The 55,651-nt window shown below is 66.5% G+C and carries 50 protein-coding genes and 1 tRNA gene (2 of these 51 only partly in view); 17 read left to right on the top strand and 34 right to left on the bottom strand.

The window, feature by feature from the left end; genetic code table 11:
- The 8 genes from gudD to FSV73_RS02555 form a co-directional block, all read right to left on the bottom strand.
- A protein-coding gene (gene gudD, locus FSV73_RS02590; RefSeq protein ID WP_145003402.1) for a glucarate dehydratase crosses the window boundary here: on the bottom strand, positions 1-482 show its 5' end (the start). It extends 877 nt beyond the left edge of the window; the window shows 482 of its 1,359 coding nt (coding positions 1-482); the start codon lies at positions 480-482; its stop codon lies beyond the left edge, outside the window.
- 18 nt (positions 483-500) lie between these two features.
- Positions 501-1,856: an MFS transporter gene (locus FSV73_RS02585; protein ID WP_145003400.1), complete on the bottom strand. Its 1,356-nt coding sequence runs from the start codon at positions 1,854-1,856 to the stop codon at positions 501-503.
- A gap of 148 nt (positions 1,857-2,004) precedes the next feature.
- Positions 2,005-3,039 carry a LacI family DNA-binding transcriptional regulator gene (locus tag FSV73_RS02580; protein WP_145003398.1) on the bottom strand — a complete coding sequence of 345 codons (1,035 nt, stop codon included), beginning with the start codon at positions 3,037-3,039 and terminating at the stop codon, positions 2,005-2,007.
- A gap of 80 nt (positions 3,040-3,119) precedes the next feature.
- A complete protein-coding gene (locus tag FSV73_RS02575) occupies positions 3,120-4,034 on the bottom strand; it encodes a hydroxymethylglutaryl-CoA lyase (protein WP_145003396.1) in 915 nt (304 codons plus the stop codon).
- Positions 4,031-5,965 (bottom strand): acetyl/propionyl/methylcrotonyl-CoA carboxylase subunit alpha, encoded by a 1,935-nt coding sequence (locus FSV73_RS02570; protein ID WP_145003394.1) that lies wholly within the window; start codon positions 5,963-5,965, stop codon positions 4,031-4,033. Before FSV73_RS02570 ends, FSV73_RS02575 begins: the two co-directional genes overlap by 4 nt.
- A complete protein-coding gene (locus FSV73_RS02565; RefSeq protein WP_145003393.1) occupies positions 5,962-6,762 on the bottom strand; it encodes an enoyl-CoA hydratase-related protein in 801 nt (266 codons plus the stop codon). The genes FSV73_RS02570 and FSV73_RS02565 overlap by 4 nt, the downstream gene beginning before the upstream one ends.
- A gap of 3 nt (positions 6,763-6,765) precedes the next feature.
- Positions 6,766-8,373, bottom strand: coding sequence for a carboxyl transferase domain-containing protein (locus tag FSV73_RS02560; RefSeq protein WP_145003391.1), 1,608 nt, complete (start codon positions 8,371-8,373; stop codon positions 6,766-6,768).
- A gap of 10 nt (positions 8,374-8,383) precedes the next feature.
- Positions 8,384-9,547 (bottom strand): isovaleryl-CoA dehydrogenase, encoded by a 1,164-nt coding sequence (locus FSV73_RS02555; protein ID WP_145003388.1) that lies wholly within the window; start codon positions 9,545-9,547, stop codon positions 8,384-8,386.
- Between the two features lie 367 nt (positions 9,548-9,914).
- Here FSV73_RS02555 and FSV73_RS02550 point away from each other — a divergent pair, with 367 nt between their 5' ends.
- Positions 9,915-10,823 (top strand): LysR family transcriptional regulator, encoded by a 909-nt coding sequence (locus tag FSV73_RS02550; protein ID WP_145003386.1) that lies wholly within the window; start codon positions 9,915-9,917, stop codon positions 10,821-10,823.
- A 20-nt stretch (positions 10,824-10,843) separates the two neighbouring features.
- On the opposite strand, the gene FSV73_RS02545 is transcribed toward FSV73_RS02550, so the two are convergent.
- The 5 genes from FSV73_RS02545 to ribBA form a co-directional block, all read right to left on the bottom strand.
- A complete protein-coding gene (locus FSV73_RS02545) occupies positions 10,844-11,986 on the bottom strand; it encodes an ABC transporter ATP-binding protein (RefSeq protein WP_145003384.1) in 1,143 nt (380 codons plus the stop codon).
- 16 nt (positions 11,987-12,002) lie between these two features.
- Positions 12,003-12,812 carry an ABC transporter permease gene (locus FSV73_RS02540; RefSeq protein WP_145003383.1) on the bottom strand — a complete coding sequence of 270 codons (810 nt, stop codon included), beginning with the start codon at positions 12,810-12,812 and terminating at the stop codon, positions 12,003-12,005.
- Between the two features lie 4 nt (positions 12,813-12,816).
- Positions 12,817-13,743 carry an ABC transporter permease gene (locus FSV73_RS02535; RefSeq protein WP_145003381.1) on the bottom strand — a complete coding sequence of 309 codons (927 nt, stop codon included), beginning with the start codon at positions 13,741-13,743 and terminating at the stop codon, positions 12,817-12,819.
- A gap of 1 nt (position 13,744) precedes the next feature.
- Positions 13,745-14,767, bottom strand: coding sequence for an ABC transporter substrate-binding protein (locus FSV73_RS02530; protein WP_145003378.1), 1,023 nt, complete (start codon positions 14,765-14,767; stop codon positions 13,745-13,747).
- Between the two features lie 191 nt (positions 14,768-14,958).
- Complete coding sequence (ribBA, locus tag FSV73_RS02525; RefSeq protein ID WP_145003376.1) at positions 14,959-16,068, bottom strand: bifunctional 3,4-dihydroxy-2-butanone-4-phosphate synthase/GTP cyclohydrolase II; 1,110 nt, start codon at positions 16,066-16,068, stop codon at positions 14,959-14,961.
- Between the two features lie 79 nt (positions 16,069-16,147).
- Between ribBA and FSV73_RS02520 the strand changes: the two genes are divergently transcribed.
- Positions 16,148-16,435, top strand: coding sequence for a DUF1330 domain-containing protein (locus FSV73_RS02520; protein WP_145003374.1), 288 nt, complete (start codon positions 16,148-16,150; stop codon positions 16,433-16,435).
- 206 nt (positions 16,436-16,641) lie between these two features.
- Here the strand turns inward: FSV73_RS02520 and FSV73_RS02515 are convergent, their stop codons facing one another.
- The 6 genes from FSV73_RS02515 to FSV73_RS02490 form a co-directional block, all read right to left on the bottom strand.
- The gene (locus tag FSV73_RS02515; RefSeq protein WP_145003372.1) at positions 16,642-17,400 is read right to left on the bottom strand and encodes a GntR family transcriptional regulator; all 759 of its coding nucleotides are present in this window, start codon (positions 17,398-17,400) and stop codon (positions 16,642-16,644) included.
- A 129-nt stretch (positions 17,401-17,529) separates the two neighbouring features.
- Positions 17,530-18,015, bottom strand: a complete 486-nt coding sequence (locus FSV73_RS02510) for a flavin reductase family protein (RefSeq protein WP_145003369.1) — start codon at positions 18,013-18,015, stop codon at positions 17,530-17,532.
- A gap of 15 nt (positions 18,016-18,030) precedes the next feature.
- Positions 18,031-19,512, bottom strand: coding sequence for an aldehyde dehydrogenase (locus FSV73_RS02505; RefSeq protein ID WP_145003365.1), 1,482 nt, complete (start codon positions 19,510-19,512; stop codon positions 18,031-18,033).
- On the bottom strand, positions 19,509-20,348 hold the full coding sequence (locus FSV73_RS02500; RefSeq protein WP_145003362.1) for an alpha/beta fold hydrolase: 840 nt from the start codon (positions 20,346-20,348) through the stop codon (positions 19,509-19,511). Before FSV73_RS02500 ends, FSV73_RS02505 begins: the two co-directional genes overlap by 4 nt.
- Positions 20,349-20,361: 13 nt before the next feature.
- On the bottom strand, positions 20,362-20,952 hold the full coding sequence (locus FSV73_RS02495; RefSeq protein WP_145003361.1) for an amino acid synthesis family protein: 591 nt from the start codon (positions 20,950-20,952) through the stop codon (positions 20,362-20,364).
- Between the two features lie 84 nt (positions 20,953-21,036).
- Positions 21,037-22,074, bottom strand: coding sequence for an LLM class flavin-dependent oxidoreductase (locus tag FSV73_RS02490; protein WP_145003358.1), 1,038 nt, complete (start codon positions 22,072-22,074; stop codon positions 21,037-21,039).
- 272 nt (positions 22,075-22,346) lie between these two features.
- On the opposite strand from FSV73_RS02490, the gene FSV73_RS02485 reads away from it, so the two are divergent.
- Positions 22,347-23,753, top strand: a complete 1,407-nt coding sequence (locus FSV73_RS02485; RefSeq protein ID WP_145003355.1) for a purine-cytosine permease family protein — start codon at positions 22,347-22,349, stop codon at positions 23,751-23,753.
- Positions 23,754-23,764: 11 nt separating this feature from the next.
- Here the strand turns inward: FSV73_RS02485 and FSV73_RS02480 are convergent, their stop codons facing one another.
- From FSV73_RS02480 to FSV73_RS02440, 9 genes are all read right to left on the bottom strand, one after another.
- Complete coding sequence (locus FSV73_RS02480; RefSeq protein ID WP_145003351.1) at positions 23,765-24,331, bottom strand: NUDIX hydrolase; 567 nt, start codon at positions 24,329-24,331, stop codon at positions 23,765-23,767.
- A gap of 67 nt (positions 24,332-24,398) precedes the next feature.
- Positions 24,399-25,217, bottom strand: coding sequence for an IclR family transcriptional regulator (locus FSV73_RS02475; protein ID WP_145003348.1), 819 nt, complete (start codon positions 25,215-25,217; stop codon positions 24,399-24,401).
- Positions 25,214-25,903 carry a sarcosine oxidase gene (locus FSV73_RS02470; protein WP_260856010.1) on the bottom strand — a complete coding sequence of 230 codons (690 nt, stop codon included), beginning with the start codon at positions 25,901-25,903 and terminating at the stop codon, positions 25,214-25,216. Before FSV73_RS02470 ends, FSV73_RS02475 begins: the two co-directional genes overlap by 4 nt.
- Positions 25,900-28,803, bottom strand: a complete 2,904-nt coding sequence (locus tag FSV73_RS02465; protein WP_145003345.1) for a 2Fe-2S iron-sulfur cluster-binding protein — start codon at positions 28,801-28,803, stop codon at positions 25,900-25,902. Before FSV73_RS02465 ends, FSV73_RS02470 begins: the two co-directional genes overlap by 4 nt.
- The gene (locus FSV73_RS02460) at positions 28,800-29,096 is read right to left on the bottom strand and encodes a sarcosine oxidase subunit delta (RefSeq protein ID WP_145003343.1); all 297 of its coding nucleotides are present in this window, start codon (positions 29,094-29,096) and stop codon (positions 28,800-28,802) included. The genes FSV73_RS02465 and FSV73_RS02460 overlap by 4 nt, the downstream gene beginning before the upstream one ends.
- A gap of 9 nt (positions 29,097-29,105) precedes the next feature.
- The gene (locus FSV73_RS02455) at positions 29,106-30,347 is read right to left on the bottom strand and encodes an FAD-dependent oxidoreductase (RefSeq protein WP_145003340.1); all 1,242 of its coding nucleotides are present in this window, start codon (positions 30,345-30,347) and stop codon (positions 29,106-29,108) included.
- A 13-nt stretch (positions 30,348-30,360) separates the two neighbouring features.
- Positions 30,361-31,233 carry a bifunctional methylenetetrahydrofolate dehydrogenase/methenyltetrahydrofolate cyclohydrolase FolD gene (gene folD / locus FSV73_RS02450; RefSeq protein ID WP_145003337.1) on the bottom strand — a complete coding sequence of 291 codons (873 nt, stop codon included), beginning with the start codon at positions 31,231-31,233 and terminating at the stop codon, positions 30,361-30,363.
- A complete protein-coding gene (gene purU / locus FSV73_RS02445) occupies positions 31,230-32,093 on the bottom strand; it encodes a formyltetrahydrofolate deformylase (protein ID WP_145003334.1) in 864 nt (287 codons plus the stop codon). The genes folD and purU overlap by 4 nt, the downstream gene beginning before the upstream one ends.
- Before the next feature lie 194 nt (positions 32,094-32,287).
- Positions 32,288-32,887 (bottom strand): helix-turn-helix domain-containing protein, encoded by a 600-nt coding sequence (locus FSV73_RS02440; protein ID WP_145004191.1) that lies wholly within the window; start codon positions 32,885-32,887, stop codon positions 32,288-32,290.
- A gap of 275 nt (positions 32,888-33,162) precedes the next feature.
- On the opposite strand from FSV73_RS02440, the gene glnT reads away from it, so the two are divergent.
- The 5 genes from glnT to FSV73_RS02415 all read left to right on the top strand — a co-directional run bounded on the left by glnT (position 33,163) and on the right by FSV73_RS02415 (position 39,043).
- A complete protein-coding gene (gene glnT, locus FSV73_RS02435) occupies positions 33,163-34,497 on the top strand; it encodes a type III glutamate--ammonia ligase (protein WP_145003331.1) in 1,335 nt (444 codons plus the stop codon).
- A 72-nt stretch (positions 34,498-34,569) separates the two neighbouring features.
- Entirely contained in the window at positions 34,570-35,475 is a 906-nt protein-coding gene (locus FSV73_RS02430; RefSeq protein WP_145003326.1) for a class II glutamine amidotransferase, read from the top strand.
- A gap of 12 nt (positions 35,476-35,487) precedes the next feature.
- Complete coding sequence (locus tag FSV73_RS02425; protein ID WP_145003323.1) at positions 35,488-36,171, top strand: protein glxC; 684 nt, start codon at positions 35,488-35,490, stop codon at positions 36,169-36,171.
- A gap of 18 nt (positions 36,172-36,189) precedes the next feature.
- On the top strand, positions 36,190-37,515 hold the full coding sequence (locus FSV73_RS02420) for an FMN-binding glutamate synthase family protein (RefSeq protein ID WP_145003320.1): 1,326 nt from the start codon (positions 36,190-36,192) through the stop codon (positions 37,513-37,515).
- Positions 37,516-37,729: 214 nt separating this feature from the next.
- Positions 37,730-39,043: an ammonium transporter gene (locus tag FSV73_RS02415; RefSeq protein ID WP_145003317.1), complete on the top strand. Its 1,314-nt coding sequence runs from the start codon at positions 37,730-37,732 to the stop codon at positions 39,041-39,043.
- A gap of 53 nt (positions 39,044-39,096) precedes the next feature.
- On the opposite strand, the gene FSV73_RS02410 is transcribed toward FSV73_RS02415, so the two are convergent.
- Entirely contained in the window at positions 39,097-39,321 is a 225-nt protein-coding gene (locus tag FSV73_RS02410; protein ID WP_145003314.1) for a DUF2188 domain-containing protein, read from the bottom strand.
- 406 nt (positions 39,322-39,727) lie between these two features.
- Between FSV73_RS02410 and FSV73_RS02405 the strand changes: the two genes are divergently transcribed.
- From FSV73_RS02405 to FSV73_RS02365, 9 genes are all read left to right on the top strand, one after another.
- A tRNA-Asp gene (locus FSV73_RS02405) sits at positions 39,728-39,804 on the top strand.
- 155 nt (positions 39,805-39,959) lie between these two features.
- Positions 39,960-40,535, top strand: a complete 576-nt coding sequence (locus tag FSV73_RS02400) for a hypothetical protein (protein ID WP_145003311.1) — start codon at positions 39,960-39,962, stop codon at positions 40,533-40,535.
- Positions 40,536-40,945: 410 nt separating this feature from the next.
- A complete protein-coding gene (locus FSV73_RS02395; RefSeq protein WP_145003308.1) occupies positions 40,946-41,926 on the top strand; it encodes a sugar phosphate isomerase/epimerase family protein in 981 nt (326 codons plus the stop codon).
- A 62-nt stretch (positions 41,927-41,988) separates the two neighbouring features.
- A complete protein-coding gene (locus FSV73_RS02390) occupies positions 41,989-43,029 on the top strand; it encodes a sugar ABC transporter substrate-binding protein (protein WP_145003305.1) in 1,041 nt (346 codons plus the stop codon).
- 16 nt (positions 43,030-43,045) lie between these two features.
- Positions 43,046-44,545, top strand: a complete 1,500-nt coding sequence (locus FSV73_RS02385; RefSeq protein ID WP_145003302.1) for a sugar ABC transporter ATP-binding protein — start codon at positions 43,046-43,048, stop codon at positions 44,543-44,545.
- A gap of 35 nt (positions 44,546-44,580) precedes the next feature.
- Positions 44,581-45,552, top strand: coding sequence for an ABC transporter permease (locus FSV73_RS02380; protein ID WP_222119433.1), 972 nt, complete (start codon positions 44,581-44,583; stop codon positions 45,550-45,552).
- Entirely contained in the window at positions 45,552-46,409 is an 858-nt protein-coding gene (locus FSV73_RS02375; protein ID WP_145003299.1) for a MurR/RpiR family transcriptional regulator, read from the top strand. The genes FSV73_RS02380 and FSV73_RS02375 overlap by 1 nt, the downstream gene beginning before the upstream one ends.
- Before the next feature lie 2 nt (positions 46,410-46,411).
- On the top strand, positions 46,412-47,269 hold the full coding sequence (locus FSV73_RS02370; RefSeq protein WP_145003296.1) for a PfkB family carbohydrate kinase: 858 nt from the start codon (positions 46,412-46,414) through the stop codon (positions 47,267-47,269).
- Between the two features lie 320 nt (positions 47,270-47,589).
- Complete coding sequence (locus tag FSV73_RS02365) at positions 47,590-47,964, top strand: histone-like nucleoid-structuring protein, MvaT/MvaU family (RefSeq protein WP_145003293.1); 375 nt, start codon at positions 47,590-47,592, stop codon at positions 47,962-47,964.
- A gap of 271 nt (positions 47,965-48,235) precedes the next feature.
- Here FSV73_RS02365 and FSV73_RS02360 read toward each other — a convergent pair whose 3' ends face one another.
- The 5 genes in view from FSV73_RS02360 to kdpA are tightly spaced (at most 60 nt apart) and all read right to left on the bottom strand, a layout consistent with a single transcriptional unit that may run on beyond the window.
- The gene (locus FSV73_RS02360) at positions 48,236-48,925 is read right to left on the bottom strand and encodes a response regulator (protein ID WP_145003290.1); all 690 of its coding nucleotides are present in this window, start codon (positions 48,923-48,925) and stop codon (positions 48,236-48,238) included.
- 60 nt (positions 48,926-48,985) lie between these two features.
- Positions 48,986-51,610, bottom strand: a complete 2,625-nt coding sequence (locus FSV73_RS02355; protein WP_145003287.1) for a sensor histidine kinase — start codon at positions 51,608-51,610, stop codon at positions 48,986-48,988.
- A complete protein-coding gene (gene kdpC / locus FSV73_RS02350) occupies positions 51,607-52,158 on the bottom strand; it encodes a potassium-transporting ATPase subunit KdpC (protein ID WP_145003284.1) in 552 nt (183 codons plus the stop codon). The genes FSV73_RS02355 and kdpC overlap by 4 nt, the downstream gene beginning before the upstream one ends.
- Positions 52,159-52,168: 10 nt before the next feature.
- Positions 52,169-54,199 (bottom strand): potassium-transporting ATPase subunit KdpB, encoded by a 2,031-nt coding sequence (gene kdpB, locus FSV73_RS02345; RefSeq protein ID WP_145003281.1) that lies wholly within the window; start codon positions 54,197-54,199, stop codon positions 52,169-52,171.
- Position 54,200: 1 nt separating this feature from the next.
- On the bottom strand, positions 54,201-55,651 hold the 3' portion of the coding sequence (gene kdpA / locus FSV73_RS02340; protein ID WP_145003278.1) for a potassium-transporting ATPase subunit KdpA. It continues 247 nt past the right edge of the window; only the last 1,451 of its 1,698 coding nucleotides appear in the window; its start codon lies off the right edge, out of view; the stop codon is at positions 54,201-54,203.

The raw sequence follows: 55,651 nt of genomic DNA, 5'->3' as shown, positions 1-55,651 counted from the left end.
ACATAGAACAGGTAGCCGAGCATCTCCACGGCATCGCGCTGCTGGCCTTCGCCGAGCAGGGCCGCCACCGGCACCTCCAGGTGCTGGCCGAGCAGGTCGAGCAGGGCGGCTTCGACGGCAGTGACGGCATGGATGGTGATGCGCAGGTCGAAGGTCTGCAGGCCACGGCCGCTGGCATCACGACCGGCGAAGGCCTGGCGGACCTGGCCGAGGATGCGCTGGTACTGCCCCAGCGGCTGGCCGACGAGGAACTGGCGGGCGTCTTCCAGCGTCTGGCGGATGCTCTCGCCGCCGGGCACCTCGCCAACGCCGGTGCGCCCGGCGCTGTCCTTGAGGATCAGCACGTTGCGGGTGAAGTAGGGGCCATGGGCGCCACTCAGGTTGAGCAGCATGCTGTCCTGGCCGGCGACGGGCACGACTTCCAGCGAGGTGACCACCGGGGTCCCGGTGTGCACGGCGGGGGTGGCATTGAATTGATTCATGGTCGGGCTCCTTGGCGATCAGCGAGAGGTTTCAGCGGCGAGCGGGGCTGCGGCGGGCGGCGTGGGTACGCCGCGCAACTCGACCCGCTTGATCTCGCCGACGACAAACAGGTAACTGATGGCGGCCACCAGGGCATTGGCACCGACGAACACCAGGGCCATCTTGAAGGAACCGGTGGCGGCGATGATGTAGCCGATGATGATCGGGGTGGTGATGGAGGACAGGTTGCCGATGGTGTTGAACAGGCCACCGGAAAGACCGGCGATCTGCTTGGGCGAGGTGTCGGAGACCACCGCCCAGCCCAGGGCGCCGATGCCCTTGCCGAAGAAGGCCATGGCCATGAAGCCCACCACCATCCAGTCGGCGTCGACGTAGTTGCAGAGGATCATGGTCATCGACAGCAGCATGCCGGCGACGATGGGGGTCTTGCGCGCCACGCTCAGGCTGCTGCCGCGGCGCAGCAGCCAGTCGGAGATCACCCCGCCCAGCACGCCGCCGATGAAGCCACAGATGGCCGGCAGGGAGGCGATGATGCCGGCCTTGAGGATGGTCATGCCGCGTTCCTGTACCAGGTAGACGGGGAACCAGGTGAGGAAGAAGTAGGTGAGGGCGTTGATGCAGAACTGGCCCAGGTAGATGCCGGCCATCATGCGATTGGTCAGCAGCTGGCCGATGTAGCTCCACTTCGGGCCTTCGCTCTTCTTGCCGGGAGTGTCCAGGTCGACCAGGCCGCCGTTGCTGGCGATGTAGTCGATCTCGGCGGCATTGGCGCGGGGATGTTCACGGGGGCTGTAGATCACCGCCATCCAGACCGCCGAGAAGGCGATGCCCAGGGCGCCCATCACCACGAAGACGTGCTGCCAGCCGAAGTGATAGACGATCCAGCCCATCAGCGGCGCGAACAGCACGGTGGCGAAATACTGAGCCGAGTTGAAGATGGCCGAGGCGGTGCCGCGCTCCTTGGTGGGGAACCAGGCGGCGACGATGCGGGCGTTGCCGGGGAAGGAGGGCGCTTCGGCCAGGCCGACCATGAATCTCAGGGCGAACAGCAGGAACACCGCGGTGCCGATGCCGAATTCACCGATGTAGCCTTGCAGCATGGTGAACACCGACCAAGTGAAGATGCTCGCCGCATAGACCTTCTTCGAACCGAAGCGATCGAGCAGCCAGCCGCCGGGGATCTGGCCGAGCACATAGGCCCAGCCGAAGGCGGAGAAGATGAAGCCGAGGGAGACGGCACTGATGCCGAGGTCTTTTTGCAGGGCGGAGCCGGCGATGGAGATGGTGGCGCGGTCGGCATAGTTGATCGTGGTCACCACGAACAGCATGAACAGGATCAGATAGCGGACGCGCGTCTGCTTGGTTTCGTGCATGGAGAGCTCCCACTGGTTTGTTTTTGTGTGCGGGCTGACATCGTGTAGCGGGCTTATGTTGTAAGTCGTCTGACAACGATAGCGCTATCATTAAACAGATAACGCTATCATTCAACCGTTAAATCTGTGGTCGGGCGCAAAAAAGTGGCTAGGAGCTCTGGCGCTCGATCAGGGCGAAACCGGTGTCGAGACTGACCGGGGTGCCGTCGCCAGCGAGGCGATCGAGCAGCGCCTGGGCGACGCGCTGGCCCATGGCATCGGCATTGACGCTGACCGTGGACAGCGCCGGGGTGGCGAAGCGGCCGTTGGTGGTGTCGCCGAAGCCGACCACCGCCAGTTGCGCGGGGATGCGCAGGCCGCGGCTGCTGGCCTCGGCGACCACGCCCAGGGCCAGGGTGTCGGAGCTGCACAGCACCAGTTCCGGTGGCTCCGGGCGTGCCAGCAGGCGCGCCAGGCCGATCCGGCCGACTTCCCAGGTGGCCGGCAGCGGCAGCACTTCCATGGGCAATTCGGCGATGCCCAGTTCGACCAGGCGGGCCTGCAGGGCCAGGTTGCGGCGCATGGCGCGGGGATCGTCCACCGAGATCACCCCGAATCGCCGATAGCCGCGGGCGACGAAGTGGTCCGCCAGGGCCGCGCCGACCTGCTCGTGGGAAAAGCCCACCTGCATGTCCAGGGCCTCGGCGCTCAGGTCCCAGGCTTCCACCACCGGGATGTTCAGCGCCGCTAGCCGCGCGCGACTGGCCGGGGTGTGCAGGGTGCCGGTGAGGACGATGCCATCGGGGCGGCGGCCGAGGATGGCTTCCAGCAATTCCTCTTCCTTTTCCGGCGAATAGCCGGTGGGACCGATCAGCGCCTGGTAGCCCGCCTCGGTGAGACGCTCCATGATCGCCTGTACCACGGTGGCATAGATGGAATTGGCGATGGTGGGCAGCAGGATGGCCACCAGCCGGCTCTTGCTGGAGGCCAGGCTGCCGGCCAGCAGATTGGGTACGTAGCCCAGCTCCTTGACCACGGCCAGGACATGATCGCGGGTGGCGTCGCTCACCAGGCCCGGGCGGTGCAGCGCTCGGGACACGGTAATGGGCGACACTCCGGCGGCGAGGGCGACCTCGCGCACGGTGAGGGGCAGCTCGGTGGTGCCATCGAGCTGGGCGAGTTCGCGTCGGGACTTCCTGGCCAAAGCGGGTCCTTGGATGAGAGAGGCCGCCATTATGCGAGCAAGCCCCGGCGGTTGCCATGGGCGCTGGCCAGAGCCCCCCGCTAGTCGACCGCTCGCGTCGTCCGGGCGCGGCCGACCCGCGACTGATTAGGGCGCCCCAGCAGGGCGGAGACGTCCTGGCCGACCTCGACCAGTCTGGCGAGATCGAGCCCGGTCGCTATGCCCAGGCCATCCAGCAGATAGACCAGGTCTTCGCTGGCGACATTGCCGCTGGCGCCCTGGGCATAGGGACAGCCGCCGAGGCCGGCGACGGAGCTGTCGAACACCGCGACGCCTTCGAGCAGGCTGGCATAGACGTTGGCCAGGGCCTGGCCATAGGTGTCATGGAAGTGCCCGGCCAGTTGGCTGAGCGGCACCTCTCGGCCCAGTCGCTGCCAGAGCGCCCGGGTCCGACCCGGGGTGCCGACGCCGATGGTATCGCCCAGGGAGACCTCGGCGCAGCCCAGGTCCAGCAGCTCGCGGGTCACGCTGGCCACCTGGTCGGTTGCGATCTCGCCATCGTAGGGGCAGCCCAGCACGCAGGACACGTAGCCGCGTACCCGGATGCCCACCGCCCGCGCGCCCTCGACCACGGGCACAAAGCGCGCCAGGCTCTCGGCGATGGAGCAATTGATGTTGCGTTGGGAAAATCCCTCCGAGGCGGCGGCGAAGACGGCGATCTCGTCCACCCCCGCGGCCAGGGCGGCTTCGAAGCCCTTCAGGTTGGGCACCAGTACCGAACGCACTACGGCCTCAGGCCGGCCGAGTCCTGCCAGCACCTCGGCGGTTCCCGCCATCTGCGGCACCCAGAGTGGCGAGACGAAGCTGCCCACCTCCAGATGCCGCACGCCGCTGGCGACCAGCGCCGTGCACAGCTGGATGCGCTCGGCGATCCCTAGCGCCTGAGGCTCGTTCTGCAGGCCATCGCGGGGTCCGACCTCGACCAGCCGCACCCGGGTCGGCAAGGCCTCGCTCATGACGGCGCCGCCTCCAGTTCCACCAGCGGCGCGCCCTCGGCCACCAGCTCGCCGGGGCTGCAGAACAGCGCCGCCACCACGCCGGCGCGGGGCGCGCGGATGCTGTGTTCCATCTTCATCGCCTCCAGCACCACCAGCGGGGCCCCGGCTGCCACGGCATCGCCGACGGCTACCGAGACCGCCACCACGCTGGCGTTCATCGGCGCGGTGAGACCACCCGCATCGGCCTGGCGGGCAACCTCGGCCAGCGGATCGGCCCAGGTGACGGCTTCGAAGCGACTCTGCCATTCGAGGAACAGCGTCGGCCCTCGGCGGTGGAGGCGGGCGCTCTGGCGAACGCCGTCCGCCTGCCAGTGGAGCCGATCACCGCGTACCTCGACCGCCAGCGGGTCGACCAGGGTCAGGTTGCGCACCTCGCCACGACAGGCCAGCCGCAGCGCGATGCGCGGCGGTCCGCCCAGGCGCCAGCCCTGGCGGGATGCCCAGGGTGACGTGGCATCGGCTGCGGCGGGCAGCGTCGCCAGCCAGGCCTGGCCCGCCAGGGTCCAGAAGGCCTCCGGCAGTTCTGCGGGTGCGGGCAGCAAGGCCGCCTGATGCCGCTCGATGAAACCGGTGTCCAGCGCCGCCGCGGCAAAGGCCGGATGGGCCAGCAGGCGCTGCAGGAAGGCGAGGTTGGTGGCGAAACCGCCCACCGCGGTGTCCTGGAGCATGGCCAGCAAGCGCTTGCGCGCCTGGTCACGGCTGTCGCCCCAGGCGATCAGCTTGGCCAGCATGGGATCGTAGAAGGGCGACACCTCGTCGCCTTCCGCCACGCCGCTGTCCACCCGCCGCCCCGGCCCAGCCGCGGGCTCGCGATAGAGTTGCAGCGTACCCGAAGCCGGCAGGAAGCCCTGGTCGGTGTCCTCGGCATAGAGGCGCACCTCGATGGCATGGCCGTGCAGCGGCACCTGGGCCTGGGTGAGGGGCAGGGGTTCGCCGGCGGCCACGCGCAGTTGCCAGGCCACCAGGTCCAGGCCGGTGATGGCCTCGGTGACCGGGTGCTCCACCTGCAGCCGGGTGTTCATCTCCATGAAGAAGAAGTCGCCGCGGGCGTCGAGCAAAAATTCCACAGTGCCGGCGCCGACATAGCCGATGGCCTGGGCCGCCTGCACCGCCGCCTCGCCCATGGCCCGGCGCAATTCGGGCGTGAGCCCCGGCGCGGGCGCCTCCTCGATCACCTTCTGGTGGCGGCGCTGGATGGAACAGTCGCGTTCGTTGAGATAGAGGCAGTGGCCGTGCCCGTCGGCGAACACCTGGATCTCCACGTGCCGCGGTTGCAGCACGTATTTCTCCACCAGCATCCGCGCATCGCCAAAGGCCGAGCGCGCTTCACGCTGGGCCGAGGCGAGGCCCTCGGCCAGGTCGGCTTCGCGCTCGACGATCTTCATGCCCTTGCCGCCGCCGCCAGCGGTGGCCTTGAGCAGGACCGGATAGCCGATGCGCGCCGCGGCGTCGCGAAAGGTGGCCAGGGACTGGTCCTCGCCATGGTAACCCGGCACCAGGGGCACCCCGGCGTCGGTCATCAGCGCCTTGGCCGCCGACTTGCTGCCCATGGCGCGGATCGCCGCGGCGGGCGGACCGACGAAGACCAGCCCCGCCGCGGCCACCGCCTCGACGAAGGCGGCATTCTCGGACAGGAAGCCGTAGCCCGGATGGATCGCCTGGGCGCCGGCGGCCAGGGCGGCGGCGATGATGCGTTCGCCCAGCAGATAGCTGTCGGCCGGCTTGGTCCCGCCCAGGTCCATCGCCCAGTCGGCCTGGCGCACGTGGTGGGCGCCGGCATCGATGGCGCTGTGCACGGCCACGGTACCCAGGCCGAGGGCCTTGGCGGTACGCATCACCCGGCAGGCGATCTCGCCGCGGTTGGCGACGAGCAGACGGTCGAAGGTCATGGCGAGGTCTCCTGCCAGGCGGGGCGACGTTTCTGCAGAAAGGCCTGCAGGCCTTCCTGGGCTTCGGGGGTGACGCGCACCTCGGCGATCAGGCCCTCGGTGAAGGAGCGCACCTCGGCGCGGGGTGCGCGGGCGCCCGCGCCGTCCAGCAACCGCTTGCAGGCACGCAATGCCTGGGGCCCGTTGTCCAGCAGCCGGGCGATCCAGGCCTCGACCAGGGGCTCCAGGTCGGCAGCAGGCGCAGTCTCGGCCACCAGGCCCAGTTCGGCGGCGCGTTCGCCGGAAAAGCGCTCGGCACCCAGCATGTAGCGCCGCGCCGCCCGTTCGCCCAGGGCGCGGATCACGAAGGGCGCGATGACCGCCGGCACCAGGCCGATGCGCACCTCCGACAGGCAGAAGATGGCGTCGCTGGCGGCTAGGGCCAGGTCGCAGCAGCTGACCAGGCCCACTGCGCCGCCAAAGGCCGCGCCCTGGACCACCGCCAAAGTCGGCATTGGCAGGGCCTGCAGGCGATACATCACGTCGGCCAGGCGCTCGGTGTCGGCGCGGTTGGCGGCGGCGTCCAGGCGGGCCGAGGCCTGCATCCAGGCGAGGTCGGCGCCGGCGCAGAAGTGCCGCCCGCGACCGCGCAGCAGCAGAAAGCGCAGTTCCTGGTCGCTGGCGAGCTCGGCGAGCACGCTGCCCAGCTCCGCGATCAGCTGCGCATCCAGGGCATTGTGGCGATCCGGGCGGTCGAGCCAGAGAGTGGCGAAGCCGCGCGGATCGCGGATCAGTTCCAGGGTGTGGAAGTCAGTCATGGCCTACATCCGGAAGACGCCGAAGGTCGTCGGCTCGAGAGGGGCGTTGAGACTGGCCGACAGGGCCAGGGCGAGGACCTCGCGGGTCTGGGCCGGGTCGATCACCCCGTCGTCCCACAGCCGCGCGCTGGAATAGTGGGCATGGGCCTGGCGCTCGTACTGCTCGACGATGGGGGTCTTGATGCGCGCCGCCTCTGCGTCGTCCAAGGCCTCGCCGGCGCGTTCGGCCTGCTCGCGCTTGACCTGCACCAGCACCCCGGCCGCCTGCTCGGCGCCCATCACGCCGATGCGCGCGTTGGGCCACATCCACAGGAAGCGCGGATCGTAGGCGCGACCGCACATGCCGTAGTTGCCGGCGCCAAAGCTGCCGCCGATGATCACGGTGAACTTGGGTACCCGGGCGCAGGCCACCGCGGTGACCAGCTTGGCGCCGTGCTTGGCGATGCCGCCTTCCTCGTATTTCTTGCCGACCATGAAGCCGGTGATGTTCTGCAGGAACAGCAGCGGGATGCCTCGCTGGCAGGCCAGTTCGATGAAGTGCGCGCCTTTTTGCGCCGATTCGGCGAAGAGGATGCCGTTGTTGCCGAGGATGGCCACCGGATGGCCATGCAGGTGGGCGAAGCCGCAGACCAGGGTGGTGCCGAATTGCGCCTTGAATTCATCGAAGACGCTGCCGTCCACCAGCCGCGCGATCACCTCGCGCACCTCCAGCGGCTGCTTGGGATCGGCCGGCACCAGGCCGTGCAACTCCTCGGCCGGATACAGCGGCGCGCTGGGCGTCTTCAGCTGCAAGTCGCCCAGCTTGCGCCAGTTGAGGTTGGCGATGCAGCGCCGGGCCAGGGCCAGGGCATGGGCATCGTTCTCGGCGTAGTGATCGGCCACGCCGGAGGTCCGACAATGGACGTCAGCGCCGCCCAGCTCCTCGGCGCTGACCACCTCGCCGGTGGCGGCCTTCACCAGCGGCGGACCGGCGAGAAAGATAGTGGCCTGCTGGCGCACCATGATGGTCTCGTCGCTCATGGCCGGCACATAGGCGCCGCCGGCGGTGCAGGAGCCCATCACCACGGCGATCTGCGGGATGACGTTGGCGCTCATGGTCGCCTGGTTGAAGAAGATCCGGCCGAAGTGCTCGCGGTCGGGGAAGACGTCTTCCTGGCGCGGCAGGTTGGCGCCGCCGGAATCCACCAGATAGAGGCAGGGCAGCCGGTTCTGCAGGGCGATGGCCTGGCCGCGCAGGTGCTTCTTCACCGTGAGCGGATAGTAGGAGCCGCCCTTCACCGTGGCGTCGTTGGCGATGATCATGCACTCGACCCCCTCGATGCGGCCGATGCCGGCCACCACCCCGGCGGCGGGTACCTCTTCCTCGTAGACGTCGAGGGCGGCCAGGGCGCCGATCTCCAGGAAGGGCGAGCCCGGGTCCAGCAACAGATCGATGCGCGCGCGGGGCAGCAGCTTGCCGCGCGCGGTATGGCGCGCCTGGGCCTTGGCCCCGCCGCCTTCGCGGATGCGCGCCAGCAGCCCGTCGAGCTGCTTCAGCTGTTCGGCCATGGCGGCGGCGTTGCGCTGGTAGTCCGGGGTGCGGCGATTCAGCGTGGAGGTCAGCACGGTCATGAAGGCGTCCTCACCGGGTTTCGTTGAACAGCTCGCGGCCGATCAGCATGCGGCGGATCTCGCTGGTGCCGGCGCCGATCTCATAGAGCTTGGCGTCGCGCAGCAGGCGGCCGGTGGGGTATTCGTTGATGTAGCCGTTGCCACCCAGGATCTGGATGGCGTCCAAGGCCATCTGGGTAGCCTTCTCGGCGGTGTAGAGGATCACCCCGGCGGCGTCCTTGCGGGTGGTCTCGCCGCGGTCGCAGGCCTGGGCCACCGCATAGAGATAGGCGCGGCTGGCGTTGAGCCCGGTGTAGAGATCGGCCACCTTGCCCTGGATCAGCTGGAATTCGCCGATACTCTGGCCAAATTGCTTGCGGTCATGGACATAGGGCAGCACCACGTCCAGGCAGGCCTGCATGATGCCCACCGGGCCACCGGCGAGAACCACCCGCTCGTAGTCCAGGCCGCTCATCAGCACCTTGACCCCACCATTGACCTGGCCCAGCACGTTGTCCTCCGGCACCTCCACCTCGTCGAAGAACAACTCGCAGGTGTTGGAGCCGCGCATCCCCAGCTTGTCGAACTTGCTACCACGGCTGAAACCCTTCCAGTCACGCTCGACGATGAAGGCGGTGATGCCATGGGCCGCCTTTTCCGGTTCGGTCTTGGCGTAGATCACATAGGTGTGGGCATCGGGTCCGTTGGTGATCCAGGTCTTGCTGCCATTGAGCACATAGCGATCGCCGCGGCGTTCGGCGCGCAACTTCATGGAGACCACGTCCGAGCCGGCATTGGGTTCGCTCATGGCCAGGGCGCCGACGTGCTCGCCGCTGACCAGCCGGGGCAGGTAGCGAGCCTTCTGCGCGGCGCTGCCATTGCGGTGGATCTGGTTGACGCAGAGATTGGAGTGGGCGCCATAGGACAGGGCCACCGAGGCCGAGCCGCGGCTGAGCTCTTCCATGGCCACCGCATGGGCCAGGTAGCCGAGCCCTGCGCCGCCGTATTCCTCGCCCACAGTGATGCCGAGCAGCCCCAGGTCACCAAAGGTGCGCCAGAGGTCCAGGGGGAAGCTGTTGCTGGCATCGATCTCGCCCGCGCGCGGCGCCACCTCGCGGGCGACCAGGGTGTGCACCTGATCGCGCAGCAGGTCGAGGGTCTCGCCCAGGGCGAAGTTGAGACTCGGGTAGCTCATGGGGTCACCTGTTGTTGGGATTGTCGGGTGCGAGCGGTCAGCCGATTAGGCGCGCACGGGTCGGCGGCCGAGCGCGGCGCGGAGCAGAAAGGGACAGGCTGGGGCGGCGTCGGCGGCCAGGCGCGGGCATGGCCCGCAAGCGATAGCCACAAGGACGTCGGGCAGGACCGCCGACGGCTGGGCAAGGGTGCGCACGGGGCGCGGGTGTGGAACGCGGGCGCCAGGGCGCTCATGGTCCGTCCTCCTGTTCATTGTTCTTGTCGTGGCGACCGCAAGAGGAAGGCGGCGCGCCTGTGCCTCTGAGTCTAGGAGGAGAAATGCGCTATCGTGAAACGATAAAAATAGAATCCAGGTATTGGAAAAGCAGATGGCAATGCTCAAGGACATCTCGATGCGGCAGCTGCGCTACTTCGTCGCCGCCGCCGAGAACAGCCAGTTTTCCTTGGCCGCCAGCGCGGTCAACGTCAGTCAGTCGGCGGTCACCACGGCGGTCAGCCAGCTGGAGGCGCTGCTCGCCGTGCGGCTGTTCGAGCGCCTGCCCCATGGCGTCAAGCTCACCGCCGAAGGACACCAGTTCTATCACCATGCCCGGCACGTCCTCGACACCCTGCAGGACGCCGTCAGCCAGCCGCTGTTCCAGAGTCATGCGCTGACCGGCCAGGCCCGCGTCGGCGCCTCTTATGCGGTGCTCGGCTACTACCTGCCGACCCTGCTGGCACGCTTCAAGCGCAGCTATCCGCAGATCGACATCGACCTGCGCGACATGGACCGACCCAGTATCGAAGCCGGCATCACCGACGGCACCCTGGAGTTGGGTCTCACCGTCATCTCCAACGTCGACGCCACCCAGCCCTTCGAGCGCCACCTGCTGATGCGCTCGCCGCGCCAGCTCTGGCTGCCCAGCGCCCATCCGCTGCTGGCGCCGGAGCGCGTCACCCTGGCCGACATCGCCCCCTATCCCTACATCCTCGCCACGGTGGACGAAGGCGAGACCTCGACCCTGCGCTACTGGCGCGCGGCGGGCCTGGAACCCAACGTGGTGTTCAAGACCTCGTCCATGGAATCCCTGCGCGGCCTGGTCGCCCACGGCTTCGGCGTGCCCATCCTTTCCGACATGCTCTATCGCGGCTGGTCGCTGGAAGGCCGCAAGCTGGAAGCCCGCCCCGTGGCCGATGCCATCCCGCCCATGGAGCTGGGCCTGATCTGGAGTCCCGAAGAGCGCCTGAGCCCCGGGGCCCAGGCGTTTCGGCAATTCCTGGTGTCGGCGGCGGGGTAGCGGGGTGCTAGCCCGTTGCCCTAGTGGGCGGCCGCCTTGCTCAGGTCGGCGTCGTTCCATTCGGTGTAGACGCAGGCGTCGCTGGCGGCCCAGCGCAGCCGTACCACCTGGCCGGGCTGCAGGCCCTGGGTATGGGCCAGCGACTTGACCATCAGCGGGACACCCCCTGCGGTCTGCAGCATGCAGCTCTGGCTCTCGCCCAGGAACAGCGCCTCGCCGACCCGTGCCGGGATCTCGTTCCAGCCCGCTGGCAGGGGCAGGGTCGTCGCCTGTTCGGTGGTTAGCAGTTGCAGCTTTTCCGGTCGCAGCATCAGCAGCAACGCCTGCCCCGGTCTGACGCCGGCGGTCGGGCGCATCGCCAGCTCCTGGCCTTCGAAGGTGCAATGGGCCTGGGCCCGGGCGGTGACCTTGAGAAAGTTGGAGTTGCCGAGAAAGGCCGCGACGAAGGCATTCGGCGGATTCTGGTAAAGGTCGTAGCCACTGCCCAGGCCGACGATGCGCCCATGGCTGAAGATGGCGATGCGCTGCGACAGCCGCAGCGCCTCTTCCTGGTCGTGGGTCACGTAGACGATGGTGATGCCCAGGCGACGGTGCAGCTGGCGCAGTTCGTCCTGCAGGTCTTCGCGCAGCTTCTTGTCCAGGGCGCCGAGGGGTTCGTCCATCAGCAGGATGCGTGGTTCATAGACCAGCGCCCGGGCGATGGCCACCCGCTGTTGCTGGCCGCCGGAGAGCTGCGCCGGCCGGCGATGGGCGAAGGCGTCGAGCTGCACCAGGCGCAGCATGGCGTCAACCTTCTGGTTGCGCTCCGCCGCGCCGACCTTGCGGATGTCCAGGGGGAAGCCGATGTTGTCGCGCACCGACAGGTGTGGAAACAGCGAATAGCGCTGGAACACCATGCCGATGTCGCGCTGGTGCGGCGGTACCCGCAGCAGCGAGCGCCCGGCAACGCTGATGGCACCCGAGCTGGGGGTCTCGAACCCGGCCAGCATCGCCAGGGTGGTGGACTTGCCGGAACCGCTGGAGCCTAGGAAGGTGAGGAATTCGCCCTCCTGGATGTCCAGCGACAGGTCGTCCACGGCGGTGAAATCGCCGTAGTGCTTGTTGAGATTCTGCAGGCGGACCAGGGGGGCCGCGGCGGCGGTGTTCTGAAGGACGGCGCTCATGGCAGGGCTCCGGGTATCAGCGGAATTGGGGTTGGCGGCGGCGCAGCAGGGCAGCGGCGAGCATCACCAGCAGGGAAAGACCGATCAGCACGGTGGAGGCCACGGCGATCACCGGGGTCAGGTCCTGGCGCAGGGTGGACCACATCTTCACCGGCAGGGTCTGCAGGTTGGGACTGGCCATCATCACGCTCAGCACCACCTCGTCCCAGGACACCAGGAAGGCGAACAGCGCCCCGGCGAACACGCCCGGCCAGATGCCCGGCAGGGTCACCCGGTAGATCGCCTGCAGGCGCGAGGCGCCGCAGATCACCGCGGCATCCTCGATGGACTGATCGAATAGCTTGAGCGAGTTGATGACGGCGATCAGCGCGAAGGGCAGGGCGACGATCACATGGCTGACCACGAAGGCGAGCAGGGTGCCGGTGTAGCCCAGGCGTAGGAACAGCGCATAGATGGCCACGGCGATCACCACCAGCGGCACGATCATCGGCAGGGTGAAGATCGCATAGAGCGTCTTGCGGCCGGGAAATTTGCCGCGTACCAGGGCGAAGGCGCAGGGCAGGGCCAGGGCCACCGAGACCAGGGTGGTCAGCAGCGCCACCTTGAGGCTGGCCAGGGCCGCCTGCATCCATTCCGGGTTGGCGAAGAATTGCTGGTACCACTTCAGCGTCCAGCCCGGCGGCGGGAAGACCAGCCACTGGGAGGAGCCGAACGACAGCAGCACGATGAAGACGATGGGCAGCAGCAGCACCGCGGCGATGGCGCCGGTGATCAGCAGCAGGCCGCCGCGCAGCCGCCAGCCGAGGGCGTTGGGAGTGAGCAGCATGGGGTCACCTCGCGTTCTGGGGATCGACCGGGGATTCCGGTTGCAGCCGGAGATAGAGGGCGAACAGCACCAGGGCGATGACGATGAGCAAGGCCGCGGCGGCGCTGGCCAGACCCCAGTTGAGGAAGGACTGCACCTGCTGGATGATGAATTCCGGCAGCATCATGTTCTGCGCCCCACCCAGCAGCGCCGGGGTCACGTAGTAGCCGAGCGACATGACGAACACCATCAGCGCACCCGAGCCCAGGCCGGACCGGCACATCGGTAGGAATACCTTGCGGAAGTTGGTCCAGGGACTCGCGCCGCAGATGGCGCCGGCCTGCAGCACCATGGGATCCATGGCCTGCAGGGTCGCCTGCAGCGGCAGCACGATGAAGGGAATCATGATGTAGGTCATGCCGATCACCACCCCGGTCAGGTTGTTCACCAGTGCCAGGGGTTCGTCGATCAGCCCCACCGCCATGAGCAGCTTGTTGATCACCCCCGCGCCCTGCAGCAGCACCAGCCAGGCGTAGGTGCGGGCCAGCAGGCTGGTCCACATCGACAGCAGCACGATGTTGAACAGCCACCGGCCCCAGCCCCGTGGCATCAGGGTGATGGTCCAGGCCAGCGGAAAGCCGATCAGCACGCTGAACAGCGTCACCAGGGCGGCCACGCCAAAGGTGTTGAGCAGGACCTGGGCATAGGCGCCGTTGGCGAACAGGGTCTGGTAGTTGCCCAGGCCCGGTGCAGGTTCGAGAAAGCCCCGCAGCAGCAGGCCGATCAGCGGGATCAGGAAGAACAGGCCGAGGAACAGCAGGGCAGGGACGAGGTGGCTAGCCCCCTTCCAGCGTACGGCCCTCTCACCCCGATTGCGCGCCGGGTCGCTCACCCGGCGCTTGGGGTCCGTGGCGGAGCCGAGCACCGCCCGGCTGGAGCTGGAGGCCGCCATGTCATTTCACCAGCCATTCGTTCCAGCGGCTGGCGATCTCGCCACCGTGCTGGGCCCAGTAGGCGAAATCCAGGGTCACCTGCTCGCTGCCGTAGGCGGTGGGCAGATTCTTGGCCAGCTCCGGGGTTAGCTTGGCGACGCTGTCGACGTTGACCGGCGCGTAGGCGGTGAGGTTGGCGAAATCGGCCTGGCCGCGGGCGCTGCTGGCCTCGGCGAGGAATTTCATCGCCGCGTCCTTGTTCTTGGCGCCCTTGGGCACCACCAGCATGTCGGCCATGACCAGATTCTGCTTCCAGCTCACGCCCACCGGCGCACCGTCCTGCTGCAGGGCATGGACGCGCCCGTTCCAGAACTGCCCTAGGCTCGCCTCGCCCGAGGCGAGCAGCTGCTGCGACTGGGCGCCGCCGCCCCACCAGACGATGTTCTTCTTGATGGTGTCGAGTTTCTTGAAGGCGCGGTCCAGGTCCAGCGGATAGAGCTTGTCCTTGGGTACCCCGTCGGCCAGCAGCGCCAGCTCCAGCACGCCGGGACTCGGCCACTTGTAGAGCGCCCGCTTGCCGGGATAGGTGGTGGTGTCGAACAGCGCCGACCAGTCCTGCGGCTGCTTGCTGCCCAGCTTGCCCTGGTTGTAGCCGAGCACGAAGGAGAAGAAGAAGGAGCCCACCGCGTGATCGTTGATGAAGCGCGGATCGATCTTGCTGCGATCGATGGTCTTGAAGTCCAGCGGTTCGAGCAGGCCCTGCTGGGCCGCGCGCAGGGCGAAGTCCGCCTCCACGTCGACCACGTCCCACTGCACATTGCCGCTTTGCACCATAGCCTGCAGCTTGCCGTAGTCGGTGGGGCCATCCTGCACCACCTGGATGCCCGTCTGCTGGGTGAAGGGTTCGGCCCAGGCCTGCTTCTGGGCGTCCTGGGTGGTGCCGCCCCAGCTGGTGAAGTTGAGACTCTCGGCCTGGGCCTGAACGCCCAGGGTGGCGAGCAGACCGGCGATGACCACGGATACGACCTTGCGCTTCAGCAACATCTTGATGCCCTCTCTGTTATTGGATCGACGAGGCGCTGATGCCTCGTCCGTTCTAAGAGCAGTGCGGCCAGGGGCCAGGAAAATGGGGCCTTGGACTTGTTCTGTCGGGCCCGTCTGATTCGGGCCTTGGCGTAAGTCGATATTATGGTATTCCAAACCTTTTGCAAGCCTTCCCGCGTGACGTCCTGCCATCAGCCGGGATAGGGCAGGGTTTCGACGATCTCCAGCTCGTACCCAGTCAGGCCGGCGTAGCGCAGCGGCAGACCCAGGTGGCGGATAGCACCGACGCCCAGGTCCTGCAGTATCTGTGCCCCGGTCCCCACCTCGGCGTAGATGCGCGACTGGGAGCGCTCGAACAGGCGCTTGGGCTGGGTCAGCGAGGGCACCCGGGCCAGCAGCGCCTGGGAGGATTCATGGTTGGCCAGTACCACCACGATGCCGTGGCCTTCCTCGGCGACGCGTTCCAGTGCCGCCCACAGGGTCCAGCTCGGCGGACCGCTGTATTCGGCGCCGACCAGGTCGCGCAGCGGGTCCAGGGCGTGGACGCGGACCAGGGTAGGGGTCTCGCGATCGAGCTCGCCCATCACCAGGGCCAGGTGGACGCCACCTTCGATGCGGTCTTCGTAGGTCAGCAGGCGGAAGGTGCCGTGCACGGTGGGCAGCTCGCTCTCGCCGATGCGGACCACGGTGTGCTCGTGGCGCAGGCGATAGTGGATGAGGTCGGCGATGGTGCCAAGCTTGATGCCGTGGCGCTCGCCGAAGCGCTCCAGGTCCGGGCGCCGCGCCATGCTGCCGTCATCGTTCATCACCTCGACGATCACCGCCGAAGGATCACGACCAGCCAGCCGTGATAGGTCGCAACCGGCCTCGGTATGGCCGGCGCGGGTCAGTACGCCGCCGTCGCGGGCTCGCAGCGGAAAGATGTGGCCGGGCTGGACCAGGTCGCGCGGGGCGGCGTCGGGGGCCACCGCGGCTTCGATGGTGCGTGCCCGGTCCGCCGCCGAGATACCGGTGGTGACGCCGCTGGCGGCTTCGATGGAGACGGTGAAGGCGGTGCCGTGGACGGTGCCGTTGTCGCTGACCATCTGCATCAGGTTGAGCTGGCGGCAGCGTTCTTCGGTGAGGGTCAGGCAAATCAGACCGCGGGCTTCACGGGCCATGAAGCTTATCGCTTCCGGAGAACAGGCGTCGGCGGCGAGCAAAATGTCGCCTTCGTTCTCGCGGTCTTCATCATCGACCAGGATGACCATCTTGCCGGCCCGGAAATCCTCGATGATCGCTTCGATGGGGTGGATGGCCACGGTAACCTCTCGGATAGGCTGGATAGCTTCGTAATCTGGTATACCATGAGACAAATCGCAGCGAAAGAGGTGAGATTCCATGAAAGGTTATTGGATCGCCCAGGTCGACGTGACCGATCCCGAGGCATATCGCGGCTATACCGAACGCGCCCCCGCGGCCTTCGCCCGCTATGGCGGTCGCTTCCTCGCCCGCGGTGGACGGGCCGAACAACTGGAAGGCGAAGGCTGGGCGACGCGCCGGGTGGTGATCGAATTCGATTCCTACGAACAGGCGCTGGCCTGCTATCGCTCGGCGGAGTATCAGGCAGCCTGCGGCCACCGCCAGACGGCGGCACGGGCCGAGATCTTCATCGTCGAGGGACTATGAGAAAGGCACCCGGACCTGGCGTCTGCCGGGTCTGGTCGAGCGCGGGTCAGGGTGGTGTTGCAGAGGTTCGCGCCAGAATCGGCGAGTGATTTTTCGCGTCCGGGCTAGGCGCCACGACGCGTCATGGCAGGGCTAGGCGAGGAACGGCAGCGCCGCTCGAGCCGACGAAGCGCCGCCAAGATCGGGCAGCTAAGCTCTGAAAAAACTCACTGGCGCTCGATGCGCGGCTCATCCTGCACACGGGGTGCGAAGAGTTCGCGGGCGACTTCGCCCTCGTGCTCCTGCTGGCGCTGGAGATAGTCGAGGGCCACCTTGGCGGCCGAGCGTACATGGTCGACCGACGCCTGGTGCGCCGCCAGGGCATCCCCGCTGCGGATCGCCGCGACGATGCGTTCCATCTCGGCATTGCTCGCCTGGCGGCGATTGGCCTGGGACACCGAGGTGGCTCTCAGGTAGCTGACGCGCGCCTGCAGCTGGCGCAACTGGGTGGCGGCGACACGGTTGCCGCAGCCCTCCATGAGCACATCGTAGAAATTCTGCACGGACTCGATGACCTCCGGCAGCTCGGCGCCTTCCAGGGCTTCGCGGTTTTCCGCCAGGGCCTGTTCCAGGGCGGCGATCTCCTTGGGGCCGGCGCGCAGGGTGAACAGCTGGACGATCATGCCTTCCAGCACACAGCGCAATTCATAGAGGTCGCAGGCGTCCTGCAGGGTGATGATGGCCACCCGCGGTCCGCGGGCATCGGCGAATTCCACCAGGCCTTCGGATTCGAGGTGACGCAGGGCCTCGCGCACCGAGGTGCGGCTGACGCCCAGGCGGTCGCAGAGATCTCGCTCCACCAGGCGATCGCCCGGCAGCAACTGAAAGTTCAGGATCGCCTGACGCAGGCGATTGCACACCATTTCACGCAAGGTGACCGGGCTACGGGTGATCTTGAAGCTGTCGTCTAGTTGCGCGCGTCTCATGGGGCTCTCTGGCGGACCGGTTCTACAGGCGACGACGAGGCACGCGACTGGATGGAACCTGCGTGCTCGCCAGGGCGGAAGAGGGCAAGTCTAGCATGCCCCCTTGCAGGCGTTCATGGGCCCGTCCGCTCAGGCATAGCTCGGCGCCGCGCCCATCCGGCCGCGGTGATAGAGCATGGGGATCACCTCCTGCTCCGGCACGATGAGATTCTTCACCGCGCCGACGATGATGGCGTGGTCGCCGCCATCGTATTCGCGCCACAGCTCGCACTCGATCACCGCCGTGGCATCGGCCAGCAGCGGATTGCCGAGGGCGCTGCGCGTCCACTCGATGCCCTGGGTCTTGTCCTTGCCCTTGCCGGCGAAGGCGTAGGCGATGCGCTGCTGTTCCGCGCTCAGCAGGTGGATGGCGAAGCCCTTGCCGTCGCGCAGCAGGGGGTAGGTATCCGAGCTGTAGTTGGGGCAGAACAGCACCAGCGCCGGATCCAGCGACAGGGCGCTGAAGGCACTGGCGGTCAGCCCGGCGAGATTGCCCTCGGCGTCCAGGGTGGTGACCACGGTGACGCCGGACGGAAAGGCGCCCATTACCTGCTTGTAGATTGTCGGATCGATCATGACTGCCAACCTCGTTCAACGCATCACAAAGGGATCGGGCATCGGTGCCTGGGACAGGTTGATCCATACCGTCTTGGTTTCGGTATAGGCCAGTACCGAGTCGATGCCGCTCTCGCGGCCGTAGCCGCTGTTCTTGAAACCGCCGATCGGCGCCATGGCGGAGACGGCGCGATAGGTGTTGACCCAGACGATGCCGGAGCGGATGTCCCGCGCCAGGCGATGGGCGCGGCCCAGGTCGCGGGTCCAGATGCCGGCGGCGAGTCCCAGCTCGCTGTCGTTGGCCAGGCGCAGGGCCTCGGCCTCGTCCTTGAAGCGGATCACCGCGGCCACCGGGCCGAAGACTTCCTCCTGCATGATGTGTAGCGAGTGCCGGTCGCATTCCAGCAGGGTGGGTTCGTAGTACCAGCCGGCGCTGCCGGTATCGGGGCGCTTGCCGCCCAGGCGCAGGGTGGCGCCTTCGGCCAGGGCCTCTGCCACCAGTCGTTCGACGATGGCCAGTTGCTGCGCAGTGGCCATGGGACCCATCTCGCTGGCGTCGTCCTGGGGATTGCCGATGCGGATGCGCTGGGCCCGTTCCACCAGCCGGGCGACGAATTCGTCGTAGATCTCGTCCTGTACCAGCAGCCGCGAACCGGCGACGCAACTCTGCCCGGAGGCGGCATAGATGCCGGCCACGGCACCGTTGACCGCGCTGTCCAGGTCAGCGTCGGCGAAGATGATGTTGGGTGACTTGCCACCCAGCTCCAGACTCAGCTTGGCGAAGTTCTCGGCGCTGGCGCGGACCACGTGGCGGGCGGTGGCGGCACCGCCGGTGAAGGCGATCTTGCGCACCAGCGGATGGCGGGTGAGGGCCGCACCGGCGCCCGGGCCATAGCCGGTCACCACGTTGAACACGCCCGGTGGAATGCCGGCTTCCAGGGCCAGCCGCGCCAGCTCCAGGATGGTGGCGGAGGCGTGCTCGGACGGCTTGATCACCACGGTATTGCCGGCGGCCAGGGCCGGGGCGACCTTGATGGCGGTCAGGTACAGCGGGCTGTTCCAGGGCACGATGCCGACGATCACGCCCAGGGGCTCATGCACCGTGTAGGCGAAGAGGTCGGCCTTGTCGAGGGGCAGGGTGCCGCCTTCGAGCTTGTCGGCCAGGCCCGCGGTGTAGTGGAAGAATTCCGGCAGGTAGCCCAGCTGGCCGCGGGTCTCGCGGATCAGCTTGCCGTTGTCGCGGCTTTCCAGCTGGGCCAGGGCTTCCTTGTTGGCGGCGATGAGATCGCCCAGTCGGCGCAAGAGCTTGCCGCGGGCACTGGCGGTCAGGCCGCGCCAGGCCGGTGCCTCGAAGGCCCGTTGGGCGGCCTGGACCGCGCGGTCGACGTCGTCGGCGTCGGCATCGGGCAGCTCCGCCCAGGGCGTCGCGGTGGCCGGGTCGAGGCTGGTGAAGGTACGGCCCGAGCGGGCCGCGGTCCATTCGCCGTCGATGCACATCTGAAAGGCTTGCAGGGTCATGCCACGTATCCCTTGATGGAGGTGGAAGGGGCCTTGCCCAGGGCGTCGTCGAGAAAGTCCAGCAGCAGGGCGTTGACCAGCTTGGGTGACTCGACCGGCATCATATGGCGTTGGTCGGCCAGCACGGCAGTGCGTGCCCGGGGAATGCGCGCGGCCAGCTGGCGCGCCATCTCCGGGGTCGAGCCGCTGTCCAGCTCGCCGGTGGCCACCAGGGTAGGCACCTGGATGCTGTCCAGGCGCTCGGCGCCATAGCGGTCCTGGGTCGCGAACAGCGCATAGGTGGTCAGGTAGCCCTGGGGATCGTTGTTGGCGAAGGCCTGCCGCAGCGCCTGGATCTGCGCCGGATTGGCGCCCTGGTACTCGCGGCTGAACCAGCGGGCCAGGGCGCTATCCAGGTTGGCGTCGGGGCCTTCGCGTTCGGCCTGGCGGGTGCGCTCCAGGACCCCGCTGCGCTGCTCCACCGAGCGATTGAACACGCTGTTGAGGATCACCAGCGCGTCCAGTCGCTGCGGATGGCCGAGGGCGAAGGCCCGGGCCACCAGGCCGCCCATGGAGAAGCCGACCACCACTGCCGTCTGCAGCGTCAGGTGATCGAGCAACTCGGCGAGCTGCTCGGCGTAGTCGTCGAGTGTCGCTGCTGCCCCCGGACGCCGGCTGGCGCCATGGCCGAGCATGTCGTAGGCGATCACCTGGTAGCGTGGGGCGAGGCCCGCGAGTTGACCGCCCCACATCTCCTTGCTGAGCCCCACGCCATGGATCAGAACGAGCGGGCGGCCATCGCCGACGATGCGGTAGGCGGTGCCGGCGGGGGTCTTGGCGTCTGTAGACCGGATCATTCGCGGATTCTCCTCAGCGCGCCTTTTCAGCCGCGAGTTCCTCGAGGTCGATGTAGCGATTGCCGATGCGCGGATGCAGGCGGCCACCGTCGGCGGCGCCCAGCACCACCACGATCTCGTCGGCGCGCGGCGCGTCCTCGATGCGCATTTCCAGGGTGATGTAGTGCGATCTCAGGCCCTCGTCGTCCTTGTGCATCATGGGGATCTGGATGGAGGTGCCCGGCGCGCCGCGCTTGTTGGTGAAGCTCAGGTAGCTCTTGGCCTTGACCGCCTCGCGGTAGTGGTTGCCGAATCTGAGGGTGTGGATCACCGCCGAGGCGTGTTCGATCTCGCCGTCGGCGCCGACCACCGCCGCCTTGCCGTAGGCCTCGATGCGCTCGGCACCGCCGATGGCGCGGGTCAGGCGCTCGACGATGAAGGCGCCCAGATCGGAGCAGTGGGCCTTGATCTCGGGCTTGAGGTCTTCGACGAAGCCCCTGTCGGCCCAGGGATTGCGGATCACCACGGCGACGCCGGCCATGGTCACCGGCGTGTCGGTGGCCTTGCCGCCTTCGCTGTGGGTCTCTTCGAGGTAGGTGACGACCTTGCGGATTTCGAAGCTCATATTGACTCCTGATGTGTCTGTTAAATGATGGTATGCCATGATCTTGGGTGTGGTCCGGCCAGTCGTCTCCGAGCGGCCTGGCGTTCAGGCGAAGGCCGGTGCCACCTGGTCGATGAACAGCTGCAGCGACTTCTTCTTTTCGGCGAAGGGCAGGCTGTTGTCGCACCAGAAGCTGAATTCGTCGACGCCCAGTTCCTCGTAGTGACGCAGGCGGGCGATGACTTCGTCGGGAGTGCCGATCATGGTGTTCTTGCGGATATTTTCCAGCTCGAACTCCGGGCGGCCGGCGAACTTCTCTTCCGGACTCGGCGCGAGGAAGCCGTTGACCGGGGTTTCCTTGTTGCCGAACCAGGCATCGAAGGTGCGGTAGAAGCGGCCGATGGCCTGGGCGCCGATCTTCCAGCCCTCGGGCTCGGCGGCGGCGTGCACATGGGTATGGCGCAACACCATCAGCTTGGGCCGGGGCACCCCGGGATTGTTGGCCAGGGCGTTGTCGAACTTGTGCTTGAGGTCGACCACTTCCTCGTCGCCCTTCATCAGTGGCGTGACCATGACGTTGCAGCCATTGGCCACGGCGAAGTTGTGCGAATCCGGATCCCGCGCGGCGATCCAGATCGGCGGGGTGCCGACCGGCTTGGGCACGCTGGTGGCGGTGGGGAATTGCCAGACCTCGCCGTCGTGGGCGTAGTCGCCTTCCCAGAGCTTGCGCAGCGCCGGCACCAGTTCGCGCAGGTGCTTGCCACCGGCGGTGGCGGGCAGGCCGCCGGCCATGCGGTCGAACTCCACCTGGTAGGCGCCGCGCGCCAGGCCCACTTCCATGCGGCCTGCGCTGATGACATCGAGCAGGGCGCACTCGCCGGCGGCGCGCAGCGGGTGCCAGAAGGGCGCGATCAGGGTGCCGGCGCCCAGGCGGATGGTCGAGGTACGGGCGGCCAGGTTGGCTAGGATCGGCATGGGGCTGGGGGAAATGGTGTATTCCATCGCATGATGTTCACCGACCCAGACGGTGCAGAAACCACCGGCCTCGGCCATCAGGGTCAGTTCGGTCAGCTCTTCGAACAGCTGCCGATGGCTGACGCTTTCGTCCCAGCGTTCCATGTGCACGAACAGGGAAAATTTCATAGCAGCCTACCTCTTGTCTTCCACCGCGGCGCAGGGGCTCGGGTGTGTCTTGTTGGCGGTACGCGACGGCTCGGCCAGTCGATGTTTTTATTGGTATACCATAATACGCGAACTGGCAAGCAGAGATGTAACCAGATTTGGCTGCGGAAACGGGTTGGCCTGACTACAGGCTCAAAGGTGGTTGTGTAATCTGGTATACCATAATACTTTCCGCTTACCAGGACGACCTGTCCAGCAGGCGTCTTCCACAACTACAACAATGGAATTCCTGGATGTCCGCAGCCCCTCGCTCCGCCGTCGCCATCGAAACCCATACCGTGGATCACGTCGCCCCGGCCGAACGCCACGGCCACAGCCGCGATCTCTTCACCCTCTGGTTCAGCACCAATATCGCGCCGCTGCCCATCGTCACCGGGGCCATGGTGGTCCAGACCTTTCACCTGAATCTGGCCTGGGGCCTGGTGGCCATCGTGCTCGGGCATCTGCTCGGCGGGGTGGTGCTGGCGCTGGCCTCGGCCCAGGGCCCGCGCCTGGGCATTCCGCAGATGGTGCAGAGTCGCGGCCAGTTCGGCCGCTATGGCGCGCTGTTGATCGTCTGCGTCACCGCGCTGATCTACGTGGGCTTCTTCACCTCCAACGTGGTGCTGGCCGGCAAGTCGATCCAGGGCCTGGTGCCGGCCGTGCCCATGCCACTGGCCATCGTGCTCGGCGCCCTGAGCGCCACGGCCATCGGGGTGATCGGCTATCGCTGCATCCACACCCTCAACCGCTGGGGCACCTGGGTGATGGGCGCCGGACTGCTGGCCGGCTTCGCGATGATGCTGAGCCAGCCGCTGCCAGCGGACTTCCTCACCCGCGGTGGTCTCAACGCCAGCGGCTTCATCGCCACCCTGTCGCTGGGGGTGATCTGGCAACTGAGCTTCTCGCCCTACACCAGCGACTATTCGCGCTATCTGCCGGAATCCGTCGGCATCGCGCGTCCCTTCTGGGCGACCTATCTCGGCGCCACCCTGGGCACCATCCTGGCGTTTTCCTTCGGTGTCGTGGCGGTGCTGGCGGTACCGGCCGGCGGCGACGCCATGGCCGCCGTGGCCCAGGCCACCGGCTGGCTGGGCCCGGTACTGATGGTGCTGTTCCTGCTCAACATCGTCAGCCACAACGCCCTCAACCTCTATGGCGCGGTGCTCGCCATCATCACCTGCGTGCAGACCTTCGCTGCCGGCTGGACGCCGGGCGTCAAGGTCAAGGTGGGGTTGTCGAGCCTGGTGCTGGTGGGCTGTTGCGGCGTGGCACTGATGGCCTCCGTCGATTTCATCGAGCGCTTCATCGGCCTGGTGCTGGCCATGACCATGATCCTGGTGCCCTGGGCCGCCATCAATCTGATCGACTTCTACCTGATCAAGCGTGGCGACTATCACATCCCCTCGCTGTTCGCCGCCAACGGTGGCCGTTATGGCCGCTTCAATGGCCACGCCATCGCCGCCTATGCGGTCGGCATCCTGGTGCAGCTGCCGTTCGCCAACACCGCGCTGTTCAAGGGGCCCTATGCCGACCTGGTGGCAGGCGCCGATCTGTCCTGGCTGTTCGGGCTGCTGGTGACCTGTCCGCTGTATTTCTGGCTGGCCTACCAGGGTTCGCCGGCCCAGGCGGCGCGACTCCAGCCCGCGACGTCGCGCTGAGCCAGGCGCGGTCAGCCCAGGGTATGGAGCTGACCGCTATCGGCCGTGCCCAGGTACAGGCCGTGGCGCCCCAGCGTCTGCTCTTGCATCCGGCGTTCGAGGAGCTGGCGGATCGAAGGATAGGCAAGATCCGCCCAAGGCAGCTCTTGCGGCGCGAAGAAGCGGCGTTCCAACGTCTCGGGACCGGGCGCGGCGGTGATCTCGAGTAAGTCGGCGCGGAAGATCAGATAGACCTGGTTGACCGTGGCGGCATTGAAGAGCGAGTAGGGCGCCAGGATGCGCGCCCGGACGCCGCTTTCCTCCCAGGTCTCCCGCAAGGCCGCCTGCTCGACGCTCTCACCGTTTTCCATGAAGCCTGCGGGCAGGGTCCAGTAGCCACATCGTGGTTCGATGGCCCGCCGGCAAAGCAGATAGCGCCCTTGGTGCTCGACCAGGCAACCGGCGATTATCCGCGGATTGTCATAGAACAGGTGCTGGCAGGCGGCGCATTGCAGGCGCTCGTGGCTGTCTCCGGAAGGGCGCCGTCGGACCAGTTCGGCGCTGCCGCACTGGCAGCAGTAACGCGGGGAAGGACTCATGCTGACCTCGGGCTGGTCACTGCGCTGATTATTATAGTCTTACGGTATACCAGATGGCGACAAAGGCCTAGCCGGGGCGTGGGAGGTCGACCCGGGGGCGATGCCCCAGCTCGGCGGAAATCCGCGCGGCGGTCTCGGCCAGCATGGCGCCGACCCATTCCCGCGTCGCGGTGGCGTCCATCACGGCATCGGGCCCCGAGACGTTGAGTGCCGCTACCAACTGGTCGCGGTGATCGCGGATGCCGGTAGCGATGGCGGTGGAGTAGTCGGAGCGGTGCAGCACCCAGCCCTGACGGCGATCCTCCTCGATCAGCCGTAGCAACTCCGGCAGGGTGCGCGGTGCCGGAGCCGGCTGGTCGTCCAGGCGCTCGTGCTGGTAGAGGGCGCCGAGCGCTTCGGCGTCCAGGCCGCCGAGCAGCACCCGGCCCAGGGCGGTGCGGGTGCAAGGCAGTCGGGTGCCCGCCGGCACGTTCACCGTCAGCCGTTGGCTGGCCATGGCGCGATAGAGGTAGACCACTTCGGTGCGATCGCGTACGCCCAGGTGGCAGGACAGCGAGGTAACGTCACGCAGCCGTTCCAGATGCGGCTGGGCGATGTCCACCAGATCGCGGCTCGCCAGGTAGGCGAAGCCCTGGCTGACCACCTTGATGCCAAGGCCGTATTCGGTTTTGGAGCGTCGTTCCAGATAGCCCAGCTCGGTGAGGGTGACCACGATGCGGTAGACCGACGAGGTCGAGCCGCGCAGGCCGTCGGCGATCTCCTGCAGACTCAGCAGGCGCCGCTCGGGACCGAACAGCTCCAGCTCCAGCACCCGCAGGCCGCGCAGTAGCGCGGGGACGAGGTAGTCGCTGTCGGTCTCGACCGCCGCCGCGTCGAGGACCGTCATGGGATGCCCGCCTCCAGCAGCGCCGCGACGCCCAAGGCACCGCCGTCGAACTCGTCCAAGGCATCCAGCAGCACGTGCCAGAGATAATGGGCACTGGCGCGGTCGCAGAGCAGGTGGACATGTGGAAGGGGACCGTCGCCGGCATTGAGCAGGATGGCATTGAGTCGGGCCACCGAGGTCTGCACCACCTGGCCGACCGCGAAGGGCCTGCCCAGGTCCACACCGCACAGCTTGGCGAACAGTGCGGGCAGCTGGGTCCCGGTGAGGATCAGCCAGGCGTGGGAGTCCTGGCGTGGCAGCAGGTAGCAGCCAGGGCCGAGGTCGGCAGCAGCCGCTTCCAGGGCGGCGACGCGGGCCCCGCCATCGGCCAGGGCGCCGAGCAGCAGGTATTCGCTCTGCGACAACCGCAGCAGCCACTCCCCGGACGCCTGGCGCAGTGCCTCGTTGGGCCGCTCCGGCAATAGATAGCCTTGGCCCTGCAGATAGCCAGCGGCCGCGGGGCCACGCAGGCCGAAGCGCGGCAGGTTGCACAGGTCGGCCAGGCCACCGCGGTGTAGCAGGTCCGCTTCGTCTCCATCGCTCAGTCGTTCGGCGAAGATCCGCCCCTCATGCTGCAACAAGGGGGCATCGAGCTGGAGTTCCGCCAGGGGGCTGCGCTCGTCGAAACTCATGAGGGTCTGGTTCATGCGCCCGTCTCCTGGCGTTGGCTTTGGGGATCGTAGAAGGGCAGCCGTACCACCGTGGCCTGGACGATCTCGCCTCCTTCGACCCGGATCGGCAGGGAGGTGCCGGGGTCGGCCTGGTCGACGCCGGCATAGGCCAGGCCGACGGTGTGCCCCAGCGTGGCGGAGAACTCGCAAGAGGTAACGTTGCCGGCGATGTCCTCGCCGCGCAGCACCAGGTGACCTTCCAACGGTCGGGTGGCGGTCGCCGGCAGGGTGAAGCCCACCAGCTTGCGGCGCAGCGGTTGGCTTTCGAGGATCTCGATGGACTTCTGGCCGACGAAGAAGGGCTTCTGGCGGCCGATGGCCCAGCCCATGTCGATTTCGGCGGGGTGGGTCATGCCATCGGTGTCCTGGCCGATGATCACGTGACCCTTCTCCAGCCGTAGCAGCCGTTGGGCCTCGACGCCAAAGGGGCGGATGCCGAAGCGGGCTCCCGCCTCCATCAGCGCATCCCAGAGCCGCTCGCCAAAACGCGCCGGTACGTGGATCTCATAGCCCAGCTCGCCGACGAAACCGACCCGCAAGAGCCGGGCAGGGATGTCGGCGACCGAGCCCTCGCGTACGGCGAGATAGGGAAAGGCTTCCGGCGTCAGGTCCAGCTCGGGGCACAATTCGCGCAGCACCTCCCGGGAGCGCGGACCGGCAAGGTTCACCGCGGCGAAGGCGGCGCTGACGTTGGCGATATCCACGTCCAGGCGCCACTGGGCATTCCACTTGAGCAGGCTGCGGTAGACGCGGTCGACGCCACTGGTGGTGGCCGAGACATAGAAGTGCTGCTCGCCCAGGCGTGCGGCCACGCCGTCGTCGATCACCACGCCGTCCTCGGCGGTCATCAGCGCATAGCGGGTTCGCCCTACTGGCAGTTTGCGGAAACCGAAGGTATAGACCCGCTCCAGCAGTTCGGCGGCGTCGGGACCACGCACGTCGAGGCCACCCAGGGTGGAGACGTCGATCAGCCCCACGCCTTCGCGGACCTGGCGGGCCTCGGCCTGGATGCAGCGTTCGCGTTCGGCGGCGGGGCCGTAGAACGCCGGCCGTTGCCAGACGCCTGCTGGCATCAGGCTGGCGCCAAGCTCCAGGTGGCGACGGTGCATGGCGGTACGCCGGTAGGGATCGAAGGCACGGCCGGCGACATGGGCGAGCTTTTCCGCGGTGAAGGGGGGGCGGGCGGTGGTCACACCGGTGTCGCTGACGCTACGGGTCGTGGCGGCGGCCACCAGGCGCGCGGTGGGCAGCGCCGAATGACGACCCTGGGACGGCCCCATGCCAACCGTGGAGAAACGCTTGACCAATTGGATGTCGCGATAGCCGTGGCGAGTGGCGTTGAGGATGTCGGCGATCTGCAGATCCTCGTCGAAGTCGACGAATTCCTTGCCTTTGGGGTGGGCGAACATCGGCCAGGGAAAATTGACCTGGTTGTCGTCGGCCTGTGGCTCGTCGATGGCGAGCGGGACGAGGTCCAGTTCGACCAGGGCTTTTGTCGCCGCGGCGCGACCGTCGGCCAGCACCCGCTCCAGCGCATGGCGGCCATTGACCGACCCGGCCAGGTGCAGGCCACGCGGCAGGTTGTCGAGGCTGAAGGCGGCCTGCTCATCCAGGTAGCCGAGGGTACCGCCGGCCTGGCAGGCCAACTGGTAGACCGGCATGTAGCCGGCGGACATGCACAGCAGGTCGCAGTCCAGGGTCAGGCCCGCGGGGCCGACCTGGCCCTGGCCGACGATGGGTCGGACATCGACCCGGGCCAATTGGCGCCCATCGGCATCGGCGTGGGCCTCGTACACCGTATGGCCCAGGTGCACGGGGATGCCGCGTTCGCTTACCGCCTGCATCAACTGGGTGTCCCGCGGCGCGGTGCGTAGGTCGATGAGGGCGGCCACGGTGACACCCTGCTCCTGCAGGTCGAGAGCGGCGACATAGCCGTCGTCGTTGCCGGCCAGGACCACGGCGCGCCGACCCGGCCGTACACCGTAGAGACGCATCAGGCGCTGGGCGGCGCTGGTCAGCAGGATGCCGGGCAGGTCGTTGTTGCGGAAGATCACCGGCTGGTCGAAGGCACCGCTGGCGAGGATGGTCTGCCGCGCCCGCACCTTGAACATCCGGCTACCCTGGATGACCGGCAGGTAGTGATCGGCGAACCAGCCGTTGCACACGGCGGCCTCCAGCACCCGGATGCGCGGCTCGGCGCGTACCGCGGCCACCAGCTCCTCGCGCAGCCCTTCACCCTGGCCGGCATCGAGGCCGAAACGACCCCAGGCCAAGGCACCACCGAGCAGCGGCTGCTGTTCGACGAGCAGCACCTCGGCGCCGCCCTGGGCGGCGGCCAGCGCTGCACTGAGACCGGCGGGTCCGGCGCCGATCACCGCCACGTCGCAGAACAGATAGGCCTTGTCGTGGTAGGTGGGGACGAAGGTCAGGTCGAGCACACCGAGGCCGGCCTTCTTGCGGATCAGCGGCTCCCAGCGTTTCCACATGCCCTTGGGCTTGTAAAAGGCCCGGTAGTAGAAACCCACCGGCATGAATTTGGAGAACTTGCCGAGCAGGGCGTCGCGGTCGCGCTCGAGGCTGCCGCTGACGTTCTGCGCGCGGGCAGCCAGACCCTCGCGCAGCGGCAGTTCATCCGCCAGCACATTGGGTTCGTCCGGCAGTTGCACCAGGGTATTGGCGTCCTGGCCGGCCAGGGTCAGGGGTCCGCGGGGCCGGTGGTACTTGAAGGAGCGCGACAGCAACCAGCGACCCTCGCCGAGCAGGGCGCTGGCCAGGGTATCGCCGGCATAGCCTTGGTAACTCTGGCCTTCGAAGCTGAAGGCGAGCGGGCGGTTGCGATCGATCAGCAGCCCCATGGGGGCGGGCAGGCGGGTCATGAACGGGTCTCCTGGGCGGCGAAGTCGACCCGCTGGGTGAATAGCTCGCGGGGGTCGAAGGTGCGCAGCACCTCGTCGGTGCCGGTGTGGCGCTCGGCCAGGAACCAGTAGCTGGAGGCGTTGTGCAGCCACCATTCGGTGACCAGGCCGCGGCGGTTCTCGCAGTTGAAGACGTAGTCGGCCCACTCGGCGGTGCTGCAGGCCTTGGGATCCGGCATCGCCTTGAGTTCGCCGCCGTAGGTGAATTCGCTGATGTTGCGCGGCCCGTTGAGCGGGCAGGTGAGGATCTTCATGACAGCTCCTTAGTGGCTGGCCGCGGTGGCGCCCATCTCGTTGACCTGCTGGAAGCGGCTGAATCTGTCCAGCCCGAAGGGGGCGATGAGCTCCGGTACCTGGCCGCCGCCGGCCACCAGTTCGGCCATGGTCTTGCCGCAGATGGGCGTGGCCTTGAAGCCCCAGGTGCCCCAGCCGGCGTCCAGGTAGTAGCCATCGATGGGCGACAGGCCCATCAGTGGGCTGTAGTCCGGGGTCATGTCGGTCATCCCGGCCCATTGGCGCATCAGCTTGGCGTTGGCCATGAAGGGAAACATCTCGATGGCGTGGGCCAGCAGGCTTTCCTTGAGGTCCAGGGTCGAGCGGGTGTGGTACAGCGGGTAGGGGTCCGAACCGCCACCGAAGACGATCTCGCCGCGGCTGGTCTGCTGCACGTAGCAGTGCAGGGCACTGGAGCTCACCAGCGGGTCGAGGAAGGGTTTGAACGGCTGGGTGACCATGGCCTGCAAGGGGTAGGTGTGCAGCGGCGCGCGGATGCCCAGCTTGTTCATCAGCAGCGAACTGGTGCCGGCCACCGCCTGCACCGCGCAGCCGCAGCGCACCGTGCCGCGGTTGGTCTTGATGGCGGCGATTCTATTGTTCTCCACCACGAAGTCCTGCACCTCGGTCAACTGGTGGATCTCCACGCCGCGCTTGGCCGCCTGCTTGGCGTAGCCCCAGGCCACGGCGTCGTGGCGGGCGGTACCGCCGTCGATGTGCCAGAGTCCGGCCAGCACCGGCAGGTGGCCCGGATCGAGATTCAAGCAGGGCACCAGTTCGCGGATCTGCTGGCGATCGATCAGCTCGGTGCGCCCACCGAAGTGCTTGTTCACTTCGGCGCGCTGGCGGAAGGCGCGCACCGTGGCGTCGGTGTGCGCCAGGGTCAGTTGGCCACGCTCGGAATACATGATGTTGAAGTCGAATTCGTTGGACAGCTCCTTGAACAGCCGCACCGACTCGATATAGAACTTCACCCCTTCGCTGGTGAGGTAGTTGGAGCGAATCACCGCGGTGTTGCGCGCCGTGTTGCCGCCGCCCAGGTAGGCCTTCTCCAGCACCGCGACATTGGTGATGCCGTGGTACCTGGCCAGGTAGTAGGCGGTGGCCAGGCCGTGGCCGCCGCCGCCGATGATGACCACGTCGTAGCTGGACTTCAGCTCCCTGGGTGGCGGCAGGTCGACCTCCACCGGGTAGTCGGCGGACAGGCCGTATTTCAACAGGCTGAAAGGCATGGTGGGCTCCCGGTCAGGTCGCGACGGCGTAGGGATGCTGGCGCTGGGCGGCGCTCAGGGTGTTGTGCAGGAGCAGGGCGATGGTCATGGGTCCGACGCCGCCCGGCACCGGGGTGAGGGCCCCGGCGATCTCGGCGACCGCCGGGGCGACATCGCCCACCAGCCGGGCGCCGCCGGCGTGCTCCACGCGACTGATGCCGACGTCGATGACCACCGCGCCGGGCTTGACCCAGTCCGCGGTGATCAGGCCGGGCTGGCCGGCCGCCGCCACCAGGATGTCGGCCTGGCGGCACAGCGCGGCGGCGTCGCGGCTGCGCGAATGCACCAGGGTCACCGTGCAATGCGCCTGCAACAGCAGGGCGGCCATGGGCTTGCCGACGATGTTGGAGCGCCCGACCACCACCGCATGGCGCCCGCTGAGATCACCCAGCTGGTCCTGCAGCAGCCGCAGGCAGCCCGCCGGAGTGCAGGGCACCAGGCCGGGTTGGCCGAGCGCCAGGGCGCCGACGTTCTCGCGGTGGAAACCGTCGACGTCCTTGTCCGGGCGAAGCGCCTGGATCACCGCCGCCTCGTCGATCTGCGGCGGCAGTGGCAGCTGCACCAGGATGCCGTGTACGGCGGGATCGGCATTGAGGGTAGCGATCAGGCCGAGCAACTCGGTTTGTTCCAGGTCCGCCGGCAATTCATGGCTGAGCGAGCGGATGCCCACCTCGGCGGCGCGGCGGAGCTTGTTGCGCACGTACACCTGGCTGGCCGGGTCGTTGCCCACCAGGATCACCGCCAGGGCGGGCTGGATGCCCCGCTCGCGCAATGCGGCCACGTCCCGTCCGACCCCTTGCAGCAGGCGAGCGGCAGCGGCCTTGCCATCGATGAGCACGGCGCTCATCGAAACACCACCACGCGATTGCCATTGAGGAACAGGCGTCGCTCGATGTGGTACTTCACTGCCTTGTACAGCGCTACCGTCTCGGTATCCCGGCCGATGGCAACCAGGTCGTCGGGGCGATAGCCGTGGTCGACGCGCTGGACCTCCTGCTCGATGATCGGACCTTCGTCGAGGTCCGAGGTCACGTAGTGGGCGGTGGCCCCGATCAGCTTTACACCGCGCTCGAAGGCCTGGTGGTAGGGCTTGGCGCCCTTGAAGCCAGGCAGGAAGGAATGGTGAATATTGATGGCGCGGCCGGCCAGCGCCTGGCACAACTCGTCCGAGAGGATTTGCATGTAGCGCGCCAGTACCACCAGTTCGGTACCGGTTTCCTCCACCAGGCGTAGCAGTTCGAGTTCCTGCTGGCGCTTGCTGTCCTTGGTTACCGGTAGGTAGACGAAGCGGATGCCTTCCCGTTCGGCCATGGGGCGTAGGTCCAGGTGGTTGGAGACGATGGCGGTGATCTCCATCGGCAATTCGCCTTTCTGGTGGCGATAGAGCAGGTCGGTGAGGCAGTGATCGAACTTGCTCACCATCAGCAGGACGCGGGTAGGGCGCTCGGTGCTGTACAACTCCCACTCCATGGCGAAGTCGGCCGTGACCGCGGCGAAGCCATCGCGCAGCGCCGCTATGCCGGTATTGGCGCCGGGGTTGAAGCGGAACACCGTGCGCATGAAGAAGCGTTGGGTGAAGTCGTCGTCGAACTGCGCCATCTCGGCGATGTAGCAGTCGTTCCGAGCAAGGTAGGTGCTGACGGCGGCCACGATGCCCGAGGTGGCCGGGCAACTGACGTTGAGAATGTAGGTGGGCAAGGTTTCCATGTTCGCGTCCGGATTTCACCAATGGAGGAAGATTTCGCTGCGGCGGTATTTCCTGTTGGGAATATAAAATTCACGGAAGCTTTTATAGGGCAAGCACAAGTCCTCGTCCAGGGGCGAGTAATAAAAATTTCCTGCCAGTTATTTTTGCGACATTTACCGGTGAAATCCTCTTTCACCGGTGAGGCGGACGCGGCTCAGTCGTCCTTGAAGGTCATGATCGACAGCAGCTTGATCGGCACCTGGTTCAATCGCTCCGGGCCGTGGGGGATGTCGCTGTCGAAGGTGAGGCTGTCACCCGGACCCATCTCATAGAGGTGGTTGCCGTGGCGATAGACCAGGCTGCCTTCGAGTAGGTGGATGAACTCGGTGCCGGGATGGGAAAAGGTGGGGAATTCCTCGCTGGCATCGTCCATGGAGACGAGATAGGCCTCCAGGCTCTTCTTCGGTCCGCGGGAGTGATTGAGCAGATGATAGGTGTGCCCCTTGTCGGTCCCGCGGCGCACCACCTCAAGACCTTCCCCCGCCTTGACCAAAAGGGCGTCGCGTTCCTGCTGGTCGTACTGGCTGAACAGCCGGGATAGCGGCAGGCCCAGGGTGTCGCACAGCCGGCCGAGGGTTTCCAGGCTGGTGGAAACCTGGGCGTTCTCGATCTTGCTCAGCATGCCCTGGCTGATACCGGCCATGCGCGCCACCTCGGCGGTCTTCAGGCCCTGATCCTGGCGCTGGCGGCGAATCTGGATACCTATGTACTGCTCGATCTTCAGGCGTGGCTCACGACTCGGGGATTCTTGCATCATTTTAGTTTTGAGAATAAAAAATTCGCACCAGTAAAGTGCAGGAAGGAGGGCGGATGCCCGTAGGCGTCCGATAGAGGTCCATCATGCCGGAAAAAATCCCCGCGGGCTGCTGCCTGGATTTTCCTTGGGATCCGCAGGGTTAACTCCCTGTCCACGAATTTTTGGCATACCAGCGGACGATGCTGACACGACTTGGCAGATTCTTTGCTTTCCTGTTGAGAAGAATAAATTCCCATTGGGAATATAAGCCGATCTCGACCAAGGAGCCCGTCATGTTGCCCAGCGAAACCCAGCACCTCATCGATCAGCACGGTATCCGCTATGTGCTGGCCCAGTTCGTCGATATCCATGGTTCCGCCAAGACCAAGTCCGTACCGGTGGCGGGCCTCGCGACCGTGGCGGAGGAGGGCGCGGGCTTCGCCGGCTTCGCCATCTGCGGCATGGGCATGGAGCCCCATGGTCCCGACTTCATGGCGCGTGGCGATCTCTCCACCCTGATCCCGGTGCCCTGGCAGGCGGGCTACGGGCGGGTGGTGTGCATCGGCCACGTCAACGGCAAGCCGCATCCCTATGACAGCCGCTACGTGTTGCAGCGCCAGGTGCAGCGCCTGAGCGACCGCGGCTGGAGCCTGAACACGGGGCTGGAGCCCGAATTCTTCCTCATGCGCCGCGACGAGGTCGGCAAGTTGTCCCTGGTGGACGGCAGCGACACGCTGGACAAGCCCTGCTACGACTACAAGGGCCTGTCGCGTTCGCGGCTATTTCTGGAAAAGCTCACCGAGGCCTTGCAGCCGGTCGGCTTCGACATCTACCAGATCGACCACGAAGACGCCAACGGCCAGTTCGAGATCAACTACACCTACAGCGAGGCACTGGAGTCGGCGGATCGCTTCACCTTCTTCCGCATGGCCGCCGGCGAGATCGCCAATGAGCTGGGCATGATCTGCTCCTTCATGCCCAAACCGGATCCCAAGCGCGCCGGCAACGGCATGCATTTCCACCTGTCGCTGGCCAGCGCCACCAACCGCAATCTGTTCCATGACGACAGCGATCCGCGCGGCATGGGTCTATCGAAGCTGGCCTACCATTTCCTCGCCGGCCTGTTGGCCCATGGCCCGGCGCTGTGCGCCTTCGCCGCGCCCACGGTGAACTCCTACAAGCGCCTGGTGGTGGGTCGCTCGCTGTCCGGCGCCACCTGGGCACCGGCGTTCATCGCCTACGGTGCTAACAACCGCTCGGCCATGGTCCGGGTGCCCTATGGCCGCCTGGAATTCCGCCTGCCCGACGCCGGCTGCAACCCCTACCTGGTCACCGCCGCCATCATCGCCGCCGGTCTCGACGGCATCGAGCGCGAGCTGGACCCGGGCGCGCCCTGCAACGAGAACCTCTACAACCTGAGCCTGGAGGCCATCGCCGCGCGGGGCATCGAGACCCTGCCGCAAAGCCTCAAGGAAGCCTGCGACGCCCTGGATGCCGACCCATTGTTCCGCGAGATGCTGGGTCCCGAGATCGTCGACGAATTCATCAAGCTGAAGCGCATGGAGTGGGTGGAGTACAGCCGCCACGTTTCCGACTGGGAGATCCAGCGCTACACCGAATTCTTCTGATCGCCCTGGATTTTTCCTGATTGTTCTTCGGGCGCCCCGATGCGCCCCCTGCCTGCGAAGGAGTGACACCCCATGTGTGGAATCGTTGGACTCTATCTGAAGAACCCGGCGCTGGAAGCCCAGCTGGGTAGCCTTTTCGAGCCCATGCTCGAAGCCATGACCGACCGTGGCCCGGACAGCGCCGGTTTCGCCATCTATGGCGACGAGGTGGCCGAGGGCTGGGTCAAGTTGACCCTGCAGGCCACCAGCGAGGGCTACGATTTCGCCGGCCTGGTCGCCGCCGTGCAGCAGCGGCTGGGTGCCGAGCTGGACTGGTTCCAGAACGCCAGTGCCATCGTGCTCAAGATCCGCGCGGCGGAGGCCGAGGTGCGCGCCGCGCTGGCCGAGCTGGCGCCGGACGTGCGCATCATGAGCGCCGGGCGCAGCATCGAAATCCTCAAGGGCATGGGCCTGCCCCAGGAGATCGCCGGCCGCTTCGGCCTGGCCGGCATGCAGGGCAGCCACATCATCGGCCATACCCGCATGGCCACCGAGAGCGCCGTGACCCTGGAGGGCAGCCATCCGTTCTCCACCGGCGCCGACCTCTGCCTGGTGCACAACGGCTCGCTGTCCAACCACTCGCGGCTGCGCCAGAACCTCAAACGCGAAGGCATCACCTTCGAGACCGAGAACGACACCGAGGTGGCAGCCGGCTACCTGACCTGGCGGTTGCGCGAGGGCGATAGCCTCAAGGAGGCGCTGGATCGCTCGCTGGAGGATCTGGACGGCTTCTTCACCTTCGCCATCGGCACCCGCACCGGCTTCGCGGTGATCCGCGATCCCATCGCCTGCAAGCCGGCCATCCTCGCCGAAACCGACGACTACGTCGCCATGGCCTCCGAGTACCAGGCGCTGTCGAGCCTGCCCGGTATCGAGCGGGCCAAGGTCTGGGAGCCGGCACCGGCCACCCTGTACGTCTGGGAACGCGAGTCGGCCTGAGGAACAGCGATCATGAAAACCTTCGATCTCACCCAAACCGCCGTGCGTGACCTCAACCAGGCCCTGCACGACGCCACCCAGACCACTGCCGAACGCGAGTGGGTGGTCACCCATTCCAACGGCGCCCACAACCTCGCCGTGGGCGTGAACGCTGCCGTGTCCGTGGATATCCACGGGCATGCCGGCTACTACTGCGCGGGCATGAACCAGCACGCTGCCATCACCGTGCATGGCAACGTCGGCGTCGGCTGCGCGGAGAACATGATGTCCGGCGCGGTACGGGTCAAGGGCAGCGCCTCCCAGGCCGCCGGTGCCACCGCCCACGGTGGCCTGTTGGTCATCGAGGGCGACGCCGGGGCGCGGTGCGGTATCTCCATGAAGGGCGTCGACATCGTCGTCGGCGGCAGCATCGGGCACATGAGCTGCTTCATGGGCCAGGCCGGACGCCTGGTGGTCTGTGGCGATGCCGGCGAGGCCCTGGGCGATTCGCTCTACGAGACGCGCATCTACGTGAAGGGCAGCGTCGCCTCCCTGGGCTCCGACTGCATCGAGAAGGAGATGCGCGCCGAGCACCTGGCCGAGTTGCAGGAACTGCTCGACACCGCCGGCTTCGCCGAGCGGGCCAGCGACTTCAAGCGCTACGGCTCTGCCCGCCAGCTCTACAACTTCAAGGTCGACAACGCCTCGGCCTATTGATCGCGCAGGAGAATCGCCATGACTGACCAGAACACCCCCGTGCTGCGCGAATCGGCCACCTTCGATCGCCTCACCATCCAGGAAATCCAGCGCGCCGCCGAGACCGGCATCTACGACATCCGCGGCGGCGGCACCAAGCGCAAGCTGCCGCACTTCGACGACCTGCTGCTGCTGGGCGCCAGCGTCTCGCGCTACCCGCTGGAAGGCTACCGCGAGAAGTGCGGCACCGACGTGGTGCTCGGCAACCGCTTCGCCAAGAAGCCGATCCACCTGAAGATCCCGGTGACCATCGCCGGCATGAGCTTCGGTGCGCTCTCCGCCAATGCCAAGGAGGCCCTGGGTCGCGGCGCCAGCATCGCCGGCACCAGCACCACCACCGGCGACGGCGGCATGACCCCCGAGGAGCGCGGCCAATCCCAGCACCTGGTCTACCAGTACCTGCCGTCGCGCTACGGCATGAACCCCGACGACCTGCGCAAGGCCGATGCCATCGAGATCGTCCTGGGGCAGGGCGCCAAGCCCGGGGGCGGCGGCATGCTGCTGGGCATGAAGGTCACCGAGCGGGTGGCCGGCATGCGCACCCTGCCCATCGGTGTCGACCAGCGCAGCGCCTGCCGCCATCCCGACTGGACCGGCCCGGACGACCTGGCGATCAAGATCGCCGAGTTGCGTGAGATCACCGACTGGGAAAAGCCCATCTACGTCAAGATCGGCGCCAGCCGTCCCTATTACGACGTCAAGCTGGCGGTCAAGGCCGGCGCCGACGTGGTGGTCCTCGACGGCATGCAGGGCGGCACCGCGGCGACCCAGGAGGTGTTCATCGAGCACGTCGGGATCCCCATCCTGCCGGCCATCCCGCAGGCGGTGCAGGCACTGCAGGAGATGGGCATGCACCGCAAGGTGCAGCTGATCGTCTCCGGTGGCATCCGCAATGGCGCCGACGTGGCCAAGGCCATGGCGCTGGGTGCCGACGCCGTGGCCATCGGCACCGCGGCGCTGATCGCTCTGGGCGACAACCATCCGCGGCTGGACGCCGAACTGCGCAAGCTCGGCTCGGCCGCCGGCTACTACGACGACTGGCAGAACGGCCGCGACCCGGCCGGCATCACCACCCAGGACCCGGAGCTGGCCAAACGCCTCGACCCGGTTGAGGGCGGCCGCCGGCTGGCCAACTACCTGCGGGTGCTGGTGCTGGAAGCCCAGACCATGGCCCGTGCCTGTGGCAAGTCGCACCTGCACAACCTCGATCCGGAAGATCTGGTAGCCCTCACCATCGAGGCCGCCGCCATGGCCCGGGTGCCGCTGGCTGGTACCCAATGGATTCCGGGGCAGACGGGGTTCTAGCGCGTAGGTTGGGTTGAGACGGCTCTATCGTCGAAGCCCAACATTGCCGGCCCTCTGGGCGACGTTGGGCTTCGCTGCGCTCAACCCAACCTACGGCCGGCCGCCATGGCCGCGATCGGGTGGTCTGCAACACGTCACTTCGGCCAGGCAGCCTGCTTGCCTGGCCGCACGACGATTCACGTTCCCTTTCATCCCTCGGCGAAGGAAGCTCGACATGATCGGTAAAGGCAAGGCGGTGGCGGTTCTGGTGGCAGCCCTCGGGATGCCTGGTATGGCCCTGGCGCAGGAGGCCAGGCTCGACAGCGGCGACACGGCCTGGATGATGATCTCCAGCGTGCTGGTGCTGATGATGCTGGTCCCCGGCCTGGCCCTCTTTTATGGCGGCCTGGTACGGTCGAAGAACCTGCTCTCCATCTTCACCCAGAGCTTCACCGTGGCCGGGGTGATCGGTGTGCTCTGGGTGGTCTATGGCTACAGCCTGTTCGCCGACACCACCGGCATAGTGGCGGGCGAGTTCAATCTCCATAGCCTGATCGGCGGCTTCAAGCACTGGATGCTGCTCGATGTGGTGCGCGACAGCCAGGTGGGCAGCATTCCGGAAAGCGTCTTCGCCACCTTCCAGATGACCTTCGCGCTGATCACGCCGATGATCATCGCCGGCTCCTTCGCCGAACGGATGAAGTTCAGCGCCGCCGTGCTGTTCTGCGCCCTCTGGTTCACCTTCTGCTACCTGCCCCTGGCGCACATGGCCTGGAGCGGCCCGGGCGGACTGCTGTACGACTGGGGCATCCTCGAATTCGCCGGCGGTACCGTGGTGCACATCAATTCAGGGGTTGCCGGGCTGGTGGCCTGTGTAATGCTCGGCCATCGCCGAGGCTATAGCACCCAGGCCATGCCACCGCACAACCTGGGCTTCGCCCTGACGGGTGCGGCGCTGCTCTGGGTCGGCTGGTTCGGCTTCAACGTCGGTTCGGCGGTGGCGGCCAGTGCCAGCGCCGGCATGGCCATGCTGACAACCCAGATCGCGGCCTGCGCCGGCATCCTCGGCTGGCTCGCGGTGGAGTGGCTGCGCACCGGCAAGGCCAGCGCCCCGGGCGTCGCCTCCGGTGCCCTGGCCGGTTTGATCGCCATCACCCCGGCCTGCGGCTTCGTCGGTCCGGCCGGCGCCCTGGGCATGGGCTTGTTGACCGGCGCGATCTGCTACGCGGCGGTGGTCTATCTCAAGCGTACCTTCGGTTACGACGATGCCCTGGACGCCTTCGGCCTGCACGGGATCGGCGGCATCGTCGGCTCGTTGCTCACTGGCGTCTTTGCCAGCAAGAGCCTGGGCGGCTACCAGGACATCACCATTGCCAGCCAGGTGATGATCCAACTCAAGAGCGTGCTCTTCACCGTGGTGTTCTGCGGCGTCATGACCTTCGTGCTGCTCTGCATCACCCGGGTGCTGACCCGTGGTTTGCGCGTCTGCGAGCAGACCGAAGCAGAGGGACTGGACCTGTTCCAACACGGCGAAAAGGCCTACGGCTAGAAGCGCGTTAGCCCTCAACCAGCCACCGGAGCTAATCCGGTGGCTGGCTCGACTCAACCCTCGGAGCGCGCCGGATCCGCACTGCGTGGATAGGTGCGCTCTTCCTCGATACGGCCATCCGCGGTGTGGATCTTGACGCTACCGGTCTTGCCGTCCAGGTACTGCGCAGCCTGGTGGACGATGGCGTCCTTGGTCGAGGCCTTGAGCAGGGCGCGGTCGCCGTGCTCTTCCTTGAATTCCCAGCCGGTGTCGGTAGGTAGGATGTGGTAGTTCTGCATCTGGTCTACGTAGGGCCTTGGGCCCGTGCCTGGTCTTGGGTTGCGTCTGTTTCGACCCGCTTTCGCCCGAGAACATTCGAGCGAAGCGGCCAGGGGACGGCTTGGCGGAATCGGGGTAGGGTGACTGGCCGAGCAACCCTGGAGGTAGATCACCCGGGTGGGGGTGTACCCACAGAGCGCGTCTGTGCCCTTGGCGCCGCCGACGCCGTCGCGACGGCAGGTGGAAGCCGTTAATGTCCAATGCCCGCGTGGCAGCCAAGGGTAACCTGGCAGCGTGCAGAAATAATTTTCCTCAGCCTGTTGTTTCTTCCCTGATAAATCAGTATCTTAGCGGCCGCTGGTGCAGAGAACCCCCGCTGAACGGGTTCTTCGCTCAAGCCAGCCGGATGCCGCAAGGCTTCCATGCGCAGCGGTAGTTCAGTCGGTTAGAATACCGGCCTGTCACGCCGGGGGTCGCGGGTTCGAGTCCCGTCCGCTGCGCCATTTACCTCTCGCGAGCTCTGCCTCGCGGGTATCGAAAGAAGCGGCCCTCGTGGCCGCTTTTTTTCGTCCTGCCTTTTTGTCGCACCATCTTGCCGGGGCGAAACCCCAACGCTTCGTTGACCTCCAACCTCTATCGTCGACGCGCAGGAGCGGCCATGAAGATTGCCTGTCTGGGTTGGGGTTCGTTGATCTGGAAGGCAGCGGAATTGCCGGTCGCCTCGAACTGGTTCAGCGATGGCCCCTGGCTGCCCATCGAATTCGCTCGCGAGGGTGACAGCGGCAAACTGGCCACGGTGCTCTGCGCGGGCGTCGCCGAGGTGCAGGTGCTCTGGGCCCGGCTGGCCGTCGCCACCTTGCAAGAGGCGCGCGAAGGCCTGCGGGAGCGGGAAGGGGTGCCCAGGGAGCAGCCGGAGTGCATCGGCAGCTGGCCGAATGGACCCCAATCGCCTTTTCAGGCTGACATCGGCCGCTGGGCGGCGGCCAACGGCCTGGATGCCGTGGTCTGGACCGCCTTGCCGCCGCGCACGGGCGGCCTAAATCGGCGTATGCCATCCGCGGACGAAGCCCTGGATTACCTGCGCAAGCTCGATCCCGATCGTCAGGCCCATGCGCGCGACTACATCCGGCGCACCCCGGTGGCCATTACCACGGCTTACCGGCGGCTGTTCGAAGAGACCTTCAATTGGCGTCCCCTGCCAGATGCGGCGCAACCCCTGGAGTGTGCCCGCTAGATCGCGGCCCGCCAGTACCCAGCCCTCCCCATCATTCCGCGTCCAGGACGTCCAAACCCTAGGCCGGACCCAAGGATCTTGCGCCCACCGCCATGCCCGTCGCCTTGCGTCCTGGCCGCTTGGCCTGGCGACCCTGCGCCTGGGTGCTGCCACGTCATGGGTACGGATGACAAGGCCGGCCCCTAGGCAAATACCCAGGGCCTAGGCGCAAGGAACGGGGTCGCGCAGCGGCGGCGTCTGCCCCTGCCTGCATGTGGAAACATGACGCTCTTCTCCCTCCGCCACCCTTCGTCGAGCACGTCGGCGGGATTCCCCTTGCACAACGCGGCAATCCATGTATTTTATTCGACAACTTTACGACTTATCGTGAAGAAGGAAAGTACATTACAAGACTGTCGAAGGATGGGGCCATGTCTGAACTCAAGTTTGCAACTCGTCTGAACTCGTTCGCTTCCGGCGCGCATCGCTACTGGCCGGAGCAGCAGGGCAAGCCTTCGGTCATGCAGATGATCGCCCGCGCCGGTACCGCGAAGGGTCTGACTCATCTGGACCTCAATTACCCTCAACACCTCACCACCGATATCGATACCCTGAAACACGGCATCGAAGACGCGGGCCTGGCGGTGAATGGCATGCAGATGCGCTGGGATGCCCCTCAGTTCAAGATCGGCGCCTTCACCCATCCGGACGCCCGAATCCGTCGTGAGGCGATCGAACTCACCAAGCGCGGTATCGATGCCGGTCGCGAATTCGGCGCTTCCCTGATGACCTTGTGGATGGGGCAGGACGGTTTCGATTATTGCTTCCAGGCCGACTACAAGAAGATTTGGGAGGACGCGGTGAGCGCCGTCCGGGAAGTGGCGGAATACGCCCCGGACGTCGACGTCAGCATCGAATACAAGCCCAATGAGCCGCGTGCCTTCAGCATCTTTCCCAACGCCACGACCTGCCTGCTGGCGGTGGAGGAGGCGGGGTGCGCCAACCTGGGTATCACCCTGGACTTCGCCCATGTGCTGTTCGCCAACGAAGTCCCGGCCTTCGCCGCGGCCATGGTCGCCCGCCGCTCGCGCCTGCTGGGCCTGGATCTCAACGACGGCTGGGGCAAGCGTGACGACGGCCTGATGGTGGGCTCGGTCAATCCGCGCGCCACCCTGGAGTTCCTCTGGCAGATGCAGCGGGATGGCTATCGCGGCGCCTACTACTTCGACACCTTTCCGGATGCGAGCGGCCTCGATCCGGTGCGCGAAGCGGAAACCAACATCGCGACGGTCAAGCGCCTCCTCAAGCTGAGTGAGCGCCTCAATGACAACCCGGCCTTGGCGGACGCCATCAGTCGCCAGGATGCGGTCGCCTCGCAGCAGATCGTTAACGACCTCCTGTTGGCCGGCTGACCTCGCGGCCCACGCCATTTACCACCGCTGAATCTCAACAATAACAATAGAAGGCCAGAAAGATGAAAAGACTGTTGCTCTCCGCAGTGGTGTCGGCTTGGCTCTGCTCCAGTGTCCAGGCCGCCGAGCTCACACCGCTGAAGTCCGATAGCGAGCCGGACCGGACCGATTGGTCCCAGCTCGATACCCGCTATGGGCCGCTGCCCAAGACCGAGAAGACGCTGAAGATCGGCGGGGTGTCCAAGACGCTGACCAACGAGTACTGGCGACTGCTTGGCCAGGGCTACAAGAACGCCGCCCAACAGTACGGTGTCACCGTGGAATATCAGGCTGCCGCCAACGAAGACGACCAGCTCGGTCAGCTGTCGATTGCGGAAACCATGATCGCCCAGGGCTTCAATGGCCTGCTGGTATCGCCCCAGACCGATATCAACCTGGAGCCGGCACTGCAGACCGCCACCAGCAAGCAGATACCGGTGGTCAACGTGAACGACGCGGTGATGCCCAACGCGCCTCACTACGTGGGTAACGTCCAGAAGGACAACGGCGTACGGGTCGCCCGATGGTTCATCCAGAACCGGCCCCAGGGAGGCAAGCTGGCGGTGATCGAAGGCCAGCCCGGCGTCTATGCCGCGGGCCAGCGCACGCGCGGTTTCAAGGAAACCATGGCGACGCAGAACGCCTTCACCATCGTCGCCAGCGTGCCAGCCAACTGGAGCCGGGAGCAGGCGTACAACGTCGCCTCCACGATTCTCCAGCAGCACCCCGATCTGGTCGGTTTCTACGCCAACAACGACACCATGGCCCTGGGCGTCGTCGAAGCGGTGCGGGCGCAGAACAAGACGGATCAGGTGGCCGTGTTCGGCACTGATGGCATCTCCGACGCCTACGCGTCCATCAAGCGTGGTGAGTTGACAGGCACGGTGGACAGCTTTCCCGTCCTCACCGGCGAGGTTGCCATGGACGTCATGCTGCGCTTGATCGAGGGCCAGAAGATCTCGCGGGTCGTCGCGACGCCCCAGGCCCTGATCACCAAGGAAAACGTCGAGGCGTTTTCGACCAAGGACAACGCAACGTTGCGTCAGCTGCTGACGGCACACTAGCTCGGGCGGGGATGGCATGGAACAGTATCGCTTGATGATGCGTGGCATCAGCAAAACCTACGGCGCGGCTGCCGCTTTACAGAACGTCGATTTTCTCGTGAAGCCGGGTGAGGTTCATGGCCTGATCGGCGAGAACGGCGCGGGAAAATCGACACTGCTCAACATCCTCTCTGGCGTTCGTGAAGCGGATGCCGGTGAAATCAGCGTCGACGGACAGCCGGTTCAGATGAAGGGACCGCTCAGCGCCAGGCGGGCGGGGATCGCGATGATTCATCAGGAGCTGCAGCTGGTTCCTGAGCTTTCCGTCGCCCAGAACATGTTCCTCGGCCGTCCCCTGACCAAGGGGTGGGGGTGCTGGGTCGACAGGCAGGCGCAACTCACCAGGGCCCGGGCGATTCTCCAGCAGCTCGATCCAGGGATAGATCCCGACACCGCCATCAAGAACCTCAAGGTGTCCCAGCAGCAGATCGTTGAGATCGCCCGTGCCCTGCTGGACGATGCCAGGATCATCGCCATGGATGAGCCTACCTCCAGTCTCACACCGCGGGAGTTCGAGCGCTTGGCGGAGTTGATCGGGGCGTTGAAGGCAATGGGGGTGTCGCTCATCTACGTGTCCCACAAGATGAACGAGATCTTCAAGGTCTGCGATCGGGCGACCATCATGCGCGATGGTCGCCAGGTCGGCGTCGTCGACATCCGCGACGAGACCGAAGAAAGCATCGTCGCCAAGATGGTGGGGCGTGAGCTGGAAAGGCTCGAACACAACAGTTACGTCACCGACCGGGAAAGGTTGCGGGTGAGCAATGTCACCCGTGACCGGGCCGTGTTGCCGGCCACGTTCAGCGTTCGCGCCGGTGAAGTGCTGGGTATCGCCGGCCTGGTTGGCGCCGGGCGGACCGAACTGCTCAAGCTCATCGCCGGGCTGGATAAGCGCAGCGGCGGAGAGGTCTGGGTGGATGGCCAGCCGGTGCGCAACCACGATGTCCGGGCTGCCATCCGGGCCGGCATCGGCCTGGTGCCCGAGGATCGCAAGAAGGAAGGCATCATCAGGGCGCGCGCCGTGAAGACCAACCTTGCACTGCCCTCCATGGCCCAGTTCACCTTCGGCGGGATCATCAAGCGACTGAAGCTCGACCGTGTCGCCCTCGAGGTCATGAGCGATCTGAAACTGCGGCCGCTGGATATCGACAAGACCATAGGCACGCTCAGCGGTGGCAACCAGCAGAAGGTGATCATCGGTCGCTGGGTGGCGGCGGATACCAAGGTGTTTCTCTTCGACGAGCCGACCCGCGGGATAGACATCGGCGCCAAGGCGGAAATTTACAACTTGATCGAGCGCCTGGCGCAGGCGGGTAAAGCCATAGTGGTCGTTTCCTCGGAAATGACCGAGATCTTGCGGATAGCGGATCGCGTCCTGGTCATGCGAGAAGGCCGGATCACCAAAGAATTATCCGGTGATGCCATCACCGAAGAGAATATCGCGCGCTTCGCGATAAAGGATCTGGAAGCGGCCTGACGCTGCCTCCTTTATTCATCTAAAAGGCAAATAACATGATGACGCACTCGGAATCCCTGCAAGCGGGTCGCCCTGCAGCACGCCTGAAATTCAACTTGCGTGACGCCGGCACGCTGATCGGTTTGTTGATCATCGTGGTGACCTTTTCATTACTTTCGCCGGTCTTTTTCACGCTGCCTAATGTATTGAACATCCTGCAGCAGTCCTCGATCAGCGCGCTGATCGCCCTGGGCATGACCCTGGTGATCATCTCCGGCGGGATCGATCTTTCCGTCGGTCCCACCGCCGCCCTCGCTGCCGTCCTGGGGGCGACGCTGATGGTGGCCGGCGTTCCCGTCCCCCTGGCGATCCTGGCGACACTTGCCGTCGGCGTCACGAGCGGCGTCTTCAGCGGAACGCTGATCGCCTACGCGGGATTGCAACCCTTCATCGTCACCCTGGGCGGGCTCTCGTTGTTTCGGGCCATCGCCCTTATCTATACCGGCGGCAATCCGGTATTCGGCATCCCGACGGAGTTTCGCAGTCTCGTCAACGGTAGCCTGCTGGGTATTCCAGTACCCATCCTGGTGGTCGCGGTCATCGCCCTGGTGCTGTGGACGGTGCTGAACAAGACCCCGTTGGGCGAGTACATCCTGGCCATCGGCGGCAACGAAGAGGCCGCCCGGGTGGCAGGTGTGCCAGTGAAAAGGACCAAGGTCGTCGTCTACGTGATTTCGGGCACCCTGGCCGCGCTGGCGTCCTTGATCCTGATCGGTCGTCTCGGCGCCGCGGAGCCCACCATCGGCAACCTCTGGGAGCTCGATGCCATCGCAGCGGCTGCCATCGGCGGCGCTTCCCTGATGGGAGGCAAGGGCAGCATCTTCGGCACCCTGGTCGGGGTGGTCATCCTCGGTGCCCTGCGCAATGGCCTGACGCTCCTCAATATCCAGGCCTTTTATCAGTTGCTCGCCATAGGCCTTATTATTATCTTGGCGATGTTGATAGATCGGGCCACTCGAGGCAAGTAATGAAGCAGGATCCACGAGCCATCGGCGCTCAAATTCGTATGCGTCTGCCGCAGTTGACGCCATTGGAGCGACGTGTCGTTGAAGCCGTTATCGCCCGTTCCGATATCAGCGAACAAACTTCGCTGAAGGAGATCGCCCAGGAAAACGGCGTCTCCGAAGCCATGATTGTCAAGATCACCAAGAAACTTGGCTTCACGGGTTTCCGGGATTTCAGAAGTAGTTTGATCTACTACAACGCCTCCGAAGTGGCCGGGCTGCATGCGGAAATAGAGCCCGGCGACTCGTCGGAACAATTGCTGGCCAAGGTGTTCAGGACGTCCATTCAGGCCATCGAAGAAACGATGTCCATTCTGGATATAGCGGAATTCAATCGGGCCGCGGATATCATCTTCAAGGCGCGGCATATCGATCTCTATGCGGTGGGTGGCTCCGCAGCGGTCGCCCGGGATCTGTCGCACAAGATGCTCAAGATCGGAATCAAGTCCACCGCGTACGATGATGCGCACATCATGCTCATGTCGGCCGCCGTGTTAGCCGATGATGATGTGGTCATTGCCATCAGTCATTCCGGGGCTACCCGGGCGGTCAACGATCCGGTGGTGCTCGCGGCCCGTAACGGCGCCCGGGTAATCGCCATTACCAACTATGCCGAATCACCCATCGCGCGCCACGCCCACGTGGTGCTCAACTCAACGTCCCAGGGATCGCACCTGCTCGGTGAAAACGCTGCCTCGCGAATCGCCCAGCTGAATATTCTCGACGCCCTGTTCGTCGCTATCGCGAAGAAGGATTTGCAGCGGGCGGAAAAGAATTTGATGAAAACCCAGCGTGCGGTCCAGGACCTGCGGGAACTCTAAAGATGAAGAACATTCTGGTTACCGGCAGCCTGCACTACGACATCATGCTGGACGCTGACCATCGTCCGCGCAAGGGCGAAACGGTCATGGGTACAGCCTGCGATTACAAGTTTGGTGGGAAGGGCGGCAACCAGGCGGTAGCAGCCGCGCAGGCCGGCGCCAGGGTCAGGTTCATCGGTGCCGTGGGAGACGACGAACAAGGCCGCTTCCTGCTCGGGCATCTCGTCGCGGCAGGTGTCGATGCGTCCGGTGTCCAGGTGGTGGCGGGCAGTCCCTCGGGAATGAGCGTGGCGATCACCGACGCCGAAGGCGACTACGGGGCGGTGGTGGTCTCCAATGCCAATCTCCACATAGCTGCAGCGGCGTGCCACTCACCGGGCTTCTGGGATGATGTGGCGATGCTGGTGCTGCAGAACGAAGTGGCCCCCGGGCTCAACCTGGAAATCGCCCGTGCGGCCCGCGCCCAGCAGGTGCCGGTATGCCTCAACGCCGCGCCAGCGCGGGTCCTCCAGCCCGAACTGGCAGCCTGCATCGACGTTCTGGTGGTCAATGCCGTGGAAGCGCGCGACATGAGCGGTCTTCCAGTGGAGGATCTGGTTGGCGCCCGGGCGGCGGCCGAGGCGCTATCCGCGAGCTTCGCCAGGGTGGTGGTGACCGCTGGCGAGCATGGCGTAGCTTTCAGTGAAAAGGGGCAAAGCGGCGTGTTGCCCGCGATAGAAGTCGAGTTGGTCAGCACCCATGGCGCCGGGGATTGTTTCGTCGGCGTGCTGAGCCGGGCGCTGGCTGAAGGCGAGCCGCTGTTGGAAGCCGTGGCGATTGCCAATCAGGCCGCGGCGGAACACGTATCGCGCGTTGCCTGAACTTTTCATCCGGGCTCCCGTTCGTTTGCGTCGCTGAGCGCGCACCCGCTATCAGCGACGCGCCTTTCAAACGGACTTCCTCTCCGCGCGCTTAAGCTCGACCTGTCGTCGAAGAGCGCTCCGTGCCTTGATCCCATACAACTTCGACGCGCTATTAATAGGACTTCGGAGCAGGTCGGCTGGATAAGGCTCCTATGAATTCGCGGGATAGTTATATCTGCCTCTGGCGTCGCCTTGCGCGATGCTCTATTGTCTGCGCCAACTTTCACGGGATGTCGTAGTCTCAGCTACCGTACATTCCACTTCCATCAGGAGCGCCCATGTCCCGCCTCGCCGAATTCCGTGCCGCCGAAGAACAACTTCGCGCCCAGCTGCAATTGCTCGAAGACCTCAAGCAGGACACTTCCCTGCAGAAAGAAATCGAATTCGAAAGCAAGCTGCAAGGGCTGATGGACGAATACCAGATGAATCTGGGCGATATCATCGGCATTCTGGATCCCAACGCTGCCCCCAAGCACAAGGCGCAGACGCCACATCCGGAAAAGCCAGCGGGCAAGCGTCGTCCGCGGAGTACCAAACGCTACCAGCACCCCAAGACCGGCGAAGTCATCGAAACCAAGGGCGGCAACCACAAGTTGCTCAAGGCGTGGAAGGCCGAACACGGCGCGGATACCGTCGAAGGTTGGCTGCAGTAATAGCGACCGGCGTTCCGGTCGATAACGGCATCCTGCTCGTCTATCGACCGGAACCTTGTTGCCAGCATTCTTGCGCAGGATAGCGTCTGCCAGACCCAATAGCCGCAACGGCTAAGTAGCGGGTCGCTGCGCCTTGGTCACCGAACGTTCTACTCATCTTTTCTTATTGAACTACCTTTGCTCGGAAGCGCCTCGAAGGTGCGGGCATGGCGCACATCGAAATATCGAGTTCATGAACTGCTCTGGCTCGCCGCTGCGCGCATCCCACTAATCAGCTATCCATCCGCAAGCGATAGCCAACTCCCGGCTCGGTCACGATAAAGCGCGGTGCCACCGGATCATCGGCCAACTTCTGGCGCAAATGGCCGATCACGATGCGCAAGTAGTGAGTGTCCTGGGCATGGGTCGGACCCCAGATATCGATCAGCAACTGGCGTTGGGTCACCACCCGCCCGGGATGTTGGGCGAGGGCGGCCAGGACGGCGTATTCCTTGCGCGTCAGCGCGATCTCGGTACCTGCCAGGGTCACCCGCCGATAGGCGAAGTCCACCCGCAATTCGCCTATCTCCAAGGCGGCGACCTGGGCCGCGGCGTTACCGGGTGCCTGGCGGAGCAGGGCGCGGACCCGGGCGAGGAACTCCTGGATGCCGAAGGGCTTGGTGACATAGTCATTGGCGCCGGCATCCAGGGCGCGGACCTTCTCGCGCTCGTCCGCCCGCACCGAGAGCACCAGCACCGGTACCGCCGACCACTCGCGCAACTCGGCCAGCACCTCCTGGCCATCCCGGTCCGGCAGGCCGAGGTCGAGGATCACCATGTCCGGCTGGCCGACGGCGGCCTGGGCCAGGCCATCGGTGCCAGTGGCGGCCTCGCTCACCTGGTAGCCCTGGGCAGCGAAGCTGATGCGCAGGAACTTGCGGATCTGGGGTTCGTCGTCGATGACGAGGACATGAGCGGACATCGAGAGGCTTCCACAGCAAAGGGCACCATCATAGCGTCTAGCTGACGCCTGTTACCTGAGCTAGTCCGCAGGCGGCGTCGGCAGCGGCAGGTGCATGCGCATCGTGGTACCGCGGCCGTCGAGGCCATCGTCCACGCTGACCCGGCCGCCGTGGGCGCCCACCATGCCCTGGCAGATCGCCAAGCCCAGGCCGGTGCCCTGGCCGCCGCGATCACCGCGGGCCGCGGTATAGAACATGTCGAAGATCCGGCTGCGATCCTCCAGCGGAATGCCGGGACCCTCGTCGGCGACGGCGATCTGCAGTTCGCCGGCCTGGCGCGTCAGGCTGACCTCGAGGCGTCCCCCGGGAGTGGAAAAGCGGATGGCGTTCTCCAGCACGTTGACCAGGGCCTGCTCGATCAGGGCGGGGTGCACCCAGAGCAGCGGCAGGCCTTCTTCCACCCGGCGGGTGACCTGCAGCCCGGCGAGCAGCGGCTGGAGCCGCTGCAGGGCGCTGGCCAGGATGTCCCCGGGATCGACCCAGTCACGGGCCAGTTGCAGGCTGCCGTGGCCGAGGCGGGTCATGTCCAGCAGGTTCTGGATGTAGCGATCGAGCCGCTCGGCCTCCTGCCGGGTGGCTTCCAGCAGGTCCTGGCGATCGGCGGCCGGGATGACGTCGCCCAGGGTCGCGAGGGCATCGATGGAGCCGCGCATGACCGTCAGCGGCGTGCGCAGGTCGTGGGAGACCGAGGCCAGCAGGGCGCTGCGCAGCTGTTCGGTTTCCCCATGCAGGCGCGCGGCTTCGAGGTCCTCGCTGAGGCGTACCCGAGCCAGGGCTTGCGCCAGCGGCTGGCCAAGGCTGGCCAGTTGGCGACGCTCGCCGTGATCCAGCGGGCGCGCCTCCTCGCGGCGTACACCCAGGACGGCGAGACTGCCGCCTTCGGCCAGCAGCGGCCACCACCACCAGCGGCCGGAGGGCAGGGTGTCGGTACCACAGCCCGCCGGTTTTTCCTGCTTCCAGGCCCATTCGGCGGCAATGCGCTCGTTGTCGGCCAGGGCGAGGTCCGGCGGCTGGGTGGCCAGCCGTCCGCCGTCCTCCGGCAGCAGCAGGCAGACGTGCTGGGCGGTGTCGCCCAGGTGCTTGAGGGTGACGCTGACCACGGCCTGGCGATCGCTGGCGGCACTCAACTGGCGGGTGAAGTCGAGCAGGGCCAGGGTTTCGCGCTGGGTGAGGCGCAGCGCCTGCAGCTGGCGGCGCTGCCGGGCGGCCAGGTCACCGGTGAGCAGCGCCATCAACAGGAAGAACGCCAGGGTGAGGACGTCCTGCTCCCGGTTGATGGTCAGCGAGAACGCCGGCGGAATGAACAGGAAATCGTAGGCGAGAAAGCCGAGCAGGGCGCAGAACAGCGCGGGTCCGCGGCTGCTGCGCACCGCCACCAGCAGCACCGCGGCGAGAAAGATCAGCGAGATATTGGGCAGCTCCAGCAGCCCCGAGACACCTTCGGCGATCGCGGCGGCCAGGCCGGTCGCCAGGATGGCCGCACCGTAGGGGCCGGGGCGCAGCGGACGCCGCGAGCGGGCGGTGGGCGGGGTGTCGCGATCCAGATCGAGGATGGCGATCTCCAGGCCCTGGGCCAGGCGTAGCAGGCGGCTGGCCAGCCGGCGTCTCACGCTGAAGCCGCGGGGCCGGCCGCGGCCGATCAGCAGCACGCTGGCGCGCTGATCGCGGGCATGGCGCACCAGGGCGCGGGCCGGGTCGCTGTCGCGCAGCGTCAGGACCTCGCCGCCGAGGCGCTCGGCCAGGCGCTGGCTGGCTTGCAGATGGGTGCGGGCGGCATCGTCCAGCGGTTGGCCGGTGTCGACGTGCACCAGCGTCCAGGGCAGGTGGCGCTGCTCGGCCAGGCGACTGGCATGGCGCACCAGGCGCTCCGCCGAGGGTGAGGTGCCGGCACCGACGATCAGCCGCCCCAGCAGCGGCGGGGCGGCCTGGCCCTGCTGGCGATAGCGCAGCGTCAGGGCGGAGTCGACCTGGGCGGCGGCGGTACGCATGGCCAGCTCGCGCAGGGCGGTCAGGTTGGTCTGGCTGAAGAAGGCGTCGATGGCGGCGCGCGCCTGTTCGGGCACATAGACCTTGCCCTCGCGCAGCCGCTCCAGTAATTCCCGTGGTGGCAGGTCGATGAGCACCAGTTCATCGGCGTCCAGCAGCACCTGGTCCGGGACCGTTTCCCGCACCTGCACGCCGGTAATGTCGCGGACCTCGTCGTTGAGGCTTTCCAGGTGCTGGACGTTGACCGTGGTATAGACGTGCACGCCGGCGGCGAGCAGGTCCTCGACGTCCTGCCAGCGCTTGGCGTGGCGACTGCCCGGGGCATTGCTATGGGCCAGCTCGTCCACCAGCACCAGGTCGGCCGGCTCGGCGAGCAACCCTTCCAGGTCCAGTTCGGTGAGCTTCAGACCCCGGTGCTCCACCCGCCGCAACGGCTGTTGCGGCAGGCCGGCGAGCAGGGCCGCGGTTTCCCGCCGCCCGTGGGTTTCCACGATCCCGGCCCGCACCCGGCGGCCTTGGCGCAGGGCGGTCTGGGCCGCCTGCAGCATGGCGTAGGTCTTGCCCACGCCGGGGGCCGCTCCCAGGAACACCTTGAGACGGCCGCGCCCTTCGCGGTGTTCGGCGAGCAGCGCCTCGGCGCGCCCGGTGCTGTCGGTCATGGAGCCAGTTCCGCCAGGGCCAGATTGAGAAGCAGGACATTAACCGTTGCCGGGCCGAAGAGCGAGGTGTGCGTCTGCTCCCGTACCAGGGTCTCCAGGCGCTCCGGCGCCAGGCCACGGGCCGCGGCGATGCGGGCGATTTGGTAGCGGGCGCCCGCCGGGGTTATATCGGGGTCGAGGCCGCTGGCGGAGGTGGTCACCAGTTCCTGGGGCACCGGTCCCTGGTCGGCCACCAGCACGTCGGGCAGGGCCTTCTCGATCCGCTCGCGCAGGGCCGGCGCTCCTTGCGCCAGGTTGCTGGCGCTGCTGGAAACGGTGGCGTAGTCGCCAGCCGAGGGGCGCGGCTGGAACCACTCGGGACCGGTGAATTTCTGGGCGATCAGGCGGGAACCGACGACACTGCCGTCGGCGCGCTGGATGAGACTGCCACCGGCCTGGTCGGCGAATAGCACCTGGCCGAGCACCGTCACCAGCAGCGGATAGGCACCGCCCGTGAGCACGCTGAGCAGCAGGAGCATCAGCGCGGCGGAACGAAGTTGCATGAGCATGGCGGTTTCCTCAGACCAGACCCAGGGCGCCGAGCACCAGGTCGATGACTTTGATGCCGATGAAGGGCACGGCGATGCCGCCCAGGCCGTAGATCAGCAGGTTGCGACGCAGCAGGGCGGCGGCACTGGCGGCCTTGACCCGTACCCCGCGCAGCGCCAGGGGGATCAGCGCGACGATGATCAGGGCGTTGAAGACGATGGCCGAGAGGATGGCGCTCTGCGGACTGGCCAGGTGCATCACGTTCAGCACATTGAGCTGCGGATAGATGCCGGCGAACAGCGCGGGCAGGATGGCGAAGTACTTGGCCACGTCGTTGGCCACCGAGAAGGTGGTCAGGGCGCCCCGGGTCACCAGCAGTTCCTTGCCCACCTGCACCACGTCCAGCAGCTTGGTGGGATCGGAATCGAGGTCCACCAGGTTGGCGGCCTCACGGGCGGCCTGGGTGCCATCGTTCATGGCCATGCCCACGTCGGCCTGGGCCAGCGCCGGTGCATCGTTGGCGCCGTCGCCGCACATGGCCACCAGCTTGCCCTCGGCCTGCTCGCTACGGATGCGCTCGAGCTTCTTCTCCGGGGTGGCTTCGGCGATGACGTCATCCACCCCGGCCTCGGCGGCGATGGCCGTGGCGGTCAGCGGATTGTCACCGGTCACCATCACGGTGCGGATGCCTAGGGTGCGCAGTTCGGCGAAGCGTTCGCGGATACCGGGCTTGACCACGTCCTTGAGGTGGATGGCGCCGAGCAGCTGGCCCTCGCCACAGACCAGCAGCGGGGTACCGCCACTCTTGGCGATGGTCTCGATCTCGCGGGCGAGCACCTCCGGCACGTCGGCACGGGTCTGGCCGAGGAAGCTCAGCACGGCATCCACCGCGCCCTTGCGGAATTCGCGGCCCTGCCAGTCGATCCCGGACAGGCGGGTCTCGGCGCTGAAGGGAATGGCCGTGACCTGGGCGCGCGGCGGCTCCTCCAGCGGGTGCAGGTTGCGCAGGTACTCGACCACCGAGCGACCCTCCGGGGTCTCGTCGGCCAGCGAGGCATAGAGCGCGCCTTCGGCCAGCGCCTTGGGCGTGACGCCGGGCGTGGCGTAGAGGGCGCTGCAGCGGCGGTTGCCGAAGGTGATGGTGCCGGTCTTGTCCAGCAGCAGGGTATGGACGTCGCCCGCGGCCTCCACGGCGCGACCGGAGGTGGCGATCACATTGAGGCGCACCAGGCGATCCATGCCGGCGATGCCGATGGCCGAGAGCAGGCCACCGATGGTGGTGGGGATCAGGGTCACCAGCAGCGCTACCAGGAACAGCAGCGGTAGCTCGCCGCCGGCCAGGACGGCGAAGGGCTGCAGGGTCACCACCACCAGCAGGAAGATCAGCGTCAGGCCGATCAGCAGGATGTCCAGAGCGATCTCGTTGGGGGTCTTCTGGCGCTTGGCGCCTTCCACCAGCGCGATCATCCGGTCCAGGGTCGATTCGCCCGGATTGGCGGTGATGCGCACCCGGATCCAGTCCGACACCACCCGGGTGTTGCCGGTGACCGCCGAACGATCGCCGCCGGACTCGCGGATCACCGGCGCGGATTCGCCGGTGATGGCCGCTTCGTTGACCGCGGCCACGCCCTCGATGATCTCGCCGTCACCGGGGATCAGTTCGCCGGCCTCCACCCGTACCACCTGGCCCTTGCGCAGGGAACTGGCCGGCACCATGCGGTGGCTGCCGTTTTCTTCCAGGCGGGCGGCCAGGTTCTGGCCGATACCCTTGAGACTGTCGGCGCGGGCCTTGCCACGGCCTTCCGCGAGGGCCTCGGCGAAGTTGGCGAAGAGCAGGGTGAACCACAGCCAGAGCGTGATCTGCACCGCCACCCCGGTGCTCACGCCATTGTTGGGCGCCAGGCACAGCAGGGTGGAAAACAGCGCGGTGATCTCCACCACGAACATCACCGGCGAACGGATCTGCTGGCGCGGGTCGAGCTTGACGAAGGCCTGCCGCAGCGCCTGGCGCCAGAGGGTGCCGGCGGTAGGGGTGGGCAGGGTGTGGGTCTGGGCATCCATTTCAGCGGACTCCGAACAGTTGCAGATGGTCGGCGATCGGCCCCAGGGCGAGCGTCGGCAGGAAGGTCAGGCCACCCACCAGCAGGATGGTGACGACGAGCAGGGTGACGAACAGCGGGCCGTGGGTCGGGAAGCTGTTGGGCCCCACCGGAACGGCGCGCTTGGCCGCCAGGCTGCCGGCGATGGCCAGGATCGGCAGGATGTAGCCGAAGCGGCCGATCAGCAGCGCCAGGCTCAGCATCAGGTTGTGGAAGGGCGTGTTGGCGCTGAAGCCGCCGAACGCCGAGCCGTTGTTGGCGGTGGCCGAGGTATAGGCATAGAGCAGCTGGCTGAAGCCATGGGGCCCGCTGGCGCCGATACCGGCCACGCCAGCCGGCACGCTGGCGGCGATGGCGCCCAGTACCAGCACGCCCAGCGGCATCACCAGCAAGGTCGCCACCAGCAGGCGGACCTCGGGTGCCTCCAGCTTTTTGCCCAGGTATTCGGGGGTGCGGCCGACCATCAGGCCGGCGATGAACACGGCGATGAGTACGTTGAGCAGCATGCCGTACAGACCGGCACCGACCCCACCGAAGATCACCTCGCCGAGCATCATGTTGAACAGCGCGACCAGCCCGGTAAGCGGCGACAGGCTGTCGTGCATGGCATTGACCGAGCCGTTGGACGCGGCGGTGGTCACCGTGGCCCAGAGTGCCGAGGCCACGGCGCCGAAGCGGGTTTCCAGGCCTTCCAGCGAAGCGCCCTGGGTGATCGGCAGGCTGGCCAGCGCCGGGTTACTGTGGTCCTGGGCGCCGATGGCGACCACGGCGCCGACCACCAGCAGGCCGAACATGGCGGCGAAGATCGCCCAGCTCTGCCGCCGGTCCTTGACGTAATCGCCGTAGCTGAACACCAGGGCCGCCGGGATCAACAGGATGGCGGCCAGCTCCAGCAGGTCGCTCAGCGCGGTGGGGTTCTCGAAGGGGTGGGCCGAGTTGACGCCGAAGAAACCGCCACCATTGGTGCCGAGCTGCTTGATGGCGATCTGGCTAGCGGCCGGGCCGAGCGGCAGGCTCTGGGTGGCACCCTGCAGGGTGCTGGCATCCACGTAGGCGGCGAAGGTCTGGGGCACACCCTGCCAGATCAGCACCAGTGCCAGGGGGACGCACAGGGGCAGCAGCACATAGAAGGTGGCACGGAACAGGTCGACCCAGAAATTGCCGATCTCGCGCGCGCTACGCCGAGCGATGCCGCGGGCCAGGGCGGCCAGTACCGCGACGCCCACGGCCGCGCTGACGAAGTTCTGCACGCCCAGGCCGACCATCTGGCTGAAATAGCTCAGCGAGGCTTCGCCGCTGTAGGCCTGCCAGTTGGTATTGGTGACGAAGCTGATGGCGGTGTTCAGCGCCAGGGTCCATTCCAGGCCCGGCAGATGCTGGGGATTCAGCGGCAATTCGCCCTGCAGCAGCAGGA

The organism is Pseudomonas oryzihabitans, assembly GCF_007665395.1.
GTDB classification, from domain to species: Bacteria; Pseudomonadota; Gammaproteobacteria; order Pseudomonadales; family Pseudomonadaceae; genus Chryseomonas; species Chryseomonas psychrotolerans_C.
This window is presented reverse-complemented; position numbering and strand designations above follow the sequence as displayed.

What these genes read in the sequence shown, in the direction of transcription:
- FSV73_RS02425 (WP_145003323.1), top strand. Translation starts at nt 35,488, where the DNA reads ATGAAAACCTTCGATCTCACCCAAACCGCCGTGCGTGACCTCAACCAG.
- FSV73_RS02565 (WP_145003393.1), bottom strand. Translation starts at nt 6,762, where the DNA reads ATGACTGACTTCCACACCCTGGAACTGATCCGCGATCCGCGCGGCTTC.
- FSV73_RS02495 (WP_145003361.1), bottom strand. Translation starts at nt 20,952, where the DNA reads ATGAGCTTCGAAATCCGCAAGGTCGTCACCTACCTCGAAGAGACCCAC.
- folD (WP_145003337.1), bottom strand. Translation starts at nt 31,233, where the DNA reads ATGAGCGCCGTGCTCATCGATGGCAAGGCCGCTGCCGCTCGCCTGCTG.
- FSV73_RS02540 (WP_145003383.1), bottom strand. Translation starts at nt 12,812, where the DNA reads ATGCTGCTCACTCCCAACGCCCTCGGCTGGCGGCTGCGCGGCGGCCTG.
- FSV73_RS02395 (WP_145003308.1), top strand. Translation starts at nt 40,946, where the DNA reads ATGTCTGAACTCAAGTTTGCAACTCGTCTGAACTCGTTCGCTTCCGGC.
- FSV73_RS02380 (WP_222119433.1), top strand. Translation starts at nt 44,581, where the DNA reads ATGATGACGCACTCGGAATCCCTGCAAGCGGGTCGCCCTGCAGCACGC.
- FSV73_RS02490 (WP_145003358.1), bottom strand. Translation starts at nt 22,074, where the DNA reads ATGAAATTTTCCCTGTTCGTGCACATGGAACGCTGGGACGAAAGCGTC.
- FSV73_RS02500 (WP_145003362.1), bottom strand. Translation starts at nt 20,348, where the DNA reads ATGATCCGGTCTACAGACGCCAAGACCCCCGCCGGCACCGCCTACCGC.
- kdpC (WP_145003284.1), bottom strand. Translation starts at nt 52,158, where the DNA reads ATGCTCATGCAACTTCGTTCCGCCGCGCTGATGCTCCTGCTGCTCAGC.
- FSV73_RS02430 (WP_145003326.1), top strand. Translation starts at nt 34,570, where the DNA reads ATGTGTGGAATCGTTGGACTCTATCTGAAGAACCCGGCGCTGGAAGCC.
- FSV73_RS02515 (WP_145003372.1), bottom strand. Translation starts at nt 17,400, where the DNA reads ATGAGACGCGCGCAACTAGACGACAGCTTCAAGATCACCCGTAGCCCG.
- FSV73_RS02415 (WP_145003317.1), top strand. Translation starts at nt 37,730, where the DNA reads ATGATCGGTAAAGGCAAGGCGGTGGCGGTTCTGGTGGCAGCCCTCGGG.
- FSV73_RS02360 (WP_145003290.1), bottom strand. Translation starts at nt 48,925, where the DNA reads ATGTCCGCTCATGTCCTCGTCATCGACGACGAACCCCAGATCCGCAAG.
- FSV73_RS02535 (WP_145003381.1), bottom strand. Translation starts at nt 13,743, where the DNA reads ATGGCGGCCTCCAGCTCCAGCCGGGCGGTGCTCGGCTCCGCCACGGAC.
- FSV73_RS02485 (WP_145003355.1), top strand. Translation starts at nt 22,347, where the DNA reads ATGTCCGCAGCCCCTCGCTCCGCCGTCGCCATCGAAACCCATACCGTG.
- FSV73_RS02585 (WP_145003400.1), bottom strand. Translation starts at nt 1,856, where the DNA reads ATGCACGAAACCAAGCAGACGCGCGTCCGCTATCTGATCCTGTTCATG.
- FSV73_RS02560 (WP_145003391.1), bottom strand. Translation starts at nt 8,373, where the DNA reads ATGACCGTGCTGACCTCCACGCTGAATCGCCGCACCCCGGACTACCAG.
- FSV73_RS02455 (WP_145003340.1), bottom strand. Translation starts at nt 30,347, where the DNA reads ATGCCTTTCAGCCTGTTGAAATACGGCCTGTCCGCCGACTACCCGGTG.
- FSV73_RS02460 (WP_145003343.1), bottom strand. Translation starts at nt 29,096, where the DNA reads ATGAAGATCCTCACCTGCCCGCTCAACGGGCCGCGCAACATCAGCGAA.
- FSV73_RS02470 (WP_260856010.1), bottom strand. Translation starts at nt 25,903, where the DNA reads ATGAACCAGACCCTCATGAGTTTCGACGAGCGCAGCCCCCTGGCGGAA.
- FSV73_RS02465 (WP_145003345.1), bottom strand. Translation starts at nt 28,803, where the DNA reads ATGACCCGCCTGCCCGCCCCCATGGGGCTGCTGATCGATCGCAACCGC.
- kdpB (WP_145003281.1), bottom strand. Translation starts at nt 54,199, where the DNA reads ATGGATGCCCAGACCCACACCCTGCCCACCCCTACCGCCGGCACCCTC.
- purU (WP_145003334.1), bottom strand. Translation starts at nt 32,093, where the DNA reads ATGGAAACCTTGCCCACCTACATTCTCAACGTCAGTTGCCCGGCCACC.
- FSV73_RS02555 (WP_145003388.1), bottom strand. Translation starts at nt 9,547, where the DNA reads ATGAGCTACCCGAGTCTCAACTTCGCCCTGGGCGAGACCCTCGACCTG.
- FSV73_RS02400 (WP_145003311.1), top strand. Translation starts at nt 39,960, where the DNA reads ATGAAGATTGCCTGTCTGGGTTGGGGTTCGTTGATCTGGAAGGCAGCG.
- FSV73_RS02370 (WP_145003296.1), top strand. Translation starts at nt 46,412, where the DNA reads ATGAAGAACATTCTGGTTACCGGCAGCCTGCACTACGACATCATGCTG.
- FSV73_RS02440 (WP_145004191.1), bottom strand. Translation starts at nt 32,887, where the DNA reads ATGCAAGAATCCCCGAGTCGTGAGCCACGCCTGAAGATCGAGCAGTAC.
- FSV73_RS02385 (WP_145003302.1), top strand. Translation starts at nt 43,046, where the DNA reads ATGGAACAGTATCGCTTGATGATGCGTGGCATCAGCAAAACCTACGGC.
- FSV73_RS02545 (WP_145003384.1), bottom strand. Translation starts at nt 11,986, where the DNA reads ATGAGCGCCGTCCTTCAGAACACCGCCGCCGCGGCCCCCCTGGTCCGC.
- FSV73_RS02550 (WP_145003386.1), top strand. Translation starts at nt 9,915, where the DNA reads ATGGCAATGCTCAAGGACATCTCGATGCGGCAGCTGCGCTACTTCGTC.
- FSV73_RS02575 (WP_145003396.1), bottom strand. Translation starts at nt 4,034, where the DNA reads ATGAGCGAGGCCTTGCCGACCCGGGTGCGGCTGGTCGAGGTCGGACCC.
- FSV73_RS02475 (WP_145003348.1), bottom strand. Translation starts at nt 25,217, where the DNA reads ATGACGGTCCTCGACGCGGCGGCGGTCGAGACCGACAGCGACTACCTC.
- FSV73_RS02410 (WP_145003314.1), bottom strand. Translation starts at nt 39,321, where the DNA reads ATGCAGAACTACCACATCCTACCTACCGACACCGGCTGGGAATTCAAG.
- FSV73_RS02480 (WP_145003351.1), bottom strand. Translation starts at nt 24,331, where the DNA reads ATGAGTCCTTCCCCGCGTTACTGCTGCCAGTGCGGCAGCGCCGAACTG.
- FSV73_RS02420 (WP_145003320.1), top strand. Translation starts at nt 36,190, where the DNA reads ATGACTGACCAGAACACCCCCGTGCTGCGCGAATCGGCCACCTTCGAT.
- FSV73_RS02530 (WP_145003378.1), bottom strand. Translation starts at nt 14,767, where the DNA reads ATGTTGCTGAAGCGCAAGGTCGTATCCGTGGTCATCGCCGGTCTGCTC.
- FSV73_RS02520 (WP_145003374.1), top strand. Translation starts at nt 16,148, where the DNA reads ATGAAAGGTTATTGGATCGCCCAGGTCGACGTGACCGATCCCGAGGCA.
- glnT (WP_145003331.1), top strand. Translation starts at nt 33,163, where the DNA reads ATGTTGCCCAGCGAAACCCAGCACCTCATCGATCAGCACGGTATCCGC.
- FSV73_RS02375 (WP_145003299.1), top strand. Translation starts at nt 45,552, where the DNA reads ATGAAGCAGGATCCACGAGCCATCGGCGCTCAAATTCGTATGCGTCTG.
- FSV73_RS02365 (WP_145003293.1), top strand. Translation starts at nt 47,590, where the DNA reads ATGTCCCGCCTCGCCGAATTCCGTGCCGCCGAAGAACAACTTCGCGCC.
- FSV73_RS02390 (WP_145003305.1), top strand. Translation starts at nt 41,989, where the DNA reads ATGAAAAGACTGTTGCTCTCCGCAGTGGTGTCGGCTTGGCTCTGCTCC.
- FSV73_RS02505 (WP_145003365.1), bottom strand. Translation starts at nt 19,512, where the DNA reads ATGACCCTGCAAGCCTTTCAGATGTGCATCGACGGCGAATGGACCGCG.
- FSV73_RS02570 (WP_145003394.1), bottom strand. Translation starts at nt 5,965, where the DNA reads ATGACCTTCGACCGTCTGCTCGTCGCCAACCGCGGCGAGATCGCCTGC.
- FSV73_RS02510 (WP_145003369.1), bottom strand. Translation starts at nt 18,015, where the DNA reads ATGATCGATCCGACAATCTACAAGCAGGTAATGGGCGCCTTTCCGTCC.
- FSV73_RS02355 (WP_145003287.1), bottom strand. Translation starts at nt 51,610, where the DNA reads ATGACCGACAGCACCGGGCGCGCCGAGGCGCTGCTCGCCGAACACCGC.